Genomic DNA, 57671 nt, shown 5'->3' with positions numbered 1-57671 from the left:
GATGGGAGGGCCCGAATGGAGTTAAAGCCTGGTATGAATCGGCCATGGCTTCCATGTCGAAGGTCGATTTCAAGATTAACGGCCTCAAAATCAAAGTATCGCCGGACGGGACAGCCGCTGTCGTCACCTACTATGTCGATAACGATTTTGTCGACAACAACGGCAAGCCGGGCAAGATGAATCCACGTGTCACCGTCGTCAAGGTTCTTCAGGACGGCGCATGGAAGCAGATTCACGGCGACGCTTCCTACAGCATAGAGGAAGTTAAAGCGATGAAGTGAAATATGTTATCGATAGAATCAGAAAAATCCCCCGACATTAACGAGCGGGGGATTTTTTTGTGCCCGGCAGGGTGCTTATGAAAACAATGATATTGTGAAATAGATATTGTTGATAAAACATGATTTATATCAAGTTGCAGTCAGTGAAGTAATAAAGTTTACAATAGACCCTGAAATAAATTCAGGGTGACATTAACGCCGTCATGCTGAACTTGCTTCAGCATCTATTAGAATCACTACGTTAACTATGTTACCTGTTCGAACGCAACTTGGTATTACGGAAGCCGCACCGGCAGTTTACCCACGAACGGAATCTCGCCGAAGAGGGCTTCGACAGCCGCCTGCTGGACAAGGGGCGAATACATGTAAGCCGCCACGAATGCTGTCGTATCGGGCATCTGTCTGATCACATACGGCGCTCCGAAAGATACCGTGACAACGGGAACAGGGAGCGCGGTGAGACGGCGCATGAAAGCCTCGGCGCGGGGACGGAGATTCGGGGTTCCGCGGCGCATGATGATACGGTATACCAGCGCGCACACGACAACATCATAACCCTGAGCCTTTTGAAGGGCTTCCTCCTCGAAACGGGGGTCGCTGTCACACGGGATGGTTAACGTCTGGATATTCCCCGATTCGTCAGGGATACCTTCGGCGTAAAACTCGCGGTGGGTGATGGCAGCACGACGGCGCATCTCATCCTGAAAAACAGCCCCGATGTCTCCGAGTGGGTGATCGTAGTAAAGAATGCTGAGAATTTTCGGTTTTTCCTGAGCCTGCAGGGGGAGAATATCGCCCTCGTTTTTTATAAGCGTGATCGAAGACCGGATTAACTGGTGAGCACCGTTTTTGATGCCGGCGGCTGTTCCGATACGGTGGTGAAGTTCGTTGACATCGACAAGACGCTCCTCATGGAGATCGCACCAGCTTTTCGCGATGAGTATCCGGCGCACCGAAGCATCGAGCCGATCTACAGGCAGATCGCCCGTACCGACCGCTTTGACCAATGTCTCGAAGGCGGGTTCGAGAAACGGCGCGAGAAGGATGTCCGTCCCCGCAAGGAAACTGCGGAGTTCCGCCTCGCCCGGCGGGAAATACCGGGTAATGGCATCCATCATCAGTGAATCGGAAATTATGAGTCCCCCGAATCCCATCTCTTCACGGAGCAGGCCGGTTGTAACAGCCCGTGAAAGAGTCGCGGGATACCGGGTGTCGGGATCGAATGCGGGCATGTTGATATGAGCGGTCATGATACCCATAGCTCCGGCGTTTATTGCCTCGCGGAACGGCAGGAGATCGATCGCTTCGAGTTGTTCGCGGGGAATATCGATGACCGGAATGTCCATGTGACTGTCGACAGCAGTGTTTCCGTGACCGGGAAAATGCTTCGCGCACGCAATCATGCCATGATCCTGAACGCCCCGTATGAACGCCTGCCCCATCCGGGCAACAAACTTCGGATCATCGCCGAAGCTCCGAACCGCTATAATGGGATTGTCGGGATTCACATTCACATCGACCGTAGGCCCTTCGAGTACATGAACCCCGAGCGCGGTTCCCTCGAGGGCTGTGATTTTGCCCTGAAGATAGGCCATCTGCTCATTTCCGGTTGCGCCGAGGCCCATGTTGTGGGTTAGGTGCGTCGATCCGCTGATACGGTGTCCCATGCCGGTTTCAGCATCGCATGTCACGAGGAGCGGGATTCTTGCGGCGGACTGGAGCCTGTTGAGCAGGAAAGCGGCGCCGTATACATCGCTGAAAAAGATTTCAACACCGCCAACATGAAATTCCTCGATCCACCTGAGATACATGAGGAACTTCTCGTCGTCGTTGCTCAGGAAATATCCGTACACCCTCGGGAAAAGGAGCTGCCCGACTTTTTCCTCGATGCTCATTTTGCGAAGTGTCTGCTCAACCCACCGTTTGTTGATCATTGATGCCTCGCTCTCAATTCAGAAGGGAAAAAATCGATGTTGCCCGTTTCCCGAACAAATATGACACATGGTATTCTGACGAAAAGTGCAATAATAATGATAATTGTGATATAAATATGTGATGCGGGACACATCCGAAGGAATTATATGCCCTCTCCGAACCGCACGATCTTTGAAAATCCCCTCTCTGCTCAGGCTAAAAGGCATTCTGTGGCGGCGACAGGTGACGGAGATTCTCGATTGCGATATCGATGTGGTTCTGGCCGTTTTCCAGTACAAAACAGCCGTGACCGGGGTATAACTCCTCGACACCGAGCCTGGCCAGTTTCGGCATGGAAGCCCGCATGTCGGCCATGACCGAGCCGGCGCAGTTGAGGAACATGAGCTTCCCGCCGTGCACCACGACATCGCCGCTGAACAGGCAGGTACGGTTGCCTTTTTCCAAGAGGTAGCATATCGAGCCGAGCGAGTGCCCGGGAGTATGAATCGCCCGTATGGACAGGTTGCCGAAGGTAAAGGTATCACCATCCCCGACTTCCACATCCGGCTCGCAGTTTGGGAAACGGTAGTCGGACGGATATATACCGTCAATGATAGCAATATCGAGCCCCAGATCCATCTGGTCGCTGCTTCTGAGAAATTCCGCCTCCGCACGGGATACATACACCTTGACACCGTACTGTTTCTTGAACCACGCGGCGCCTCCGGCATGGTCGGAATGGGTATGGGTGAGCAGGAGATATTTTACATCCTTTGGATTGATTCCGTCCTTTTTCATATTTTCCGCGATTCGCTCTTCCTGAATTCCGACACCCGCATCGATCATCACATGGCCTTTCGAGCCCTCGATGACATAAACATGGCTGTCGCTCCTGTTCGAAATCATGAAGCCGGCCTGGCCGCTTCCCACCAGATAAATCACGTCGGCAATTTTCACTGCGGACTCCTTTCATTCTATAAATTCTGCATGTTCAGCCGTTTTCCCTCATTAGCCTGAGTGAATTATCTTTACTGTAACAAGAGAAATCAATCCCTAAATGCAATAATCATCATGAAAGCTTTAAAATGATATAAAAGGTCACACTTATTGGTCATCATTTCCTGTACTGTATTACCCTCACCCCCGGTCCCTCTCCCGTAAACAGGAGAGGGAAAAAAAACAGACATTCGGGCATGTTACACATAATTATTTCAAAGGTTCAATTATATGAGTTTTCATAATGGTCATACGTTACTGAAACAGACAGCACATCGTTCGAATTATTATACAGTGTCATGGCAGCAAAAGCAATAACTGTCACATAATTCGCGCTGAAAAACGTTTTACCGATACAGGGTATTATTGACGCAGGAATTATTTCACAAACACGGGATAAACGGCAAATCATCGGAAGATACAGGAATCAAAAAACATCGGAAAAACCGACCATTCAGAATTGATTTACTTCATTTCATGTTCTATATTGTCATGAAAGTCATGATAACGATAAAAATAAGGATGCACTCATGCCCGAGAGCTCCGCGCCTCCCTTGTCACGGTACCGATGGATCATAGTCTCCCTTCTGTTTTTCGCCACAACGAACAACTATTTCAACCGCATCGTTCTCTCGGTGGTGATTCCCGAGATCAAACGGGATCTTTCCCTGAACGACATCCAGTATTCGTATGTCCTCAGCGCCTTCCAGTTCGCCTATACCTTCGGGTTTCTTTTCATCGGAAGATTCATCGACTGGGCGGGCACGAAACTGGGATACCTGCTGTCGATTCTATTCTGGTCTCTGGCTGCGAGTCTTCATGCCACAGTCGGGTCGGCTTTTTCACTGGCAGTATGGCGCGGTCTGCTCGGTGTCACCGAGACCGGTAATTTCCCGGCTGCGATCAAATCGGTATCCGAATGGTTTCCGCCCCGCGAGCGTGCGTTTGCCACAGCGCTGTTCAACAGCGGCCCCCATATCGCCATGGTTGCCGGCGCCCCGGTCATAGCACTACTGACCCTCTCCCTCGGATGGCGGTGGGCTTTTTTTCTCCTGGGATTTTCCGGCTTCATTCTCGCGGCAGTCTGGCCGTTTCTCTATAAAAAACCACCTGATACCGCGAGCAAAACAAGGGAAAAACCTGCGGCGACTGTCAATGAGTTCACATGGAGAAAACTCCTTGGATACCGCGAAACATACGGTATCATGCTTGGAAAATTCCTTACCGATCCCGTATGGTGGTTTTATATCTTCTGGCTGCCGAACTACCTCAACGCCCGTCGCGGATTCGACCTTAAGGAAATCGCCGCCGCTGTCCCGCTCATCTATTTCATCGCGATTCTGTTCGGTATCGCCGCCGGCTGGTTCCCGGGGTATCTCATGAGGAAGGGATGGACAGTCACCCGAGCCCGAAAAACCACCATGCTTGTCTGTGCCCTGTGCCTGCCGTTCACCACGTTCGCGGTTACGGCGGACAGCGCCTGGGTTGCGATTCTCCTTGTGAGCCTTGCCTGCGGCGCTCACAGCGGCTGGTCGAACAACATCTTCACTGTGGTCAGCGACCAGTTCCCGTCACGGGCGGTCGGCTCGGTGACCGGTCTCGGCGGATTTGCGGGGGGCATCGGGGGACTGCTGTTCTCGACTGTTCTTGTCGGGTACATCGTGACATACATCGGATATGTGCCGATTTTCATCCTGATGGGCGTTCTCCATCCTGCCGCCATGCTTTGCATTCACCTTCTTATAAAAAAAGAACATGCCGGCATGGCATGAACCGTTCCGGTATAAGGTTTTTTTCCGGGGAAATACGCCTTTCGCATCAACCGGTGAAAACCTGTTTCCCAGCCGTCATATCAATTTGCGGTCATTGATAGAATATTTAGATGTTCATGTTGTTACGATATAGACCATGGAACAAGTTCAGGGTGACAGGTGTACATTCAAGTGTCATGCTGAATTTATTTCAGCATCTATCATCATTGTTCTGCCCCGACCGGATACCGGCCGTACCGTTCAGCCGCTTCATAAAACGCGAGGATGTTTTCAAGCGACACATCCGGCTGGATGGCGTGGGACGGCGCCAGAATAAACCCGCCGCCTTTCCCGACCGTCTCGATACGGTGCCTGATTTCACGGCGGACATCATCGGGAGTCCCGAACGGCATGACCTCCTGAATGTCCACTGTTCCCCAGAAGCTGAGACGGTCGCCGAACCTGCGCTTGATATGGGCCGGGTCTATCGCTTTCGGCTGCACAGCCTGGAATATATCCACGCCGATCTCGATAAGGTCCGGCAGAAGCGGCTCTATATTACCGTCGCTGTGGAAGGCAATTTTTATGTCGGGTTTTACTGCCTTGAACGCGCTGAACAGCTTCGCATAGCGCGGTTTGAAAAACTCGCGAAATGTGGGAGCGGACATCATGAGCGATTCCTGTGTTCCGTGATCGTCACCGAGTTTGAGAAGGTCGGCGCCCATCGCCGCCAGCGTTTTACCGGTTTCGAGCTGGTAATCGAGAATCCTGTCGAGCAGTTCATTGACAAAATCCCTGTTGGTCATGAGGTCCATGAGAAAGGTCGAGAATCCCCGCAGGTGCCATGCAGGCTCGAACAGAGTGCTGCCCATGCTTCCGCAGATCGCCTGTGTCGCGCCGTAGGTTTTCATAAGATACCGAATCCTGTCATACCGGGCCGGTTTCTTCGGATCGGGGCAGGAATAGGATGTGAGGCGGCTTTCATCTGCAAGAGGATGGCCGACCATCTCCGTATAACGCCCGCCGTTCGGCAGTGACACCCACCGCCACCGTATCCCCCACTCGCACGTGTACTCCTCTTCCTCACGGGCATAGTAGCTCGAACCGATCCCGTGCGATGCGGTAAGAATGTCATGGTTCATGACGATTGCAAGATCGGATGCTTCGGGGGTGATGTTTCTCGTCTCCCTGAGGTATTGTATGACCTTATCGGCAGCTTCGGGAGTGAACGGCATGTCGATGGGAACCCTGTCCGGTTCCACGTGATTGAGTGCAGTGAGAACTCGTTCCCGTGAATTCATACGTCTCCGCCATGGTGTATAGTGTTTGTTTTCAGCATATTATTTTCAGCAGTATTCCGATTGTAAGATTCAGACAGTAATAGATGTTTCATCCCTATACTCGCAAATCATTCACGGTAAGCACGAACCCTGTCCATACACCTGTTGGCGGCATCGATGTCCGGAGCCCCGGTCACCTGATAGAAAACGCCTCCGGAAAGACGGTGATTTTCGAGCCCTTCCATAAACGCACCGAAAGGAACGGTGACAATGAGGGGCATGTCACCCGTGCGTCTCCTCAGCTCCGGCAGAACATCGAACGCAAGGGGATACCCCGTATCGTCGCCGAGCAAAATCGCCTTCAGGCCCGGCAGTGTGCACACTGCCTCGAACAGGTGTCTTCCGTTGCCGTGGATATGGAGCGTACCGCCGTCGAATTCGGAGAACATCCGCTCGATGTTCGCCCTGCCCCATGTCTCGAAATACTCGACCGATGTCATATGAAACGGATCGACGCTTTCCGAGACAATCCGTCCGGGTATCCACTGCACCATGTTGCTGAATGTCCCGCCGCGGAAGGATGGAACCGTGTCGAAAAAAGTCCGCTGCACCAGAACATTGAGATCGAATGCAAAATCGATCGCCCTGCGAACCATTCCGGGATTTTCAAAAAGACTCATGTAAGCATTTGTTGCGCCGAGCAGCTCGAACACGAAATTGAGTCCGTCTATCAGGATGAAATGGCTTATCCCGAACTTATCACGGGAGCCCTCGATATATACGTTCATCTGATGGTTATACCGTTGAAACCATGGGTGGTTATGATCGAGCTTCAGAGAATCGAATTCCGACCAGTCGCGGAGAAGCGGCGGAACCATCGAGGAAATCCATCCGTTGTCGTGGCACATGTACTGAACGTCGCCTCCCACAAGCCCGCCATACAGGCCCTGGTCGAATTCGCTCAGGTATGCGCTCGGAACGGTATCGTCATCGACAGTTAGATGCTCGTGGAGCAAACTGTCCCAGAAGGCTATACGTTCACGAGGATCGGGATATTCGCAGAATCCCTCGGAATGAGCCGCCCGGAACTCTGCCAGCGTTTTTCCCTGAATCTCGAAGCCGGCAAAGATTCGATCACGGGCATTACGGCCGTAAAGGGCGCAGAGGCGTTCAATCACCTCGGCGGTGTTTCTCTTATACGCGATTGTGTTCACGGGTATCCCCTGTATATTGATTGTATGTGTTAAAAAATTATTGCTCAGGAAATTATAGGGTTAAACCTCTCTGAATCATGCCAGGCATGTTCCGGTATCTGTTATCACTATCGGATTTCACTGTTTTTCGATCGGATCAGTTACTTAATACCATTTCCGCTGAATAGTAAGTATACAAATTCTCCGCTCAGGATGGAACAATAATGTGGGAATATCGTTTAATAACGCTACATCCGGTAAACATTTTACTTGACATTATTCATGTTATTCCGTGATAATAAGTTGAAGAATCAGCACATATTTTATCAGACAAGAGTTACCAATACCGGTGTGAATGACTGGGCAGCCGGAATAAATGATTAAGCTCACCAATATCTCATCTGCAAATGATAATACACATAATGAGTATGTAACAAAGCAGTCATGAACATCGAACATACCGGTCAGAACCATACGGGCATTTACGAATCCATGGTAAGGTTTATTTCCAGAAACTGTTATGGAGCGCATTCATATCATGAGAATTAATCAAAACATTAGTATTATTTTTCCAAAATACATTTCGGTTTTGATGCTGTGGTTTATTCTGTTAATCCGGCCTTTCCCCGTCTCTGCAAAAATTCAATTCGAACATTTCGGGATTCAGGACGGTCTTTCCGACAATACAATTACCGCCATCTGTAAAGATTCACATGGATTCATGTGGTTTGGCACCAGAAACGGACTCAACAGGTTTGACGGTTATAATTATGTCTGTTTCAAACACGACCTGAACGATTCGACAACAATTTCTGATAATTATATTCAGGTTATTTTTGAGGACAGCAGCGGTGTATTATGGATAGGGACAATCAACGGAGGGTTGAACAGTTATAATCGTGAAACCGGAACTTTTGTCCATTATGTTCATGATGAAGCCGGCCCCGAGGGAATATCGAGCAATACGATTAACTCGATTGCGGAAGGAAATGATGGAACATTATGGGTAGGAACGGTTTTCGGACTGAATGCTCTCGATCTCAGCAGAGTCAAGTTCAGGCATTATTTCAATGATCCCACAGATTCGCTTACGATAAATCATAGTAATGTGGGCTGTGTTTTTTCTGACAAAAAAGGTACTATCTGGATTGGAACAAATAGTGGATTAAATGTGATCTCGCATGAAACAAACACCATTAAACGTCTGCCAGACAGGAATAAGGTTACTTCAATACTGAATCAAAACATAATTGATATTGTTGAAGGCGACAATGGAATACTATGGCTGTCAACGTGGGGCGGCGGCCTCAGAAGATTCGATACGAAGACAGAAACATACGAGGTTTTTCTTCATGATCCTGACAACCCTAAGAGTATAAACAGTAATGTCGTCGGACATATGTCTTTTGACAATCATGGTATTTTGTGGTTCGGTACCACGCAGGGACTTCATTCTATCGATCCGAAGAATAACAATATCGAACATTATAATTACGATCTTACGGATCCATTTTCAATGAGCGGTGATTCAATATGGGGAGTCTATAATGACAATTCCGGCATAGTATGGATCGGGACACTCTATGGCGGAGGGAATAAAATAGTACCTTCAAAATTAATTTATAATTACTATAACTATACCGACATATATAAGGGCACGGATAAAATCAACAATATCCATAATTTTTGTGAAATTAACTCATCGATCTGGTTTGAATCCACGAATGGGCTTCACAAGTTCGATCCTGGAAAAAACACATTTCGCTCCTATTTTTTCAACAAAGGTAAAATAACCGGAAGAAATATCGAATTGCTGCTTACTCTTTATAATGACAACAGCAAGCAGATATGGCTCGGTACTTCCATTCCGGGACTGATTCGTTTTGACATCGATCAAGATGTATTTACTCCATTTACGCCCTATAAACTTTTCCCCGATTTACAACACTTCAATGTTTCGGTAATCAAAAAAGATTCGGAAGGCATGCTGTGGCTCAGTACCAGTCTGGGGATTCTCAAGTTCAATCCAAAAACGGAGACTTTCGAAAAAACCGAAATTGACGAAAAAGAGTATCAAATTTTCTTAGGTACCACAGACATAATCTCAGATCCCGATGGAAAAAGAATGTGGATATTCGGCAATTTTGGATTATATCAACTGTACAGGAAAAATAAGGAGTTACGTGCTATATTTTCCAATAATCCGGAAAGCCCGAATTTAAAGAGTAATAATATTTACTGCTCATTAGATGATGGACATGGATCATTCTGGATAGGAACGGATGACGGTCTTTATTCATATGATATTAAAACGGGAAAACACAAGAGGTTTGCCTTATTCAATGATTCCATTCATAGTATAATAAAAGATAAGCAGGGAGCTATCTGGGCAAGTACAAATGCAGGATTATCCTGCATTGAACCATCATCAATGGAAATATATAATTATAATACCGGTGACGGGCTCCCGTTTATCGACAACATCGACAATGCCATGTTCTGTGGGAATGACGGTACAATATATGTGGGGGGAAAGGACGGATTTTACACTTTTCATCCGGACAGTATGCACACAGGCAATCAACCGCCGCCAGTCGTGATCACCTCACTTAAAATCGATAATGTTGAAGCTGAATTTGAGAAAAAAATAACCGAAACATCCGATATTACATTACCGTACAGAAAAGCGCCGTTAATGCTTGAATTTTCGGCGCTTGATTACGTAAATCCGTCGAAAAACACATTTGCGTACACGATGGAGGGTTTAAACAGCGATTGGATTAAATCTGGCAACCACCGAAACGTGACATATACAAATCTCGAACCGGGTTCATATGTATTCTGGGTGAAAGCTGCGAACAGTCAGGGTGTGTGGAATAATGAGGGTGTTTCTTTAAGAATTACAATAATTCCGCCATTCTGGAAAACATTATGGTTTAAAGCTTTATCGATCATTGCTCTCTTTGGATTTATATATTTGGGTCATGTAATAAGAATCAGAAACATTTTACGTTTCAATAAAGAGCTCGAGAACCGGATTGATGAACGAACGGAGGAGTTAAAAAGAAATAATGAAAAGCTTCTTAATGAGATTAATGAGCGAGAAAAAGCAGAGTCAAAAATCAAAGTATTAAGCGGTTTGATTCCTATTTGCGCTTCCTGCAAAAAAATACGGGATGATAAAGGATACTGGACACAAATAGAATCATATATCAGAGATCACTCCGAAGCAGATTTCAGCCATGGTATCTGCCCCGAATGCAGGAAGAAACTTTATCCTGAACTCAATAACAGAAAGAGTAACGGAACTTCAGAAACACTGAAGTAAATTCGACGTCTTTGCCTCCGAATGGAAATATTTTCCAAATTCCACTTTCCGACCTTCCTGAAAAAAGCAAAACCGGTAGATCCCCGATACCGAATGTGGACAAATATGAAAAAATAAATTGCATTAGTCTTATATATATGACATTACTTTTTTACGTATTACATAAAAACCACATTGAAATTTTAATTGAAAACCGGAAAAGACTAAAAAGATGAAAAAGCATTGAAATGCCCTGATTATATATATTATACTGTATAATAATTTCATCGTTCCTTTCCGCAGCCTTTGATAGAAAAAAAAGCTTACCAATAGTATCTCCAGGGGAGGTTGATTACATGATCTGTCCCGAATGCGGTAAAGAAAATCCCGACGATCGAAGTTTCTGTCTTAACTGCGGGGCCATTCTCGATGGCATGACCCGCCTTCCCGGCAAAGACCCGGACTCCACACGGATTACACCACCCAAAGGCGCCGTGAAACCCGACGATGCTGGCGGAACACGTATCGAACCCCCTTCCGGCGGCGACAGGGCTCCGGTTGCCGAAGAAACCGATCCTGCCAAACCCGTGAGCAACGAAGAGCGCATTCTCAGGGAGCTTGTGTCCGAACGGTACGAAATCCTCGGCAAACTCGGGGCCGGAGGTATGGCAACCGTCTACCTCGCCCGTGAAATCGCCCTCGACCGTCAGGTCGCCATCAAGGTGCTTCCCCAGGCGTACCTGCGGGACGAGGATTTTGTAACCCGTTTCAAACGTGAGGCGCAGGTCGCCGCAAATCTCGAACATCCGAACATCGTCCGCATTTACCAGATCAGCGAGGACGAAAATCTCTGCTTTTTTGTCATGAGCCATATTCCGGGCGGAAGCATCGGCGACAAGATAAAGGATCAGGGGGCGCTCACCGTTGATGAAATCGTCCGCTGGGGTGTCGAGGTAAGCTCGGCTCTGGCTTATGCTCACGAACGGGGGATAATCCACCGTGACCTGAAGCCTGACAACATCATGCTCGACGCAAACGGGCGGGCGATTGTCACCGATTTCGGTATCGCGCGGGCGGCGATGGGAACAAAGCTTACACAGACCGGCGCAGTCATCGGCACTCCGCGGTATATGAGCCCCGAACAGGCCCGCGGAACCGAGCTCGATGGCCGGAGCGATATCTATTCCATGGGGGTTCTGCTCTACCAGATGGCCACAGGCAGTCTCCCGTTCCAGGCAACCGATGCCGCTTCGCTCATGTATATGCACGTTCACGAGGCCCCCGAGGCGCCGGATGTCCGCAATGCGGATGTTCCGGACTGGCTGCGGGACATCATCCTCAAATGCCTGGAAAAAAATCCGGACGACCGGTTCGCGAATGCCATGGACCTTGCCAAGGCGCTCGATGAGCACCAGAAACCCACACTGTCGAAAAAAGGGAAAAAGACCGGCCTCTGGATCGGTCTTGCCGCTGCAGTTATAATAATCGCCGGCGGCGGAGTGATCTGGAAACAGATGACCCGCGAAAAACCCGCAGTAACCGTCGGGCAGGCCCCTTCTACCGGTACTCCGCAGGAACAACCGGCTGCGCCTCCCGGTGAAACGGTGAACAAGGATGACATCGCCTTCCAGCAGGCCCAGATGGTGAATACGAAACAATCGTACGAAACGTATCTGAAACTCTATCCTTCAGGGGCCCATATTGAAGAAGCTAAAAACCTGATCGCCGAAATTGAAAAGCAGGAGGAAGAAAAGCAGAAAACCGAAGCCGCACAGCAGGAACAGCGCCTCCGCGACCGTCAGACCCAGACCGACCAGAGCCGTCAGGCCGACGAAGAGCGGCGCAAGGCGGAAACAGCCCGTCAGGACGATCTCGCATTCCAGCAGTCTGTCATGGTTAATACTCAGCAGTCGTACGAAACATATCTTACCCTCTATCCGCAGGGCAGCCATGCCGAGGAAGCGCGGAAGAAGATCGATGAAATCAAATCCCGCCTTTCCGAACAGGAACGCAGCAAGGCCGAAGAGGAAGCGAAAAAGGACGACCAGGCGTTCCAGGTCGCAATGAATACCAACTCTCCCGAATCCTACAACAGTTATATCATAACCTATCCGGCCGGACGGCACAGCGCTGACGCAAAAGCCAGGCTCAAGGCATTCGATGAGCAGAAAGCGCTCAATGAAAAGGTGCGGCTCGGTCTCTCGCAGTTCTCTATCAAGCTCGTAACAGTTCCGGGAGGCAGCTTTCTGATGGGCTCGGAAAGCGGCGGCGATGAAGAAAAACCCGCCCATAAAGTTTCCGTGAACGGCTTCCAGATGGGGGAAACCGAGATCACCCAGAACCAGTACAAGGCTGTTACCGGCAACAACCCCGCTTTTAACAAGGAGTTCGATAACAATCCGGTCGAGCGGGTAACGTGGTTTGACGCAATCAAATTCTGCAACACCCTCAGCGAAAAACTGAATCTGGAGCCCTGCTACAATCCCGGTACCGGCGCTTGCGATTTCACGAAAAACGGGTTCCGCCTTCCGACCGAAGCGGAGTGGGAATACGCCTGCCGGAGCGGGACGGGAACCGATTACTATACCGGCGATGACCAGCGCGCCATGGCGACCGCCGGGTGGTTTGCGGGAAACAGCGGCGAAAAATCACACCGCACCGGAGGGAAAGCTGCAAACTCATTCGCCCTTTTCGACATGCACGGCAATGTCTGGGAGTGGTGCAACGACTGGTACGCAAAGGATTATTATGCGAAATCACCCGCGGTCAATCCCACCGGCCCGGCTTCCGGCACCGACCGTGTCGTTCGCGGCGGGAGCTGGATTGAAAATGCCAAGGGCTGCCGTTCCGCACGCCGCAGGGAGTACGATCCGAAAAAGGATTATTCGGATATCGGATTCAGGATAGTCCGACGGTAAAACAACGGACATATGAACAATGTTATTTATTGATCGATTCTGACTGCTGTTACCGGTCACTGAACTTACAAAAGGAGATGTCATGAAAAACCTGTTTCCGCTTTTGATGGTATGCCTCATCATACTGGCACCGGATTCACTTATGGCCCGTGAGGTCAAGGGAGTCAATTTCCCCGAAACAGCCACAATCGGTGGCGCGACCTGCAAACTTACGGGTGTCGGCATACGTAAGAAACTCATCATCAATGTCTACCTCGGGGCGCTCTACCTTGAAAAACCGACCCAAAACTCCGCCGAAGTCATTGCAAGCGACCAGACAAAGCAGGTTATGATGCACTTTCTCTATAAGGAAGTATCTGCCGATCAGCTGGTCGAGGCATGGACCGAGGGCTTTAAAAACAATTCTCCGGACAAGGTATCTGCGCTGAAAGCCAAAATCGACCGTTTCAACGCCTTTTTCTCCAAGCCCGTGAAATCGGGGGAACGCATCACGGTCACTTATATTCCCGGCACGGGTACCGAGGTTTCGATCAACGGCACATCCGCCGGAGTCATCGAGGGCAAGGATTTCATGGAAGCGGTCTTTGCCATATGGTTCGGTCCCAAACCGCCGAGCTCCGGTCTCAAGGAGGGTATGCTCGGGGAATGATGATAGTATCATTATAAATTGGTTTATCCTTCCCGCTGTCCAATACTTTTAGGGAACCAATATACGTGCATTTTCGATTTTTTTGCGCCGTTTCTCCTACCCCATTTCAGGGATGAGAGAGGCTGGAAGGGTGAGTTCAGGCTGGCTGATAAGCATTTTTTAAATTCATACCTCAATCCAAGTGTCGAGGAATTCTTTCGATAAAATAATCGGAGGATAATAATGGGTTTTTATAACAGAAGAAGCTGTATAATATATTACACATTATTATCAAGTATTGTTTTGTGTGGCTGCTCAATAAGGCAATATGTTTTTACTTCAGACCCTCCTGGTGCAACAATATATTCTAAAGTTACACACAGCGGAGGAGATGATTACCCAAAGTCGACAAATAAAAAAACTCCATGCACAATAGAGCATAAATTCTTTTTAGGCATGCCTTGGGAAGTATGGGCATTCCAAGCAGTAAAAGGAAGTGATTACAAAGATTCTGAATATATTTATGAGCTTGATATTAAACCGAATAATATTGGTGAGCGGAAATACCATTTCGTTCTCGAACCCAACAGCAAAACTCCCAACAGCAAATCTTCACCTGTAGAAATATCAAAAAAAATAAATTCACGCGCAAATCAACGAAAAATTGAAGACAAAAAAGTAACAATTCCTTCAAGGAACAACGACACAACTCTTGGTTCATCTGATAACAGCCTTGCATCAATTTCGTCGGGAATGTGGAAAGATATTTCATGGAATTCAAACATTTCAAACCTTCAGGGTTTTAATCAGACTAATTCTTCTCAAGATGGTAATCTGAAAACATATGTGAGACTCAATGACGAATTGAAATTAGGGGAGATTCCATTAGAAAGTATAACATATGATTTTTGGAAAGGCCGTTTTTTTCGGGTCACTTTGATGCCCAGAGACAGGAAAGGGCGTACTGTTGAAGAATTACTGATAAAATTATTTGGAGACTACTATACACCGCCATATAACAGAGGTATAAGTGGATATAATGCAACATGTTATTGGGGATTTGGCGATTTGATTATCGAACATGAATACGGTTCAGATGTTATTGATATCAATGCATCAAAATTAGACTATATTCCATGGTCAGGATATATATCAATTTATTCAAAAACAATTGCTGACGAGATGGGATTTGAGTATCCGGATAAATTTAAATGAACTGATGTTTTATTAATCAGTAATATTTCATGACCTGCTGATACCTTTTTATTTCAGGCAGGCAAGGAAATATATGCTGATTTGCAGCAGAACTGCGAGGTATCAAATTCCTATTCTTACACCCGCTTCTCTTTTGCATGTGGCAGAAGAGACCTATTGATTTTACATGATAAGGGAACCTGAACTGAAGAAACAGTATGGTTCCCTTTATCGTTTTTTTTTCTATGCAAACTTCAATCGTATCAAAAAAATTTTCCCGGTCGCCATTTCTCTGCCCTATCTGAATATCGCCTCGTCGATCCAGTTCGGTCTTGGTGCAGGCGCTTCCCAGTCCTCGGGAAGGTCGCTGACACGGATCATCGCTCCCCCGTGATCGACATGGGACTTGAACGCCGCGAGGAATATCCGTGTCTTATCGAGGATGTAGTCATAGCTCCACTGCATCTGGCGGGTTTCGAACATACGCTGCATGGCGAACACCGTGGGGAAAAACAGGTGGTAGAGACGGTTCATCGGCTCGCCCTTGGTCCAGTGGTTCATGATGTCCCACCAGCCGCCGCTGTAGTAAATCCGGATTCCGGCGTTTGCCTGCTGGCCGACTACCTGCTGCTGCGCCGCGACGAACGGTTTGGCCTGTTCACCGACACCATCGATTTTGATGCCCTTGTACTGGAGCGCCAGAAGTCCCCAGTTCATGACCGGTGTGCCGTATGTGCTGTCCGACCACCAGCCGTCCGCCAGAAATCCCACCCGTTCCACATCCATCCCGAGAATGGCGAGCAGGAAATAGAGGCCGTGGGTGCCGTGCGCCGGATATTCGCCGGCCGAATTATCAGAGTTCACACCGATGATGGGTATCTTCTGCTTGAGGAGTTCCTCCACCTTCCAGCGGGCGACGAACACCTCCTTGATGTACTCGCGCTCGTCGGTGCAGAGAATGGGAGTGTTGTGCTCCCGTGCCGTATCGACCATCGCCCGGGCATGTTTCATGGAAAACGAGAATGGACGGTTGATGAAACAGGGGATTCCGGCCTCGAGATAGGGTCTGGTCAGGAGGTGCCACCATTTGACCTCGTAAAAACTGCCGAAAATCATGCCATCCACCTTGTCCACCATGTCATAGTAATTTTTAACAACCTCGCAGCCGAACTTTTTAGCGAACTCCTCCGCTTTTTCAGGCCGCGAATCCCAGACATGGGTCATGAGCATCCGCGTCGAACGTATCGGCCACCGTCCGGGTTCCACAGGATTGATCGTCGGCCCCCATATGGTGGGCATGTGGCTATATTCTCCGACACCGACAACTCCGACCTTGAGCAGTTCAACGGTCGGTGTGGTTTTTGTTTTCGCACGAGCCTTACGGGGAAGCATGGTGCCAGAAGCTGCGGCTGTTCCGGCAAGCGCGGCGGCTTTCATAAACCGTCTGCGGGCGAGATTTGAATCCATGAATCAACCTCCTCTTATTTGTGCCCAAAACTATTTCATGTACATACAGGGTCTTATGATACTTTTTCCTATTTTCTTTTAGAAAATGTAACCTGGATTATTCATAAACGCCGAAAAGAGCCGAGGTAACTATGGCGTATACTCAATAATAACAATGTGCGATAACGTTATCTCAGCTTTCACATGATCCCCCTCGGCTTCGCCGTATCCCCCTTATTAAAAAAAAGGGGGAATCGCATCATCTCTCTCCTTAAAAAGGGGGCATGCCGGCAGGCAGGGGGGATATTTTTTAGAATTAAAATACAAATTTATGAATTACTCTTGATGAAAACGTAGTATTACCGATAACATATATAGTTTTGTAGAAAGATACCTGTAATCCGGCGTTATGTACATCCTCTGTCGGCGTTTTGTACAAAACAATCGTTGAACTATAGTTTATTATTATACAGCATTATTACCGATCCGGATAAAATCAGGCATTGCCCATATTATTCCTGAACTTTGTCAATCCTATTCCGGTCATGATCGCTGTCAGCCCGACGATGTGGAGAGCCGTTATGGTTTCTCTGCTGCTGAGCAAATATACTAGCAGGAGTGTAAAAGCCGGCTCAAGGTTGGTATACGCACCCACGCGGGAAGGGCCGATCTTTCCCAGGGAATAATAGTACAGGGTATTTGCGAGGAAAAGAGGTCCCACAGCCGCAATACAGGCATTCCCCCAGTTATTGGGAGTTATCGCTGACCATGACTGGCCGGGCAACTGCATAATAAAAAGCGGAATATGATACACTGTTGTGAAAAAAAATGTCCAGCCCATTGAAACGAGCGGAGAGTAGCAGTCGACGATCCCCTTTCCGAAAACGGTGAAAATCGCCCAGCATAAACACGATATGATCACGAGGAGATCGCCGGGATTGAAGTCTGAAATCCCGCCCCGGAAAGTAAGGGCCGCCACGCCTGAAAAGCCGACTGCTATGCCGATGACGACCCATATGGTGGGTTTTTCGATCCCGGTAAGGGCGGATATTCCCACGATATAAAGAGGTATCGTACCGCTGAGAATCCCGGCGTGGGAAGCGGTTGTCCTGGAAAGTCCCAGATGAAATATTGCCATAAAAAGGAAAAAACCGAAAAAGGAAACGAGCGCCACGAGTCCGATATGCTCTCGTCTGATCCACGGTGACCGGCCGGTTGCAATGATGAAACCGAAAAGCAGCACAGTGGCGATACTAAGCCGTATACCGTTGAAAATATAGACATGAAAACCACCGGGCATTCCCCCGATCGCTTCCCTGGTCAACACCGTACCGAGCGCCCATAAAAAACACGCCGCAAGCATCGCGCCATCCGCATATCCATATCGGGCGTTGTTTGCCTTACCCATATAATCGAACCTTTTCCATATAAAATTCAGGATACATCTGACACTATCTCACCAGTAAGTTAATCCCCGGATTACCGGAAATGCAATAATATCTTTGGTTTTTATTCTCAATAAAAGGACACGGGAATAACTTTCCTACCGGCTAATAGGAAAAAATTCCCCTCCGCAACTCATTGAAAATATCCATACGATACGATTCTGCTCTTTAATGACGGCAGAGGATGTATTTGTATAATTATAATGTATACAATATGTTATAACAATATGCATGTTGGACTGACGAATTTTGGAATTGAGTATGAATGGTACTTTGGCATCAATTGTGCGTACAATTCCAACAGTCATTCCATCCGTTTTTTACTATGTCGCGGTATGAAACCGGTAAGGATTCAATTGTTGTATTATAAAACGGGGTAAAAAGTTTACAAAAAACCCTAAAGTTTTTTCAATAACTACCGATAAAATTGAGAGGAAAGGTAGTCTACGACCTTTTGTATCCATACTTATGTGATTTTTTGAATGCTTACACAGTGTACCTAAACAAAGCAAAGTAAGGAAACTGAGCTTAAAACACCATGGAAGGAGATAAGCCGATGACGGAAAAAACCTAGGAAATGTGTATTATTCGTAAAAGCGGTGTTCTACACTACTTTATTTCTGTGAATGGTTTTATCGAGCTGATCTTAAAACGTAACGAAAAAGGTGAAAAAGGCTTGCATCAGTAAAGGAATTTTATGAGGTTCATAACTATTTTGTTTAAGGAGAATCACAGATGAAATCTCGACTGTTAATTGTTTTATCCCTGGTCTTTATGATTATCGGGGTAAGCAATGCCCTAGCGGCCACACTGACAGTCACTCCGGATCAGGTTCCAAAAGGAGCGTATGTCAATGGCCCCAAAGGCGAAACGGATGATAACTACTACTGGCAGGTGCTTTCGCTGACAAGCGGGGCAGCGCACGTAAGCGGGCAGACAATCACTATTACGTTCCCGTCCGATGTCACCCTGGCCAAAGTAAACAGCGCAGGCACATATGACAGCCATGTTACACTCTACTATACTGATGTCAGCGCCGGCGGCATGACGGTAGCGGTAACTTCAGCTACCGCTTCGACAATCGTACTGACCATTGGCGTCGCTGATATGGCATCAGGAGATATTGTCAAACTCATGTTCCCGGTCGAAACCGGAACTGCGACTACGTCGGATGATTATTATGTCACATTCTCGGATGCCACAACCGACAATATCGCCAGCGGAGCCGGAGCTATGGTTACATTCCGTGAGCCCGGCGCCCTCCAGCTTTTCACGTTCCAGTCGAATCTGACGGGGGACAACGACTCTACTTCGACGTACGGCGACCAGTACCCGGCTGCTGCAGCGCAGCTGTTCAGCGCTCTTACCGATCTTATCCCGGACGGCGGCGACGGACAGGTTAATGGCGCTGATGTTCCCGGACCCGATCTTGACGGTACGGAATCCAGTGACGATGTCGTATATTCGATCTGGGTATATACCGATTCACTCCTCAGCCATGTCGACTCCACAGCAGTGCTTTTCGCGGTCAGGTATGACACCGCGCAGAAATTCACCCTGAATGAACTGGCTAACGGAAACGCTGCGACGATCGCAACGGGAGGACTCCCGGAAGGTAATTACTGGCTCTACATTACCAGCCAGTTTACCGGTGACTTCCCGCTCGCCCGCTCGGATCAGCTGACCATCCGGCATTATCCCGTGGTCAATCTCATGGGCTGGGACAAAACGTTACCGCCGGATGGATTTGATAATGAGGCTCCATACTCCGACGACGGTGATGCAACCCTCGATACCGGTACGTATTATGATATCGACGGGAATGTGACGGGAACAGCAAATACCGCCACGGATATGGATCTGTATATCAGCGTAGACGACTTTGACGATAATGCGCAGGTATACGTTTTCTATTCGACCAATGCGGGTTTCGCAGCCACCGATGTTCGTACATCGGGCTCCCCACTGGTCGTCGACGGTATTGGTACCGCCCCGAATAATGCAACACTTCTCGTAAGCACATTGTATGAAAATCAGGAAGATACCGACGGTCTCATCAAATGGAACTGGGATGTCAATCCTGTCGGGAGCTCTTTTATTCCTGCAGGCGATTACACAATGTACGTGGTCGCATGCGATGGGAAACACACCAGTTTCCTTAAAGCGGTTGGCGCCGATGCTTCCAACTCGGAATTAATCAAGATCAGGCATTCACCATCGCTGACCATCGACGCGCTGACTGAATACGATGCTGCTGCAGTGGATCCCTCCACCGCCGATGTCACCATTGATCCGTCCCTGACCGATATTATCATGCTGAGCTGGGGCAAGAACGGCGTTGACGGCGACAAGGATATTGATGATTCAGCTACAATAGAATTCTACATCCATTATTCATCAACATCAGCGTCTCCCTTTGGCAGCACAGACGCTGTCGCCCTTCGTGCTGCGGCATCCGCAAATGACGATTCAATCCACACCCACAAGATCTGTGAAGGGATACTCGAGGACCTCGAGGGCAAAGCCAATTCCTACTATGCGTGGAATATGACCGCGGATTACAAGAAGACGGGCTGGCATCCAATGGATGGTACGTTCGCTGGCTACTATCTCATTTACGCAATTATTGATGAGAACAAGTCGACCAACAACACAGCCCGTGTCGTAGCGCTTGGAGATGATGGATTATTGACAACCGGCGAAACCATCACCAGGGTCAATTTTGCAACCTTCAAGAAATTTGCCCGCCTGCTCGACCCGCCTGCGGAAGGCAAAACCATCAATGCGGAAGAAACCTACCGCATAAAATTCGAGGCCAATGATTACAACCAGAACGGAAAAGTGGGTATCTATATCGTCAATAATTCCGTTTCAGCAGGCCCGACTACAACAAATCCAACTACGCTGGGTGCTTTAGCGGCAGGCAACGTATATATGCTTACCTCGACTGACGGCGATGATGCCAATTTCTCGGGTCTTGCCACAAAGACTACCACATATTACGACCTGTCCATCAGAACACCGGGTGATGCAACGGTATTATACACAACCGATATTACCAATGCCGGTACCGATCTTTCTGACGGCACCTACTGGGTCTATATCGGTGTTGTCGCTGATGAGAGCTGGGATGGCACCGAGACGCTCTACAGGGCGCCTGGTTCTCTGACGCTTCTCAATGTCGCAACTACACCGTCCCAGAAGAATCTCACGATCAGCCCGATGACGCTGAGCACTGCTCAGGGCGACACGACCACGTTCTCCGTCATGGCTGCCGATGAGACCAATCCCGTCGACCTCATGGATCTGTATATCGCGGTCGAAAAAGCATACTGGACTGTTGTCACCTCCAGCGGACCGTTTACCGATGCAGCAGGGTATGGAGTTCTTCTCTCCAACCAGCTGATCGATGACGACGCTAACGGACGGTGGCTGCTGAGAGCCACAGTATTCAATGATGGTAATCCGATAGACCCGGCCGATACAGGTCTCGGTACCGCCCTCGCTACCTTTAAACTCGTGAGCAAAGGAACTACAAACGCCCTCGAAGCTTCAACGAGCGTGTACTTTGTCAACGAACCGTCCAAGGGCTGGGTAACCAAATTCGTCAATGACGGCGCCGACATTTCGATCAAAACCCTTTCGAGCTCGGTCAAGGTTGTTCCGAGACCGCTCATCGAGGGTATTGTCGAGTTTGAAGGACGTGGGACTTCGGCATATACGGTCACTCTCGAACTGCGTGCCCGTGGATCGTATGTCGCATCGACCGACACGATATTTGCCAATGCAAATGATACCGATTTCAATACACCGGGTATTCAGTATGTTCTCGATACCGACGGATTATTCACCCTCAAGAAAGCCCCGATGGGTGAATGGGATCTCGTGGCGGTGTATAACCGTTATCTCTCGAAGAAGCTGGAAGTCGGACTTTATGCGGGCATGGACACCGTGTTTGTCAATTTCGGCAAGCTTCTCGGCGGTGACTGCTTCGGTTATACCGATTCAAGCGGTGCGGTATGGCCCGACAACCAGATCGATACCGGTGATATCAACGTCATCAAGTCCGCATTCCTCTCCACTCCCGACAGCAGCAAATGGGATGACGGAGAGTACAACTACAAGTGGGCCGATATTAATGAAGACAACGAGGTTGAAACTACCGACCTGTCGATGGCAACAGCCCATGTCGGCGTCAGCGGTGACGCACCGGTGTACAAGCCGGTTTTAAGCCCTGTACAGTCCAATCTCGATGCCATTGTCGAGTTCGCAAATGTTCCGAATGAGCTCAAAGCGGGTCAAAGCTACACCATTCAGGTCGCAGTCCGTAATACAGGCAACGTGAGAGCATATTTTGTCAACATGAATTATGACAAGAATAAGCTCGCATTCAACGGAATTACCGAAGGTGATTTCCTCGCCGGCGACTCATATTCCTTCCCTGTCGTCGGAAACGGAACAGTCGGTCTTGCAAATTCCGTATTCGGTGATGCTGTCCACTTCGGCGACGGTATTCTTGCTGAAGTGACATTCACGGCGTTGAAAGACGGTGCGTTTTCACCTGATATCCTTGGCATAAAGACAGCGTCGTTCGTCAACGCTCAATTTATGAAGGAAACGGTTATCAATGAAAACCCGGCGGGAATCGACGGTCAGAATGTTCCTGCAACATTCAATCTGACCCAGAACTTCCCGAACCCGTTCAACCCGACCACGACAATCAGCTTTGCCATACCCGAACAGAGCAATGTCGAACTCAGGATTTACGACATTCTCGGACGCCATGTGAACACACTGGTTTCAGGCGCATATGCTCCCGGTAACTACGCGGTGAGATGGAATGCGACTGATATGTACGGCAATGCGGTATCCAACGGCGTGTATTTCTACACAATCCATGCCGGAAATTACCATGCCACAAAGAGAATGCTGTTCATCAAGTAAGAACAGTGTGAATAACCAATACAAAGGGCTCGTCACGTACGAGCCCTTTGTATTTCGGGCCGTGCCGTACGGAATTTTTTTCCTTTTCCTGAGTAATAACATTCCCTATATTGTGTTCATCCATGGTGAAAGAACCTGTAACAGCCTGTTAATGCAGGGATTGTACTGTTAATAATCGTTGGCATGTTATTTGCGAAATATCATTCCCGGATAGTATTATGTTCCTCTTCATCATAACGGTGATTCCGGATATTCATCTATGAATATGAGATACTTTACCTCATGCGTTATCCTGCTTGGACTGAGTCTCCTGCTGTTTCCATCGGTAACCATGGCCGAACCTGCCGGGGTTGTTCCCGGACAGTTGTGGTTATACCTGTATGAAAAAGGTTCGGGTACCGATTCGGGCGGTATCAATGAAATCTACGCTTCTCTGGGAGATACGGTCAGTATCGATGTTTTCATGCGTAATCCAAAGACGATCCCGATATCGGCGGTTGAAATATATCTGACTGTTGACGGTCGATATTTCAACATAGTGAGCCAGGGAAAAAACATGGAGAAGAACAAATTCTATCTCCAACCCAAACCGTTCATCCAGGGAGAATATTTCAGAGCCGTGCAGGGAATAGTCCAGCCCTATGGAAACAACACGCACGGAGATTCGCTCAGCGCTTACGACAACGGGATGGACGGCTGGCAGCTTGATTATGTCGAGATGACACCTCAGGATTCCGGCCAGGGAAGACCGTCATCCAACTTGAGATACGGAGTAGTCGCGACATTCAAGCTTATCGCAAAGGCTCCCTGTGATTCATCCACCATCAAGCTCGATGTCGATCAGTACAATGTGCGTGTTTCAAGCTATCATGAGCCCTACGCAAGTAATACGTATTACTTTAAATCATTTCAAACCTGCAAAATCAACGTATCCGGAATTGAAATCAATCCACCTCTTCCCGATAAAATGCTTGCGCCCGGAAGTATCGACACAACCCTTGATCTCGATGAATATGTCGGCGTTTCATCGATCCCCGATTCACTCCTTATCTGGAGTGCGTCCGGAAACAACCGTATCAGCGTTACCATCAATTCGAAAACACATGTCGTAACCTTTACGGTTCCCAATGATTATAAAGGATATGAGGATATCATTTTTACCGTTTCCGATGGTAAAGGGAACCAGTCGTCCGACACCATGAGAATCACCGTGGACGAGCCTCCGCTTCTTCTTAAAATCGCCATCAAAGACACACTGTATATACATGAGGATTCACTCGAGGTCGCTCTCAAACTGAATGAAATAGTCCGCGATAACGATGATGCCATCGAAAATATGACATGGTTTTTCATCACCGGCGGAAATGTTATTCCCTCGCGGGCGGGTACTGTTCTTTCTCTCATGGGAAAGCAGGATTTCTTTGGGGTGGACAACCTGAGAATTTCCGTTTATGATTCTTTCAGTCTGGGCGATTCGCTCACCGTTCCGGTCAGGGTGCTTCCGATAAACGATCCGCCGATTCTTAAAGGACTGCCGGATGTGACATTTCAACGCGGCGAGTCATACGTGTTCTCCATGAGTACGTACGCAAAAGACGTTGACAACGATCCGCTCTCCATCACATGGAATTCATCGCAAAACCTCATTACGAACGCTGAGGGATATGCAATCACCATAAGAGCCAATCCGGACTATGTGGGCACCGAGGAGAAAATATTCACGGTAACCGATCCTTCCGGTCGGGCAGCGAGTGATACCATGCTCGTTACGGTGACTCCTGCAAAGAATCCTCCGGTATTTTCACGCATTCCAAAAATCGGATTCCCACAGGGACAGGCCGATTCGACGCTTGTTCTTAAAAATTATGTTCTCGATTCCGATGATGCGTTCGAGAATTTGAAATTCGTTTTCGCAAATACCGACGATATCGACAGCGTGTATGTCAACAAAATCACGGGCCGCGTCACATTCTATGATCTCAACAACACACCGGGCTGGGACAGGATCACGATCACCGGGTTCGATCCGGACGGAAACAATACATCGACACAGTTCATTGCGTTCATTGGACCTGCCGACGGCACACCGATTGTCGGAGGCATTCCCGATACCACTCTCGTTGCGGGCGATATTCAGCCGAAATGGATAGATCTCGACGATTTCTACTATGACGCCGATAATGCGGATAAAGACATGACATGGACATGGGGCCGTCAGGCCGAAGCCGACAGTGTTGTCACAGCCACCATTAACTCGTTGACACACGTTGTCAGCCTGAAAAGCCTCAGCCCGGATTTGTACGGCGTGAACCGAATTTTCTTTACGGTTACCGATCCCATCGGCAAATTCGCGGATGACCTTACAATTATCACCGTTCTCGAAGACCGGTCAAAACCTACGCTCGATCTGCCATCTAAAGTCGGTTTTATCACCGGCGAACAGGACAGCCTCGACCTCGATGATTTCGCCGAGGATTTCCAGTACTCGAAATCGGAGCTCACCTGGCTGTGGACAGGCAATAAAAACACTGTCATCCAGTTTCAACAGCCTTATGGAATCAGAACAAAACCGGTTTCCTTTACCGGTTCCTTTGGCTGGGTTGGATGGGAACGAGTCGAGTTCATCGTATCGAATCCCATGGGCGGCGCGGCAAAAGACACCCTCACCGTGTTCAGCGTTCCTGCCGACGGCAGCCCTGTAGCAGGAGGCCTTACCGATATTTCCCTGAAAGCCGGTCAGTGTATCACGGTTAATCTTGATGATTACTATTTCGATGCAGACACTCCATTGTATAATATGTCGTGGTCGATATCCGGTAACGACAGCCTGACGGTATATATCGATCCGGCGACACATATTGCCACCGTATGCTCGCCATCAGAATCATGGGAAGGCAATGAAACACTGAAATTCACTGTGAGCGACCCCGAAAATCATTCGAGCTCGATGCAGGTTACCGCAACAGTCACCGGAGCGACCCTGAAAAATGTTTTTACCGTACTGCTCTTCCGCAATCCCATGCAGGAAGACTACATGGACCTCTATATCAAAAGCAGGGAAAGCCTCAGTATACAACCGGCTGTCCACATACGAGTCGATAAGGACTCGACGAATGTTTCCATCGAGCGTGTCGATACACAGTACTATTACGGGAAATACCTCCTGCCCTACAGCAGAAGCATCGGTTACAAGGGAACCGCGCACATTGTTGTGAAGGGAACGACATCGACAGGAAAAGCGGTGCAGGATACAACGAACTTTACATATGGCCGTATCGATAAAACCGGCGCAAAACTTGTGGTGGACCGGGCATCATTAACCATACCACCGGATGCGCTTGCAAAACCGGTGCTTGTTACGGTAATCCCCGAGAATACCGACAATCGCGTGGACAGTCGTGAATCGGCGGAAGAAGTGATGCTCACGGACGTTTCGTACAATATCGGCCCGTCATCGCTGAACCCGGAAAAGCCGCTAACTGTAGGATTTTCGGTTGCTTCACGGGCTGTCGGGGCTGGAATTTACAGGCTTGACGGAACTCGGTGGACATTCGTCGGCGCATCGAGAGGCGATAACATTGTCCGGGCTGAAACAGACCGTCCCGGCATATTCCGGCTCGGTTTCGACGCTACCCCGCCGCATCTCAGGCTTGTCGAGTCACAGAACGACGGTATCGCCATATTCGCGGACGATCCCGGGAGCGGTATCGACAGCCGGTCAATCGTGGTTTCCTGCAACGGCGAAGTCCTTCTCCATGAGTATGATGCCGTCAGATCGACGATTGCCGTTTACCCCGGCGACAGCGGAACAGGCGGAACGGTCACAATCGAGGTTACCGTATCCGACCGGTCAGGCAATTCCAGATCAGAGACATTCCTGGCTGGTGCGAATACGACGCCTTCACGGATCAGTGTCGAACAGAACAGCCCGAATCCGTTCAATCCCGTGACTCATATAACCTTTTTCCTCACCGCTGACACTGCTCTCAGCATCGAGGTGTTCGATCTTTTAGGCAGAAAAGTACGGGTTCTCGCCGATGACCGTTTCCCGCCGGGAAACCACACTGTCATCTGGGATGCGCGTGATGAAAACAACCGGCCTGTTTCGAGCGGAACCTATCTGTACAGGGTACTGTCCGATAACTGGACAATAACCCGTAAAATGCTCCTGTTACGGTAAAGGTGGGATAAACCATGCATCGCGTTTTGTATATCATACTTTTACTTTTCATCATAACCGGGTGCAGCGGCGGTATCATGGATGTCAAGCAGACCAGTTATGACGATATAATCAAATCCGGCTGGACGGAATACAACCAGGGCAAATACGATGACGCCTACCAGCTTTTTCTCGATGCGAAAGACTACGACGACAAACGTCCCGAAGCATATATAGGCAGCGGATGGTCTCTCCTGCGCCGTCAGCATCCCGACAGCTCCATTGTGGCTTTTCGGGCTGGTTTCGATTACGTCACAAGTCTCGCGGATACGGTGGATGTTTTATGCGGGCTTTCCGGATCATATCTCGCAGCCGGCGAAAACACAAACATCATCAATCTCTTCAAAAAGTATACGGTCAGCTCGTATGAAGATGTTTTCCCCCTTGAAAAACACGACTTCTTCATTGATACCGGTGATCTCGAAATCGTCCAGGCGATGGCCTTCTACCGCCTAAAAATCTATTCATCCACCGAACAGCCCGATCCCGACAACGCTACATATCACCTCAATCAGGCCCTTTATACCCCGTATACCTATACTGATTCCCAGGCGCTCATGGAGAAGATAACGGAATACCTCAATCAATCGGGCAGCGGTTTTTACTTATAATCGCGGGTATTCCGTGAAACAGTTTATTCAGCCCGACCTATTTACGAAATTTAATGGAACACGGATTCGCGCGGATTTCTTTTTATATTTAATGAAAACAAGAGATTCCTTTTCCCCCTCGCCTGTTTACGGGAGAGGGGCCAGGGTGAGGTTAAACAGAGGCAAACTATTAATAGCTACTAAATATAGTATAAATAATCTCTTATATCTATTTGTGTCTTTGTGGTGAAATATTTCCACGCATAAGCCGGATTACATTGATTTTCTTTCTCCGTGCCTCCGTGTCTCAGTGGTTAAATTGTTTATGAATATTTTCAGATAAATCCGGGTTATATGAATTTAACGGCGGGTGTTTCCCTGTTCCCTGAGAATGACGTTCATGAGCTGCCGTGCTTCGCTGAACGAGGGTTCAAGCTCAAGAGCGCGTCTGGTGTGATCAGCCGCTTTATCGAGTGTGCCAAGCTTTCTGTAGGCAAAACCGAGTTTGTAGTGAACAGCGGGATTGTTTGAATTGATATTAAGCGTTTTTAAATAAGCAGCGATGGCATCCTGCACATTCCCCATTCCATAGAGTGCGTCTCCCATATTGATGAGAACTTTGATGTTATCCGGTTCCGATGAAAGCGCTTGACGGTATACGGCGACCGCTTCATCAAACCGGCCAAGTTTCATGAGGGCATCGCCGCAATTGATATTCGCCACAGTATACCCGGGATCGATACCGAGCGCTTTTCGGTAAGAGTCGACAGCCTCGGCGTATTTACCCTGACGGTAGAAGATAATCCCCATGTTGTTATAGGTTTTTGTGAACCGGGGATTTATGTTGCGGGCTCGTTCATATTCCCTGAACGCTTCATCGAAACGTTCCAGCCGGAACAGGGCGCTTCCGATTTTATTATAAAGTTCGCAATCACCCTGTTCAAACTCGAGGGCGCGGCGATATTCCTTTAAAGCCTCATCATATTTGTCTTCCTGGTACAATACGTCGCCGATACCGACATGAGCCTTTGCGGATGCAGGATTTATAGTAATAACAGCCTGAAAAGCCTTAAGCGCTTCCTCATACCTTCCTTCCTGGTAAAACGTGGTTCCCATATTCATATACACTTCACTGTCGCCAGGATTGATCGAAAGCGCTTTCGCATAATATTCAAGCGCCTGATCGTAGTCTTTCTCCAGAGACAGTGCATTACCGAGATTGTTGAGGGCAAGGACATAACCGGGATTCGCTTCGAGGCTTTTCTTATATTCCGCAATGGCTTCTCTTGTCTTCTCTTCGCGTAACAAGGCATTACCGAGATTATTATGGGGCCTCGCCTTGTTCGGCGATTTCCGCACCGTATCGGTCCAGAGGCTCAAATCCGTTTTCCATACTTTATTCCGTTCATATGTCAGGAATGAGCAGCCGGTAATAATTGCCAGAAAAATGATGATCGCCGCCCTTGCATGTTTTTCCCACAGGAGATCGTAAAGCGTGCTTACCAGAAAAAGGCTGAATCCGAACATCGGCAGATAGAGCCTGTGCTCGAACATGACGTTTCTCAGGGGTATTATGGTCGATTCGACGGAAAGTGTCAGGAAAAACCACAGGATACCGACTGCTTCCAGTTTCCTTTTTGGAAGAATCACAATCGCGGTAATAAACAGCGCTAACAGGAAAAGAAAACCTGCCGCGGTGTAAAACTCGAAAAAACCGTGTGAAGCCGGAAAATCATGATCGAGGTTCTGCCGGAGAGGGAAAAACAGGAGCCCGATATAAGCCGGGAGAACTCTGAACTGAGTAAAAAGATAGGTGGAGCTTATGAGGAGAGGATCGGAATACCTGTCCGACTCTACCGGCCAGAATAACTTCGGAATACTCCAGCCCGACCATATTATCGCGGGTATTATCAGGAGAAAAAACAATGGCAGAACCAGAAAAATGAGTGTGGATTTCTTCTTCAGCAGCTCCTTCAGGCTTCCCGCGCGAATAAAAATCAGCTCAAACAGGATAACAGCAAACGGCAGGGTAAACACGATTTCCTTCGTAAACATGCCAAGAAGACCGGCCGCAATGGAGCCCCCGAAAAGCATCAGCGATACCGATTTACGTGCCGTCATCCGCGCCCTGAGGTATAAACAGAGCGAGGCAAGATAGAATAACGCCGCAAGCGAGGCAAATCGCTGGACAATATAGGTCACAGCCTGAGTCTGTAACGGATGCGATACAAACAGGAGCGCGCACCCCAGCGCCGCAATGTGTTTGTGTTTACTGATGGCCGTGGATGCCATACCCGGTGATGAAAGAATCAGCATGACAAGCCACCAGACACACCATGATGCACCGAGATGTATTGCCATGTTGACGACATGATACCCGAAAACATGGAGACCATGAAAATGATAATTGAGCGCGAATGTCAAAAACCCGATGATCCGCAGTTTACTGTGAAAACTGAAGTCCCAGAGCCCTTTTATTTCGTTCAGATCACGGATAGCCCTGTTACTCATAATGTTCTGAAGATCATCGAAATGCAGCGAACAATTGAAACTGTTAAGATATATGACTAGTCCGACTGCCGAAATGATGACGAGGGAATAGAGCGGTGAGGTAATACCGTGAGCGATAGAAACCCGAACGGTTCCCGCGCGTTTTTTTTCCTTGATTCGCCGTGCCATCGGGAATTACAGTTTCCTCGAAAATGATCGGTTCAGATTCCGGTAATGTTCAAACACTTCCCGGTCGAACAATATATTGTATCACGTGCAAAAGTCAAGATATACCATCATGTTCCGGCGATCTCGCAATTCTTGGGGCACTACATATGCTCAAGCTTCGCGAGGGAAAACAATGATATACTGTGCGGAACAGATGCCGAAACAGGATATACGAAAAATCCAATTTCACTCAATAATCACTGGCTCGATAATTTTCTTTATTTTCATCATTTTTCCCCTGAAAAAATCGCAAATGATATGTTTCAAAAAAATGTGTGATCGTTGTCAGGTATTACTTTAATCTTGCTTATGGCCGGTATTTCTTGTATGATTCAGTCAGCAGAATACAGCCATGGGCATTAACGATTGCCGGGCGGTTACGGGCGGGAAAACGCGCTGAACACCCTCGGGCGGTGAGACCGGAACTACTTTACATGATGAGAATACATGTATAAAGGGCATAAAATTGCAGTCATTATACCGGCATATAATGAAGAGCTGCTGATAGCCAAAACAGTTGAAACGATTCCCGAGTTTGTCGATCACATCATAGTCATCGATGACGGAAGCACGGACAGAACTGTTGAGATAGTCAGCGAAATTGCATCCCGGAACAGCAGGATACTTTTCATACAACACGGAGAAAACAGGGGTGTGGGCGCTGCTCTGAGCACCGGATATCTGTGGTGTCGTTCAAACGATATGGATATCGCGGTGGTCATGAACGGCGACAACCAGATGGATCCCGTCGATCTGTCCGCGCTCATCAATCCTCTCGTGGAGAACCACGCCGATTATACCAAAGGAAACCGCCTCATTACGGGAGAAGCATGGAACAAGATTCCCCATGTAAGGTATCTGGGTAACTCCATTCTGACGTTCCTTACTAAAATCGTCAGCGGATACTGGCATGTCACCGATTCTCAGTCGGGTTACACCGCCATGAATAAAAGGGCGCTCAAACTCCTCCCGCTCGGTTCTCTCTATACCGGGTATGGTGTTCCGAACGATATTCTTGTCAAAATGAATATATATAACATGCGTGTAATGGACGTTCCGGTCAGCCCGGTATACGGAATCGGCGAACAAAGCAAGATAAGGCTCCGTAAAGTGATATTTTCAATTTCGATGCTGTTGTTTCGTCTTTTTTTCCTGAGGATGTTTCAGAAGTACACCTTACGGGATTTTCATCCGCTGATATTCTTCTATGCTCTCGGTTTCTTTATACTTACTTTGAATATACCGCTGATAGTGCGTCTGTTTTTCGTATGGGGGGACACCGGTTTTATCCCGACGATAAATGCACTCGCAATACTTTTTTGCACCCTCACCGGGTTGCAGCTTATTTTATTTGCCATGCTCTTTGATATGGAAGCTAATGTTGAATTAAAGGGAAAATAAAGCGCCAAAGTGTCTTCGATGTATTCTTACACGGATTTACAAACGAAACGGATCGCGGTTTTTTACCGGACCAGGCAGTTTTTCAGAGATAACACTATCATGCGGGGAGGGACAATCCATGCCTTATCCCGGAAATTATTGAGTTCGGTTCCGCTTCTTCATATATGTCCCGATAATTCGTACTCATGAAAGCTGCCTTATTCCTAATGGATATTGAACACATATTTAACGGCATTTTTTTATATTTCGACAAGACTGAATCCAGTTCGTGACCGGTACAGCACTGCCTGCAACAATCACCTCTGCTCATTCAGGTCGAGCAGAGAGGCGGATGTCCGGTTCCGACAACCCGGTTCGCGACAGTTGACGTTTTTGCCGGCATGAAGAACTCACAGACAAGGAGTGTATCATGGCAAAAAAGAAAAAAGCAAAAGACACGGAAAAGGGGAACAACGCCCCTCTGGAAGTAAAAGGAGAACCGGTACCACAGGAAAAGCAGGAAGAAAAAAAGAAGAAACCAAAAAAATTCACATCGGACTTTTATAAAAAGGAGCTGTTCCGGCTCCAGGTCGAGCTGGTGAAGCTGCAGGAATGGATAAAATTCAAGGGATTGAAGGTCGTTGTCCTGTTTGAGGGGCGGGATGCCGCAGGAAAAGGGGGCGTCATCAAACGTATCACCCAGCGGCTGAATCCTCGTGTCTGCAGGATCGTGGCGTTGGGCACACCCACAGAGCGTGAAAAAACTCAATGGTATTTTCAGCGGTATGTGGCTCATCTTCCCGCGGCAGGCGAGATGGTCCTCTTTGACCGGAGCTGGTACAATCTCGCCGGTGTCGAGCGTGTCATGGGTTATTGCTCTGAGGACGAATATCGCGAGTTTCTCCGCTCATGTCCGGAATTTGAACGTATGCTCGTACGATCGGGAATCATTCTTCTCAAATACTGGTTCTCGGTAAGCGATGACGAGCAGGAGCACCGTTTCCAGCTTCGCATCAAAGACCCGACGAAGCGGTGGAAACTCAGTCCGATGGATCTGGAGTCACGTGCCAGATGGATGGAATACTCCAAGGCCAAGGATGAGATGTTCGCATACACCGATCTAAAACAGGCGCCATGGTACGCTTTCGAATCAGACGACAAAAAAAAGGCGCGCCTTAACTGTATTGCGCACATACTCAGCATGATTCCGTACGAGGACCTGACACCCAAACCGATAGAGCTGCCACCCCGCCAGAAGAAAATCGGATATGAACGCCCGCCGATTACTGATCAGACGTTTGTAACGAGTTTCTATTAAGCGTATCGGTATCGATGGCTGTATAAGGCTTCGTCATAAACAAACGCGGGGAATTATCCGGGAAATACTATGGAGAATGCAGGCATCTGATGTATCCATAGTATATTGTACGGAAAGTAATCATCAGCAAAAAGCCGGACAATCATCGGTATGCAGCCATGGAACAGGGAGGTGCGGTATGAAACCCACCATTGACGGAACAGTGTTCGGTTCTATTACCATCGGAGGGAAAACCTTCAAGCACGATGTAGTCATACGGCTTGACGGCGAAGTAAAAAAACGAAAGAAAAAACTTTCAAAAGCTATATTCGGCACCTCTCACACCGTATCGCTCGACGAAGCCCGGAACGTATATGAAAAAGGCTCGCAACGGGTCATCATCGGATCGGGTCAGAGCGGGATTCTCAAGCTTTCAGAGGAAGCCGAAGACTATTTCGGTAAAAAGAACTGCGTTGTCGACCTTCACCCCACCCCCGAAGCGGTAAAACGGTGGAATGACACACAGGAAGAAGTGGTCGGGCTGTTTCATGTGACCTGCTGACATGATGGGAAATCATATGTCCGGCCCGGAAATGCAATGCTTTTCCTCTTGCAGATACATAGAACCGGATATGCTCAATTGAAAAGGGGGGATACCTTTGAAAAGACTAATCATGGCTGCAACTGTCCTTGCATCCGTGCTTCTTTCAACATCCTGCGGCGACCAGGGTACAAAGACAATCAGGATCGACCTTCTCAGGGACAAGATCGCGGGGGGATGGGCCGGTAAAATGATCGGTGTTGCGTACGGCGCTCCGACCGAATTCAGAGCGCGGGGAGAAATCTACGAACAGCCGCTCGAATGGAAAACCGAGTACGCCGCCGGGTCGTTACGGCAGGATGACCTGTATGTTCAATTGAGCTTCATGATGACCATGGACAAGTACGGTATCGATGGGCCGGCGGAGAAATTCGCCGAATCCTTCGCCACCGCAGGCTACCGTCTCTGGCATGCCAATGTACAGGCGCGCAAGAATTTCTTCGATGGCATCATGCCCCCGGCGTCCGGCAGCCCCGAATTCAACCTCCATGCGGACGACATCGATTTCCAGATCGAGGCCGACTACATCGGGTTCATGTGTCCGGGCATGCCGCAGACTGCGGTGAAAATCGCCGATAAAATCGGACGTATCATGAATTACGGCGATGGTGTCTACGGCGGTATGTTCGTTGCGGCCCTCTATACCGGAGCGTTCTTTGAAACGGACATTCCCGCCATCGTCAATCGTGCCCTCCTCGCAATTCCCGTCGAAAGTGACTATGCGAAGTGTATCCGCGATGTCATTGCTCTCCACACCCACTACCCGGACGACTGGCGCGCCGCATGGAAAGAGCTCGAAGGAAAATGGGGAGACGTCGATATCTGCGGAGCTATGGACCCCTTCAATATCGATGCAAAACTGAACGGCGCGTATATCGTCATGGGACTCCTCTACGGCGGCGGAGATTTTGAGAAAACCATGGAAGTGGCGATCCGGTGCGGGCAGGACTCGGACTGCAACCCATCGAATGCCGCGGCGGTCATCGGGGTCATCAACGGGTACAGCGGTATCCCCGATTCATGGAAAAAGGGCATCGAGCCGGTTGCCGACTCTCTCTTTATCTTTACCGGATACTCCTTCAACTCGGCAGTCGAGAACACACTCAAGTACGCGCAGCAACTCATCAGGGACAACGGCGGCTCGGTCTCGGCGAGCAAGGTAAAAATAAAAATACAGGAACCCGCCGCGCCGCAGCTCGAAGTATCGTTTCCCGATGTCGTTCCCGATTATCAGGTGAGCGCTTTCGATGACAGAGGCTGGACATGGAAGGGAAAATGGGAAACGTTCGGCGACAAGAGCGCCCGCTATGCAGGCGACCCCGGGGCGGAGGTCACATTCACATTTAACGGCAGCGGCGTAGTACTGCGCGGCATCTGGAAAAAGGACGGCGGAAAGGCCGATGTTTTTGTGGACGGGAATCTGCACCGTACCATCGACACCTATTACTGGTGGGCGGGCGAGGAGAAAGGTGGAGCGTTCCTGTGGCATATCCTCGGCCTCGTTCCCGGCGATCATTCGGTCAGGCTCGTGGTTAAAGGCGAGAAGAAACCCGAATCCGAGGGGACGCGCATTTACCTTACAGGCGCTACAGTGTTCAAAACCGCAAAGAAAACGAACGAAAGCTATAAGTTCTCATTTCAATGACATGTTCCTGAAGATAATGCACTCATGATCGGAACCGGATATCGTAAAATATCAAAGGGCGTTTATCATTAGCTATATCAATTAAGAGGGGATCGTGAAAAAATCCTTTTTCACCACCCTCTTAATCTTACAGAATATTCTGGTTATTCAATTAGTGCATAACACTCACGAATGAGATGTTTTTTTACACGGTAAAGCGTCATTCCCGTGAAAACGGGAGTCCATCATCTAGTGCTCATGACAGAACGATGTTAATACTGGATTCCCAATTCGCTTCGTTCCTGGGAATGACAATACTCGTATAATTTATTAGTGATTATAAGCTCAATGAATAACCAGATATAATAAAAACGCCACCGAGCTGAAAGAGGCTGTCATGTTCAATCGCAGAGATTTTTTGAAAGCGGCAGCGACTGCCAGTAGTGTCGGATTTTCGAGTACTGTTCATTCATTGACATCACGCCGTCAGGAATCGAGCGGGTTTTTCGGAGTACACCCGTTTGTGGAAAAACATCCGGAAGCGGTATTCATCATGCATACGAAGGTGGATGACAAGACAAACTCCGAAGCAAAGCTCAATGCCGGCCTCGATTTTTCACGGAGTGTCATCGTACCGAGAAGCGAGGAAGACGGCGGAGTTCCTCTCACCAACCTCATACCGGTAAAACCGAATCTCACCTGCAGGGGCACATGGGACACCAAGTATACAGTAGAGAAGACAATGAGCGTGGTAACCGACTCATACTTTGTCGAAGGGGTTATCGAAGGGATAAAGGAGCTCGGTCTCAAAGGCAGTCAGTTTTATATCCGCGAAGTAAACTGTCCGGAAAATTTTGAAACCGATGGTTATGGTAATCCTTGGAACAACGGTTCAGGAGGTATTGCAGAACGTACCGGCGCCGAAATCCGCGATATGTCAAAAGTAGTAGGAATAATCGATGAAAATGACGTCGTATGGAAGGATATTCCGAACGGTGTATATTTCAGAAAAATCCCCTATATCTGGCCGGTCAATGCTGAAAATTCATGGCTCCTGAACATCGCCAAGCTGAAAGCCCACGGCATGGGAATAACCCTGACTTGCAAGAATTTACAGGGTACCGTTGTCCATAACTACCAGCGTTTCGGAAGCGGATATCACTGGATCGATATGAAAGAAGAACATAAGCAGCCCACCGGATTAACGGATATTAAAAATTCCTATGAGCTTCATAAAGGTATCATCCCCCGGTGGGACAGACCCGGAACCACATGGAACAGCGGTATCGGCATGGAAACCTGGGCGCACATGACGATAGACAGCCACTCGGTTACCAAACCCGCCCTCAATGTGGTCGAGGGAATCTACAGCCGTGACGGCAATGGATTCGTGCGAGGTCCCGGAGAGGGTGAACTCGCCCAGGAATTCCTGACCAATATCATTATTTTCGGTATGAACCCGTTTCATGTTGACAATATCGGTCACTGGATAGCCTCGCAGGAGCCCGGTAATTTCGGGTTATTCCATATTGCGGTGGAACGGGGGCTCGCGCGGACAATCAATCCCCATGAAATACCGGTATACGAATGGTTTGCTGATGGCTCGGCGCAACTGACCCCGCTCGATGACTTCCCGCGCACCCCGCTCATGACATACTATCTCCAGCGTGATTACAACGGCCAGACCGAACCGTATTATCATCTCTGCGACGAACCGTTCACGTATCAGCAGCAAACCGGAATTGATGAAACAGCCGAACCGAAAGCAGCCGTTCTCAACCAGAACTACCCGAATCCGTTCAATCCGTATACCTCGATCGAGTACAGTCTTCCCCGGACAGGAAATGTTCTTCTCGAAATATACAATGCCACCGGACAGCGCATCGATGTTCTCGTCGATGGAAAACGTATCGCAGGAACCCATGTAGCGGTCTGGAATACGAACAATCAGGCATCCGGTGTCTACTTCTACCGGCTGCAGTTCGGTGCTTTTTCGGAGCTGAGGAAAATGACATTGGTCAAGTAACGATACCATTGCCAGACTGAAAGAATCAGCGACAGTGATTTTTTTACCGTAGTCACTTACAGGGGAAATCGACCGTGAACGAACAGCAAAGACAGCTGCTCGAAGAGCATATCGCGCTGTTTGAGAACGATGAAAGCGATGAACAGCGGGCCATACTTCTGGACGTTATTAAAGAAATCGATCCGAGGGGATACCAGAACCTCATGAAGTCCCAGTGCGCCTATGAATTTCACATGATACTCGAAGCAATTCTCAATCCCTGAATTACGGCCGTCATGAGAGGAAAAGAAATCATCAAACACCCATTTTCAAATCGATTCCGGAGCTTTTCGACGTAAGATTCTCAAAGGGACAAAACCATGATTCTCGTCGACATAGTCAACAGAAAAACCCTACCACTATCCTGGGGTGAGGGTGAATATATTCCCCACGACGATCCCTGTTTCAGCAGAAAGATGCTTGAAAAGTATCTCAACGAGAAGCATGAAAGCGCCGGCAGGAGATTTGAGAATATCGACCGGCAGATGGACTGGATTCACCACAGCATTCTCAATGGACAGCGGACAAAAATCCTCGAGATCGGATGCGGCCCCGGTTTCTACACGAGAAGGCTTGCGCAACTCGGCCATGAGTGTGTCGGTATCGACGTTTCTCCAGCGGCAATAACGTATGCACAGGAGCAGGCCCAGCAGGATAACACGCAATGCACCTATATCGAGCATGACATATACAGCGCTCAATACGGTACCGGATATGGGTTGATTATAATTGCCAACGGCGATTTCAACATGTTCAGTCCCATGGATGCCTATGAATTCTTAGGCAAGGCGTGGATGGCGCTCAGGGAAGGTGGCATTCTTCTGCTCGAGCCGTACACATTCGAAGCTATCGAGAGTCTGGGAAAACGTGAATCTGTCTGGGAAGCGGTCAGCGAAGGGCTCTACTCCGATAAACCATACCTCTGCCTGCACGAATGCTGCTGGAACGGAGAAAACGACTCGCTTACGAAACGGTGGTATATCGTCGATACGGAAACTGCGCATGTCCGGTACCTTGCGCAGTGCTACAAGGCATATACAAAAAAAAGCCTTCAAAAGCTGCTCGTAAAGCAGGATTTTTTCAACGTCAGGTTCTATCCAGGACTGCGTGGCGGGCAGGATATGTCTGACAATGGATTTATGGTTGTTTCTGCGGTAAAGACATGTAAATATACCGACAGGCATATCCGTAAGGGGCAATCCCGGGAATAATCGAATGCTGAAAAACTGCGGCTACATGAACCGCTCGAACCGTTCTTTTTTCGCCTTGCATACCGGGCAGACTTCGGGAGGCTCGTTCCGGGCGCAGAGATACCCGCATACCTTGCACCGCCAGACGGGATACGGCAGCTCGCGGGTATCGGGAACGCCGGGTTTCGGCTTGGCTTTTTTACGTTCAGGAGCGGGTGACCGCCGTTCGGGAATTCTGGCAAGCGATTTCTCGCCGCTCGCAATCTCCTGAGAGACATAGAGCCCGCAGTAGCATGTCCCGTATTCGCCCAGGTCGGGATCACGGTAATCGCAGGGGCAGATCATATCGAGATCATCCGTTTTTTCCCCCGACGCCAGCCTGCACGGACACGCCCAGTAGCCGTACCGCCGCTCGTTGACGAGGAGGCCCCGTACGAGGTCACGGGTGAAGTCCGCATCGGGATTGAGGTGGTAACCGGACTGTTCGGCTTCTCTGCCGAGCCGTACCCGAAGCCCCTCGACGTCCTGTTCTGTAATATCCGTCATATTCACTCCGTACCCCCGATTTTTTTCCTGATTTCATCCTCGCTGAAACCGATAATCGTTGTCGAATTGTTTATGACAATGGTGGGAAAAGAGCCGCGCGGATTCCATGAGTACATCTCGTTTTCCACAGTACGCCGTTCCTCGCCTTCGGTGAGGTCGACATCGATGTAAGAGTATTCCACGCCCATCTCATCGAGAAGCCGCTTTGCCTTTTTACACCATCCGCAGGTGCTGAGGGCAAAGAGAAGAATATTGCCTCTGTTCTTTCCATGTATATGTATCGATTCCATATGTTCTCCTTTATTATCATGATGTTTCTTTTAAACGAAGAAGAGGAAAAAAGGTTGCAGAACACCTCTCCGAACCATTGAGTTACACTACCTATTCTGCAGAAGGAAATTCATGTTCCGACATATCTCCCGAAGGGATACATTCAGAGTATTATAACACTTTTTCTCCTGTTGCATATTATTTTCCGCAGGTGTTCCCCGGAAGTTCGATATTAAATACACTCCTCCCGATTTCAGGCCTATTATTTCTTGATATACCTCTTATCTATCATTATCTTGCCGTCGTGAAGAGGACGTAAACCGTTGTATGTTTGCAGTCATGGGCAGACAATCGATGCAGCCGGGCAGGATGTGAAGATAGAACGCTCCTTTTTATCAAGGCTCTTATCCCACGAAAGGATCGAACGACGCGATGAGACGACGATTATTTCTCGGTACTGGTGCAGGAGGATTAGCCGGCGCTGTATTGAGCAGGCCTTTCTCCGCTAGCGCCCGTGTAATCGGTGCAAACGACAGAATCAATATCGGTGTCATTGGCTGTGGAGGCCGTTCGGGTGATTTGATGAGAACCATGGCCGGCTTCATGAAACAGGAGAATTTCACTTTTACAGCCCTCTGCGATGTGTGGAAACCGGGCCTCGAAAAGAGAGCGGCATGGGTCAGGGAGGTAACCGGCAGCTCCCCGAAAACGTTTTCGCGCTATAACGATCTTCTGGCGCTGAAAGATGTCGATGCGGTCATGATCACGACTCCCGATCACGGACATTCCCCTGTCCTCATCGCGGCAAGTAATGCCGGCAAGGATGTTTTCTGCGAAAAACCCATGGCCATGACCATGGAGGAAGCCCGGGGCGCGGTCGATACAGTTCGCCGCAATAAAACCATCTGTCAGATCGGAACACAGCATCGGAGCGAGGGTAAATACATAACCGCCGCGAAATATATTCAGGAAGGGAAAATCGGGAAAGTAATAACGGTCGATCTGAAATACAACGACAACGGCCCCCGATGGGAAAGGAATTTCAGCGATGTCAAAGAGGAAGATGTCGACTGGGAAGGGTATCTCATGCACACGAAGAAATACCCGTTCCACCCGCGACGGTATCGTTGCTGGCATCTTTACCGTGATTACTCGATCGGTCTGATCGGACTTTTAGGGGCGCATTGCACCGATCTTGTCACATGGTTCATGAAAGCCCCGTACCCAGAGAGCGCAGTGGCATTCGGTGACCGGCTCGTCTGGAAGGACCGTGAACACTACGATACAATCATAGCGTTATACAAGTACAAGGATTTCATCGTAACCTGCGAACACCGTCTCGGCAATAAATCTATGCGTTCCCAGGCGTTATTTTATGGCACACAGGGAATGATCACCCCGGAGTTTATCAGCAGCGAGGGGCATGTCGATCCGAAACGGCTCGAACCGGCCGCCGGAGCGATATACACCACTTCTCCCCTGATTCAGAGTGAAACGGACAACAAACCGGTCGAGACGCCTCTCGAACCCGATCCTACGGAAGTGGACCACAATCTCAACTGGATTCGGGCCATGCGTGACCGTAAAGACCCGAATGCGACGGTCGAGGATGGTTTCAGCCATTCGGTTATCGCCATCATGGGTCATATGGCTGCGGATAAACGTAAAGCGGTTGCCTACGATCCTTCAAAGCGCGAGATTGTCGAAATCTGAACACAGGTTCGAGGAGAATACATAATGAACGTATCACGAAAATGCGGACTCCTGTTTCTGTTTCTGGGGCTGATTTTCTGGTCGGTGTCAGGTTGTTCAAAAAAATCCGGTGATTCATTCCTCGTCGAAATCACTTTCCGCGACAACAGCATGCAGCTCCCGATACCGGTCTCAATAGACGCCCCGTTGACCGCCAGCGACAGCCTTTCCGTGTGGGAAGCAGTCCCTGAAAACGGAAGCGGTGCTAAACCTGTCTATGGACAGGTGCTGCATGACGGTGATTCCCGACAGATTATATTTCTGGCTGAATCCCCGGCTTCTCCCGGAGAAAAAACAGCGCAATACCGGCTTCGACATCCCTCTTCACCGGTGAACGGTGCGTTTTCATTCTCCGAACATGACAACAAGTTTCTCACGGTTTCGGAAGGACAGATACCGGTTTTTACCTATGTATATGGCATGAATCTGAAAGACGGAGTTCCGGAAGACCGTACCCGGTCCAATTACGTTCATCCGCTCTATGATCTGGACGGGCATCCCCTATCCGATGATTTCCCCGCGGATCATTATCATCATCGGGGCATATTCATCGCGTGGCCTCGAGTTATTGTGAACGGCGACACGCTCAACCTGTGGGATATACGTGGCATGGACAAACGATTCGAGCGGTGGCTCGGACAGGAGACAGGGCCGGTTTTCGGACGGCTCGGCGTTCAGCTTGGCTGGTATGCCGGTGAAACAAAGGTTGTCGATGAAATTCTGTGGATTACAGCCTTCAGAGCGGGCAATGTCGGTCGGGCCATCGATTTCGATCTGACCCTCCGGGCGGTAACGGACTCCGTAATCCTGATCGGTTCTCCGGATGAGGGGAAAGGATACGGCGGTTTCAATTTCCGGCCCGCACCGTTCGACAATCCGGTTATTACAACCGACAGCGGAATACAGGAAGACAGCAATCTGAAACGTTTTCCCTGGGCCGATTTCTCGGCGATTTTTAAAGGAACACAATCTCCGTCGGGAGTCGCAATTTTCCAGAATCCGGTAAACCACGATATACCGAATGGCTGGTGTCTCCGCCACTATGGCTTTCTTGGTGTTGCTTGGCCCGGCCTCGATCCGTATACGTTGAGACCGTCCGAATCTTTTCATGCCCGGTACCGTGTCTGGATTCATCGCGGAGATGCCGTCGCGGGACAGGTCGCTGCTGCTTATGACTACTATGCAAAACCTCCTTCGGTTACTCTTGTCAGGTAGCATTGTGGTTTTACGGGATGGTAAGAGAAACAGCGGGTGGAATCCCCGATCGGTTCGCGATATCGCCCACGAATTTCCTTACTCCCCATTATAATACAGGGCCTTGACCGAACGATCCCCGCGTAAACGTCGGGAAATCATGGATAGAAAACTCATCACCGCCGATGACTTGTTCTCCTTGTCTTTTAAAGGGCAGGAAGGTAAGTTCAGGAAAACGGGAAAAGAAAGAAGCCGAATCACACAAACATACATTTTCATACATTATCGTTTCGTATCCACTCTTTACAAAACAGCAGGTGCAGAGATGAATCAAAAAGTGCGGTATCTGTTCATGGCGGTATTTCCGGTAATTGTACTCTTTCTCAATACTGCCCGTATATCGGCCGAACCGGGACGATGGGAACATGAACTTTCAGGCGGGGAATGGCGGCTCAATATCGATCCCGAAGCCTCATGGAAAGACGATGATATTTATCTGCCTCCGGTAAAGATCGATACTCTCCCTGTGCATCAACCTTCATTCGGATGGGAAAACCTCGCCGATCCGGCCCGGGGAATCACCGTCTCCGTTCCCGGAACAGTAGAGGAATACTATTGGAGCGCAAACGGAAACCCGAACGGCATTGCAGGCGACTATCTCGGCGTCTCATGGTGGAGCACAACGTTCAAACTCGACCAATCGCTCAGAGGAAAGCGGATCATCCTCGCATTCGAATCGGTCAATCTGAGAGCCGAAGTGTATGTGAACCGTAAGCTCGCGGGGTACGATGTCATCGGGAACACGCCGTTCGAGTTCGATGTTTCCGATGCGGTCGTATTCGGCGGGGAAAACCGTCTCGATGTCCGCATCACCGACCCTGTGGGCGACTTCGAATGGAACGATGAATACCTCATGAAGTGGGGACAGAACATGGTTCCCGCCGTTCATGGCTTCGGGGGCATAACGGGAAAAGTGACACTCCGGGCAACAGATGCCGTACATGTCGATGATATTTATGTTCAGAACAAACCCGAGCCCACGGATGTCGATGTGTTTGTCACGGTCGGTAATTCGTCCGGCGCGGGCAGTGACGGTTCCCTGTCTCTCGTTATCCATGAATGGAAGAATCCTTCCCGTGTGCTGTGGCAAAAAACCGTTCCGCTTTCGGTTTCATCAAAGGGGGGTGAATATACATTCCGTGTCAAGGCCCCGGAAGCGAAGCTCTGGGACATCGACAAGCCCAATCTGTACACGGCAGCGGTTTCTTTTTCGAGCGGTGACGGCGGCGTTCAGGATACCATGACCAGGCGGTTCGGTTTCCGCTTCTTTACCGTCGGCGAGGAGCACGGCGACAAACGGTATTATCTCAACGGGAAGCGCGTATTCATATTTGCCGCGATGACACGCGGATTCTGGCCGAAAAACGGGATATTCCCCACTCCGGAAATGGCGCGGAAAGATATTGAAACCGCACGGAGCCTCGGACTCAACATGATGCTCTTCCACAGGGCAATCGGCCAGCCCCGGGCGATAGATGCGGCGGATGAGCTTGGCATGCTGACTTATGAAGAACCGGGCGGGTATATGTGTAATCCCGGCACATACAGCCAGATAAAGGAAAGAATGGCGCCGGTGCCGCCTGTTGCCAGGGAATGGCGCAGGGAAAAGCTCCGGAGAATGGTCATCCGCGACCGGTCGGTTCCCTCGATGGTCATCTTCAATATGGACGACCTGTCATGGAACGAGCCGAACGACGACGATAAGGAAAACATCGTCATGGTGCACACGCTCGATCCGTCACGACTGGTCACGTTCAACTGTATCACCTTGCCGACAATCCCGAATAACCGGGATTACCCCTTCAAGCTCCACATGAAGCCATTCGACATGAATTTCTACTGTCACGGCTGGACATCGCCCTACCATCTCATGGCAACGGGTGTATATCTCGATAACTATTATCGTAATCCCCGCTATTATCTCCGGTATGTTATCGATCCTATTGCAACGATGGGAGATTCGCTCTATCCCATGCCAGAGGACGAGATAATTTTCCTCGGCGAGGAAGGCGATCTGTCAGCCCCCGTGCGGCTTGAAAAGATAAAGAACGAGCTCGCCATGACAGGTGCCAATGGCTGGCGTGAGAGCGAGCATCTCGACTGGTACAGGGCATATGAACGGTTCCTCGATGAAAGTGGCTTCAGATCGTCGTTCCCCACGGTCGATGACCTGACAGTGTCCCTCGGGGCAAAAATGCACTATTTCCACGGGCGTATACTCGAAAACACCCGTATTTCGAACAAGGCCGATGCATATGTTCTCAACGGCTGGGCTTCGGCGGCAACTCACACCGACATAGTCGATACCTACCGTAACCCTACAGGCGACCCGGCGATACTCCAACACTATACTCAGCCCCTGTATGTTGCGGTGAAAATCCGCGACAAGGTTCTTCCCGCAGGTTCCGAACCGGTGGCGGATATTTATCTCGTCAACGAGAAAAACCTCAGGGGGAAACACACGCTCGAACTCGCACTTGCCGACCCCTCCGGCGCTGTCGTTTTTTCAAGGCAGTATCCGGTGAACATTACCGGCGGGAACGAATTCGGCCAGCTTCTTGTCGAGGAAGTCCGTATGCCGTCCGTCACGATACCGGGATATTATATGCTCAAGGCGGAAATCCGTAACGGGAAGGGCATAGCGGGAGCATCTGGTTTTGATGATATTTTCGTCGTGGATTACATGAACGGCCCCGGCATAAAGGGGACTGCCGCGGTTATCGATACCACCGGGACGATCAATGCATTTCTCAAGGCATCGCGCGGCATAACGCTGCCCGAATTCGATCCTGAAGCTCCCGATGTCGATTGTATCATCGTCGGCCCTCACGATTTCAGGAAGATAAACAGTCTCGGCAGGGAACGTGTGAGAGGCCCGAATCCCATCATGACCATGGTAGCGCGGGGAGCGACGCTCATCATTCTCGACCAGGCAGACCGGTGGGCGGAACAGCGTGACAGCATCCATTCCTACCAGGCTCTCCAGTATTTCGGGAGTGAACATTTCGGTAAACACGGTCATTTTATCGCCGGAAAGAGCCCTCTCCTTGACGGGCTGCCGAAAGGACAGGCCCTGAACTGGGAATGCCAGGTTTTCTATAGAGGCGATGTATGGGGACTCAACCTCGACCGGGCCGGCATGGGAACTGTCATTGCCCTTGCTGCATCGAATCGTAAGGAGATTCTCACCGCGCTTGCACGGATACCGTTCGGCAACGGGCAGATTATTATCAGCACGCTTAATATCGTGCCCGAACTGAAGTCAGTCAAACCCCAGTCGGCGGTCGCAAGGAAACTCTTTCTGAATATGCTTGAATATAGCCGTTGATGTTTGTTTTTGTTCGATATATATTCAAGGAAGGTGTGGTTTTGGTGATAAGCTCCGGTATATTATTTTTTCCGGTTATCCAGTTTGATAAGCATAAAAACTTTTAAATAAGAATCGATAATTTTTTCCGATAATATATGATCCCCCTGCCTGTGGCATCCCCCCTTGTTAAGGTGGGAGCAGCTTGGGGGGGCACTTTCATCCCCCTTTGTTTTATAAGGGGGATACGGCGAAGCCGAGGGGGATTAATGATGTTAGCTGATTTAACCGGATAACCGGATTATTTTTCATAATAATTGGTATAAAACGATCGACTTCAACAACCTGAAAAATCACATAACAAGCTACAAAACCAGAAAGGATGGAATCTGAAACATGAACAAATCGGTTCGCGTTATGGTCTTCTCAATCGGTTTCTTTGTACTTGCGAGTGCCGCGCTCGTTTCCGCGGCGCCGGGACGGTGGGAAAAGGAAATCTCCGGTAAGGGATGGCGTCTCTGGCTGGACAGAAAAGCGGAATGGATGAACGACACCATTTACCTGCCACCGGTGAATGTCGGCTCCCTGCCGGTCAATCCCCCGACATGCGGCTGGGATAAATTGAACTCGATCGGTAAATCCGTGTCTGTACCCGGTACGGTCGAAGAATATTACTGGGACGCCAACGGGAATCCGGTCGGTGAAGCTGGCGACTATCGCGGCGTATCCTGGTGGAGCACATCTTTTACGCTCGAACCCGGGCTCAAGGGGAAACGGATAGTATTGAAGTTCAAATCGGCAGTGCTGCGCGCCGAAGTGTTCGTCAACCGAAAACTCGTAGGCTACGATGTCATCGGCAACTCCCCCTTTGATGTGGACATAACCGGGGCTGTCCGGTTCGACGGCGAGAACAGCCTTGATATCCGTATTACCGATCCGGTCGGTAACTTCGACTGGAACAACAATCGTAAGTACCCCTGGGGAAAAAACTGGGTACCGGCGTATCACGGTTTCGGTGGTATTACCGGCACGGTTACCGTTCTTGCGACCGATGCGGTCCGGATCGATGACCTCTACATTCAGAACAAGCCGAAATACACGGAAGTCGAGACCTTTGTGACCCTCGGAAACTCTTCCGGCTCCACCCAGAACGGCGAGCTTTCGCTCCTGATTCACGAATGGAATAATCCCTCGAATGTCCTCTGGAAAAAGACCGTGCCCGCAGTCGTCCCGCCCGAAGGAACCGTCCTGTCGGTGTATGTCAAGGCCCCCAAGGCGCAGACATGGAATCTGAGGGACCCGCACCTTTATGTGGCGAAGGCTGTTTTCACGAGCAAGGACAAGCGCTTCGAGGATTCCGAAACGAAACGGTTCGGTTTCCGCTACTTCGAAATAAAGAAAACGAACGGCGACGAGCGGTTCTACCTCAACGGGAAACGTGTCTTCATTCTTTCCCCGATGTGCCGCGGATTCTGGCCGAAAAACGGCATGTTCCCGACACCCGAGATGCTCAAGCGCAACATGGAGCTCCTTCAGACCATGGGATTCACCATGTTCCTCATGAACCAGGCAATCGGCCGTGAGGAAGGCATCCTCGCCTGCGATGAGGTCGGCATTGTATCGTACGAGGAAATCGGCGGGTACCGGTGCGACGATACTCCGGACAAGCAGGCCGAGGACTGGCGTCGTGAAAAACTCCGCAGAATGGTCATGAGAGACCGCTCCTATCCTTCGCTCATCATCTATGTCATGAAATGCGAAACCGCGACACCGCCGAGCGAGGACGACAAGAACAACATGATGCTCATGCACAAGCTCGATCCTGTCCGCATCGCCACTTACAACAGCGACTGCAACAGGAACATCCCCGAAACGACACGGCTGCCGGAAGACCCGTTCAAGATGCATATGCGGCCATTCGACGATACCTTCCATTATTACGGCTGGTGGAACCACCACCACTGGAATCCCATTGCCGGCTATCTCGACGAGTATTACAACAATCCGCGGTTCTTTCTCCGCAGCTCGATTCTCTACGGCGACTCGGCATCGGTTCTCGATCCGGATGAAATCATCTATCTCGGCGAGGAAGGCGATTTCGACAACACCGTCCGTCTCCAGAAAATCAAGGAGGAACTCGACCGCACCGGAACGAGCGGCTGGCGCGAGAAGGAGTATCTCGACTGGTTCGACTCGTTCAATACGTTCCTCAACAGGAGCGGATACCGGAAAGTATTCCCCACGGTCGATGATTTCACCATGGCGCTCGGGGTGAATACGTATTACTTCCACGGCCGTATCATCGAAAACTGCCGCGCGGGGAATATCATCGACGGTTACAATATCAACTCATGGGCAGCCGGTGGAGACCGCACCGATATAGTCGACATGTACCGGAATCCAACCGCTGACCCGAAAATCTTTTCCCATTACACACAACCGCTCTATGTCGCGGTTAAAATCCGTGACAAGGTGCTCCCCCTCGGCAGCACGGCGGTCGCCGACCTGTTCATCATCAACGAGCTCGACCTCAAGGGAAATCACACGCTCGAAGTCGATCTTGTCGATCCTGACGGCCAGTCGGTGTTCAAAAATTCGTATGCGGTCAAAATCAAGGGCGGCGACGATTACGGGCAATTGCTCGTTGAAGGCGTACAGCTTCCCGCTCTTAAAAAGCCCGGTCATTACAATCTTAACGCACGGATTCTGGATAAAACGGCTATAAAGGCAACCGGTTACGACGACATCTTTATCATCGATTACCTGTCGGGGCCCGGCATAAAAGGGAGAGGTGCCGTCGTCGACACATCGGGAACCATCAACGCGTTCCTCAAAAAAACGAGAGGTATCACGCTTCCCGAATTTAAACCCTCAGGACCGGGAGACCAGTACGATTTCATTATCATCGGGCCTTCCGCTCCCCCAAGAGGAAGGCGCGGCCAGAGCGACGAAATTCTGGATCAGGTACGGAACGGGGCGACGCTTTTCGTATTCGAAAACGCCGACTCATGGGCGCAGTCGCTCAACAGCAGGGCGATCAATTATTATTCGAGTAGCCGCCTGAGACACGCACGGTTTTTCGTCGGGGACAGCAAATTCCTCGCGGGTCTTCCCAAAGCACAGGCTATGAACTGGGAATACCAGATATTTTACGCGACGGAATCCCAGACCGGGCTTCTTATCGATCCTCTCGGAACAGACCTGATCGTAGGGGTAACGCTCAACTCACGAAAAGATATAATGAGTGCGCTGACCCGGATTCCGTTCGTCAATGGCGAGATATTCCTGAGCACTCTGCCTTTTATGACCAGTCTCGATTCCGAAAAACCGCAGGCTGCGGCAGCGAAAAAACTGTTCCTCAACCTTCTGGAATATTCCGGTCGTCAGTGAGGAATGGCAGGCATTGATCCATAAATCGTCAAGGCGATTGACGGTTTTTTGACAAACAGTCCTCCAAACCCGTACCATGGCGAAAAACAGTATCGGGCTGTCGGAGGACTGTTTGTTTAGTATATGAGGTAAAATTAAATAGCAGATATGGTTTTCGAGAATTTAATGAGGTACTCCAATTACACAAATCGGCATTTTTCACCACAGGGAGGAGTTATGAAAAGGTATGGTATGATTGCATCAATATGTGTAACACTCGGCGTTTCATGCATTCTTTATGGATGCGGAAACGACGAGGTCACTGTGCGTAAAATCGCTCATGAAGAGGCGGTAAAGGCGATTGAAGAATATAAATCGGGCTTTGCGCCAGAAAAATTCGGTTTCGGAGTCGCATGGGAAAAGGAATTTTCCTTCGCCCAAGGCAACAAGGTCGGCAACATGATTTTTCTGGCGGGACAGCTTTCCCACGATACGGAGCTTGACGCCAACGGTATGCCGGTAAAAGACCTCATGACCGGCAAAAACTTCGAGGAACAGCTCCGTCAGACGCTTGAAAACATGAAAAAGGTGCTCGCACACTACGGCGCGACCATGGACGATGTGGTGTTTCTCCAGCATTTTGTCGACACCGATGCGGGTGGAAACAAGGCAGGCAACTACGAGCCAGTTCTCGCGCGGCTCATTCAGGAGTACTTCCCGAAGGGCCTTCAGGGCATGACCTGTGTCGAGGTATCGAATCTCTATGGCTCGCAGCAGCTCATCGAATCCAATGCCATTGCGGTCATACATAAGTGATCCCGACGGCGGGTTCTGGCCGGCTTTTTTTTAACTGTTTTACTATCGTTATACACCCGGAGACGGCATATGAAACGGATCATGATATGGTTACTGGTTGTTTGTGCGGCGACGGTCTCACGAGCCGGAAGCGAAGACACCCAGCGTGCGCCTTCGTTCGACGAGTTTTCCGACTGGAATCACCGTCACCCCGGCGAGGATGTCAATGTCGACCTGTATAAACGCTCCTGGCGGGATTCGGATATTCACGCCGGTCATGGGGGATTTATCGAGCAGGAAGTCCTCTTCCCCGGCGATCCGCTCGATCCCCCGCGCCCGGGAGCAGTGCTCAAATACATCAAAGCTTACAACCACGGCTCCCTCCATGCGGGATGTGCGACGAAGGAAACGGTCCACGAAAACGAGCAGGTCTTATTTTATGTCCTGAAAGGTAACGGCATTGTCGAAGCGGGCGGCAAAAATGCCGAGGTACGGGAGGGATCGGGGATTTTTATTCCAGCACGGCTGAAGTACCGTTTTGTCAACACGGAGGACAAACCGCTCGATGCGCTCATCATCGTGGAGGATATCCCCGCCGGTTTTGTACCCCAGCGGGAAATGGTTGTCGGAAATTACCACGACAGTCAGCCGGTTATCGGCTGGCACTGGTCGCACATCGACCGCGAGGTGATCAGAGGGGCGAAATTCGCCAATCCCATAAGCATGTGCGTCACAACCATCAACGGTCTCGATATGGCGCAGCCCCATGTTGTCCACGAAGGCGCCGAATGCGTGTGGTACATGCTCGAAGGCGACAGCCTCCTCATGTTCGGAAATGTCCTCCGCGTCCTCAGCGAGGGCGAGGCATTCCTCATTCCTCCGAACGGCAAGGTTCCGACCTCCACCATCAATCACACGAAGGAACCGGTAAAGCTCCTCTATTTCGGCAACCGTCACGACGAAAAGCGGTAAGTGAATCGGATGGTCTTTATTTCATCCTCACCCTGCTCTCCAACAAGCAGCAGAGGGGTAAAAATATAAAAAGGGCGGTTGAAAAGATTCTTTCTCGCCGCCCTCATAATGATTACCTATAATCCGTATTTTCAGCGCATACCGGTGATAAACTCCCATCAAAGCATCATCGTGCTTTCTCTTCGACAAGCTTCCGGATGCCCGGACAATCGATAGTATTCACGTCCCCGGGATACTCATAGGGAAGCAGCCACCAGTCCTCGGTGTACGAGGCGCTTTTACCCGGCTTGATAGTCTCCCGCGGCCCCATGGGTTCAAGCTCGCACATCATGTCCTTGTAATACCAGATAACGATTGTCGTCGCCGCCATATCGCTGTATACCCTGTCGGGGTACATGGGAAATTTCTTCACAAAGAGAAGATTATGACGGGTTATGTATGCGAACCATTCGTCATACGAATCGAGCGCCAGCTGCGGCTCCTTTGGGGGACCAGAAACGACCAGAAAACCGTCCTTTACGGTTATGTTCGGCTGATCTCCGGGATAGTAATTCATAAAGGATTCCGGCTCGAACGTAATGTATTTTTTCGGGAAACGGCTGTCGGTATTGAGCGGGACGATGAAAATACCGTTGCCTTCGGCAAATGTCCGTCCCCAGTGATAATACTGTTTTACCGTATTGCTGATATTTTTTATTGTCTGTGTGCATTTCAGATGTGAAGAATTTTTGTCGAGCTTAAAATCACGGATAAGCTGGACACCGGTCGCTTTATCCTCGACACTTGTCAACCGCGCACTCCGCGGCCCGGTAATCTCGGCTTTCCACGAGCCCAGCCAGAGATCGTTATGTCTCGGGATTGTCATTTCGGGGCCGATATCGAACCGTCCACCGCAGGGATCGATTCCGCGCTGTCCCGGTTTGTATGTCCATCCGTCATGTCTTGGATCGTTATATATCGCATTCTGTCCGTTCAGCGTGTATTCAAGAACCCTCCCGCCGCAATTCGGTTCGAGAACAACGGTTGTAGAAGCATTGCTGAGCTGAATACATTTCGAATAGCCATGACTGTCGACCCATGCGGTTCCTTCAGGTGTATTCTGTGAAAAAACCTGGCTGCACAGAAAAACCATAAGTACGGGAGTAAAAAACACCCAGGCGTACTTTTCGAGCATCGGCGAACATCCTTATGTATGTGGTTTTTTTAAATTTTCGTGGGTGAGATATTGTCTGAAACGGAGTGAAAACATTTCAATTCCGGATAAGGGAAAGCAGGTTCAGATGTACATGTCCGATATTAATCAAGGCCCGGCCATAAAGGAAAACCGGGCCCTGAATAATAGTATGCCACACAAAGATGATGCGGAAATTACTTGAGCAGCGTCATCTTCATGGTTTTCGAAAATTCACCGGTCTTCACCGTATAGAAGTAGATACCGGCGGAGAATCCGGAAGCATCCCATGTCAGCGAATGGCTGCCCGTACCCATAAACTCATTGGCAATCGTATCGACCTTCTGTCCGGCGGCGTTGAATACATCAACAGTGACATTGCCGGCCTGGGCAAGTGAGAAGGAGATTGTCGTTGTCGGGTTGAACGGGTTCGGCGAATTCTGCTTAACAGCAAAAGCGGCAGGAGCGGATTCTTCCACCGCGACAGGGGCATTGGAGATGATACCCTTGAAGGAATCACAAGCCTCATAGAAGGTACCATATTCCGCAGTATCTTTGTCTTCGCTGCCGACATTGTTGTCGCAGTAGAATCCGTCATATGCGGAACCAACCGTCAAGAACCGGATATTTCCTCTATCAGTTTTGTTTGCCGCAGCTTCATCGGCAAACGGAAGATAGCCGAGTCCGTCCCCGTCGGGAGCCATCAGACCGAACGATACAGCGCCCATGTCATAGCACGGGAAGCAGACAAAACCGTTTTTGTCGGCGGAAATCTGGTACATGAATGGATTGGAGTTATAATCGTTGCAGACCCACGGTATATTGGCATCGGCGAGGAAATTCAGGTCGCCGGTGTAATCGCCGTTACCGTTCATCCACCGCATATACTCTTCTTCATCTTCATACCCTGCATTAGGATCGATAACTTCTTTCCAGCAGGAGCTATGGGAACCGAGGTACAACAGATTATTCTTCCAGTCCATACGGTTCGGGCCGGCAGACTGCTGTCCGCCCTTCTCGCCGCTTTCGATGCTGATCCACCACTCGGAGAGATCGATCCTGAACTGCTCGGTACCATCTTCCATATCCGCAAAAACGAGCTCAGCCACGGTTGAAACGCCCTGGTGGTCAGTATTGGTGGCGACCATCAGACCCTGTCCGGCATATTCAAACGACTGCATTCTCACCCACCAGCCGGGACCGGTGTTGATACTGAAGATAAACTCACCGTTATTTCCCCACTTGGTGTCCAGAATAGATTCGCCGTTTGGCACATAGGCAAGCTTCCTGATGCGCCCGAACAGGTTGTCGTCGGTTGTGAAAATGAAGAAGTCGTCCTTGTTATAGATCGAAGGGACATCTTTGCAGATGTCATAATATGCCCAGTAAGACGTGGTTTCAAGAAGCGTCTTATCCATGGGATCGCCGCCGATTTCCCATCTGTAACGAGTCACCAGCGTATGCTCGCTGCCGCTGGTACTCCATTCATCCGGAGCGCCGTGGATAACCGGCTTGACCAGCTGCTCACCCGTAACCCAGTTATGGGTGACGATACGGTCATTTTTCCACGCTGCCGCATCGATAGAGTTGGTCACCAGTTTCCGTGCGCTGAATGAATCATATCCCCACAGATAATAGGTATATTCCCCGGCGGGGACTATCTTTCCGTCCTGATCTTTTCCATTCCAGGTTATCGTGTTTGCACCGATATCCATTCCTTTGAGTGGCGATACGTAGACGGAGGTATCAATTTTGTTGACCCGGTGCCAGCCGAGATATCCGTTGCGAACCATATTGATATTGGCGGCCTGATCCTTCGTATGAACGAGAAGCATGACACTCCCTTTTGTTCCGGAAAGAGTAATGGGAATATCAATCGGCTTACCGTCAAAATTATAATTGATCACTGCCGGACCGGTTACGGTCATAACCGTAGGCGAAAAATTTGCAGCAAATACTGTTGCAGTTAAAAGTGCAAGTAGTACAGCAAGTCCAAAACTTCTTTTCATTTCCCCCCCCTTTTCAAGGGATACAAATAAAACGTTTGTCCTTTTCAAACAACTCTGTAACTCATTTATTCACTTCATTTTTTCTTATGTTTTCATCCCCCCTTTAACATTCAGTTAATTGTGTCGATAATCCCTCAAATGGTGAAAAAATACTCATAATAAATTATAAAATTATGAGGGAAAAATAATAAAATAATAACATAAGTGAAATATATGTTATATAAGTATATGTCCACTTATAAGATTAAATATAAAGATTAATAATCAATACGCAATAAAAAAATCTTAAGATGATATTTCTGTCAGGAACTTTTTTCCAATAAACCGTAATACTTCTAATATACTTCCTCCGAAGGCAGCAGTAAAATCCATGGGTTACAGGTATTGCCCCCTTCGGGTGAAAAATGACCGCCATGACAGTCGGGTATGATAGTTTTAAGGATAGATCGCTTATGTAATCCTTATAGAATCTACATAAATCAGCAAAGACAGATGAACGAACACTAAATATAATCCAATTAACTTTCAGTTGATTCGTACTGCTTCCTTCATCACGGGCAGTTAACCTCTCTGGGGTAGAACTGGCTGCCCGAAAAACCGAGTTCCTTCATGCTCTCGATGATACCCTCGATAAAATCCGAGTCAGTAACAATCATAACATTAATATTTATTACTATATATATCTTAAATGCATTACAGGCCCACCTCTATTTATCTTTTTAATGGTCTCTGAAATATAGGATTCCTGTTAATAATCCTTAAAAATGATTTATACAATGAAACCTTTGAAATAATTATAAGTAACATGCCCGAATGTCTGATATAATGCTTTTCTTCCCTCTCCTGTTTACGGGAGAGGGACCGAGGGTGAGGGTAATAATTCTATGAAATACAGTATATTGCCCTCATCCATAACCCTTCTGACATGCAAGAGATATAGGAAACTAATAATCAATATGAGTATGTTCTTTTTCATTATTTCAAAGGTTTATACAATACTATTAATAATTGGGAAAAATTGTGTAATCAATTTGTAAAAAACTATCAAAACATTGATAATTTTTATAAAATTTTTCAAAATCTTTTCAGACTGATACTCCACGATGCTTCTAAAAAAGAACGCATTCGTTTTGGTTATGTTTCTCCCGGTCGATTCCTTAAAACAAGTGTTCTGGCGGTGATATCCCGTACCAGGACAATTCTCCACCATTCACCGGATCAATTCAGGTCATCGTCGTCATCATCATACCGGGAACGGTGGTTAATGGGCCTTGGCATTTCCGAGTTTTCGCCGCGAATCGATTTCCAGATGATTTCGTTCAGCCGTATCTCGGGAGTGGCATCCTCACGGCTGAAGTCCATGGCGAGGCTTTCCTCCGCCCCGTACGCCATGGGTGAATTGACCTCGTCGAGCAGCACCCGTGGACGGAGAGTCGTATAGGGCGTAAGATCGGGTTTATCGGTAAAGCACCCCACCATGGGAAACGCCGCGGCGTCATACTGGCTCATGGGCTGCAGACCGAGTATAAGTTCCATGGTGCGGAGCATGCTTGCGGTATCGTACATGGTGTTGTCGACAGAACCCCGCCTGATGTAAGGACTGATGGCCAGAGCTATCGTACGATGGGCGTCCACATGATCGGGACCGTTCTGCGCATCGTCCTCGATGACAAAGATGGCCGTTTCCTTCCAGAACCTGCTGTGACTGACAGCTTCGACAATCTGTCCGAGGGCAAGATCGTTGTCGGCGACCATTGCCCGTGGAGAGCGCGTCCCAGGACGAGTACCATCGGTGTGATCGTTGGGAAGCCGTAGAATGATAAAATTGGGCAACGCTCCCTTCTGTTCGAATTCGTTCAATTCGCGAATGAATTCTGCGGCGCGCAGAGTATCGGGATATGACAAATCCCATGTTTTAAACAACGGATCGAAATGTCCGACAAGGGCCGAGTGCTGTGCAACAGCCGAATCGCCCCTTGCAGCAATAAATTCACCATAACTCCTGTAGCTCAATCCGTTACGGCCGACCGCTTCCCAGATATATCCGTTTGTCGGGTACGCGATTTCGAACGCTCCTTCCGAAGGGTATGGCAAACCCCTGCCGGAATAGGCTGCGGGCCACGACTTTTCGACAAAATCGGTCGCAATGGCGGCTGTACTCCATTCATGACCGTCAGCGCTGACCTCCGCATCGACATAGAAATTATCGAGCAGCACAAACTGTTCCGCAAGAGCGTGATGGTTGGGTGTTACATCCTCGCCGAACAGGCAGATTGTGGAATCGCCGTTCCCGCGGGCAATATCACCGAATACCTGGTCGTATGTCCGGTTTTCCTTGATGATATAGATGACATGTTTTATGAGGGAAGGTTCGCCGACCCGCCTCGGAATGGGCTGCGGCTTGACATTACGCTCTTTTTCCATGAGTTTGCGGGCGGCTTCGTTGAATCCGTTGTTCTTCTCGACCTGACGGGTATACCGGGCCAGTTGACGGCCTTCGGGGACTGGAATAACCGATACGGTGCCATTGAACAGAGCGCCGATATATTCGGTCTGACTGTCACCTCTCTTGTAGGGATTCGGACCTTTGGGATTGGGTTTTGAAGTCAGTCCTTTGGCATTGGCGACATACAGTTTTTTACCGTCATGGCTCATCATAAGGGCTGTCGGATACCACCCGACTGGAATGAGCCCTTTGACAACACTCTTTCCCCGTTTTGAAACATCGACGACCGCAACATCGTTATTGGTGGCATGTGCCACATAGAGCGTCGTACCGTCCGGTGAAAGCGCAAGGGCATTGGGCGTACTGCCGAAAGGCGCGTTCGGATACGGGTGAAGACCGATGGTCTCGATGACCTCGTCTTTTGCGGTATCGACGACACAGACCTCGTCAGTGTTTGCGCAGGCGACATACAGGAGAGATTCATCAGGCGAGAGAATCATGGCGTTGGGATGATCGCCGACCGCGATCTCGGCCACAAGTTCGCCCGTGAGCGTGCTGCGGGCGCTCAGGCGTTTTCCCCCCCAGAGACTCACATAGACTTTCTGCCGCGAATGGGCAATTTTAACACCATACGGGAAAGGCCCGACCTTGATCCGTTTTTTCACCTGTCTCTGTGCAACCGAGACAACAGAGAATGAGCTGTCACGGTTCTCCGCAACAAACATGAGCGCATTATCCCTCGTAACAGCAAGACCGGCCGGAAACATTTTCGGCGGCGCAAGGGAATCCCTGAGGGAGA

34 protein-coding genes (1 of these 34 running past the window's edge) are annotated in these 57671 nt (G+C 49.3%); 22 read left to right on the top strand and 12 right to left on the bottom strand.

Going from position 1 to position 57671, the window contains the following annotated elements:
• Nucleotides 1-281: the 3' portion of a nuclear transport factor 2 family protein gene (locus LLG96_00490; GenBank protein ID MCE5248674.1), read on the top strand. 250 nt of this gene lie to the left of the window's left edge; the window shows 281 of its 531 coding nt (coding positions 251-531); its start codon lies off the left edge, out of view; it ends in the stop codon at nt 279-281.
• A gap of 275 nt (nt 282-556) precedes the next feature.
• Here the strand turns inward: LLG96_00490 and LLG96_00485 are convergent, their stop codons facing one another.
• Nucleotides 557-2215 (bottom strand): glycoside hydrolase family 3 protein, encoded by a 1659-nt coding sequence (locus tag LLG96_00485; GenBank protein ID MCE5248673.1) that lies wholly within the window; start codon nt 2213-2215, stop codon nt 557-559.
• 196 nt (nt 2216-2411) lie between these two features.
• Nucleotides 2412-3152, bottom strand: coding sequence for an MBL fold metallo-hydrolase (locus LLG96_00480; GenBank protein MCE5248672.1), 741 nt, complete (start codon nt 3150-3152; stop codon nt 2412-2414).
• Nucleotides 3153-3721: 569 nt separating this feature from the next.
• Between LLG96_00480 and LLG96_00475 the strand changes: the two genes are divergently transcribed.
• The gene (locus LLG96_00475; protein MCE5248671.1) at nt 3722-4963 is read left to right on the top strand and encodes an MFS transporter; all 1242 of its coding nucleotides are present in this window, start codon (nt 3722-3724) and stop codon (nt 4961-4963) included.
• Nucleotides 4964-5166: 203 nt separating this feature from the next.
• On the opposite strand, the gene LLG96_00470 is transcribed toward LLG96_00475, so the two are convergent.
• Nucleotides 5167-6243: a hypothetical protein gene (locus LLG96_00470; GenBank protein MCE5248670.1), complete on the bottom strand. Its 1077-nt coding sequence runs from the start codon at nt 6241-6243 to the stop codon at nt 5167-5169.
• 107 nt (nt 6244-6350) lie between these two features.
• Nucleotides 6351-7436, bottom strand: coding sequence for a hypothetical protein (locus LLG96_00465; GenBank protein MCE5248669.1), 1086 nt, complete (start codon nt 7434-7436; stop codon nt 6351-6353).
• A 517-nt stretch (nt 7437-7953) separates the two neighbouring features.
• Between LLG96_00465 and LLG96_00460 the strand changes: the two genes are divergently transcribed.
• The 4 genes from LLG96_00460 to LLG96_00445 all read left to right on the top strand — a co-directional run bounded on the left by LLG96_00460 (nt 7954) and on the right by LLG96_00445 (nt 15483).
• Nucleotides 7954-10743, top strand: coding sequence for a hypothetical protein (locus LLG96_00460; GenBank protein ID MCE5248668.1), 2790 nt, complete (start codon nt 7954-7956; stop codon nt 10741-10743).
• Nucleotides 10744-11078: 335 nt separating this feature from the next.
• Complete coding sequence (locus LLG96_00455; GenBank protein ID MCE5248667.1) at nt 11079-13640, top strand: SUMF1/EgtB/PvdO family nonheme iron enzyme; 2562 nt, start codon at nt 11079-11081, stop codon at nt 13638-13640.
• 82 nt (nt 13641-13722) lie between these two features.
• Nucleotides 13723-14289 carry a chalcone isomerase family protein gene (locus LLG96_00450; protein MCE5248666.1) on the top strand — a complete coding sequence of 189 codons (567 nt, stop codon included), beginning with the start codon at nt 13723-13725 and terminating at the stop codon, nt 14287-14289.
• Nucleotides 14290-14511: 222 nt separating this feature from the next.
• Complete coding sequence (locus tag LLG96_00445) at nt 14512-15483, top strand: hypothetical protein (GenBank protein ID MCE5248665.1); 972 nt, start codon at nt 14512-14514, stop codon at nt 15481-15483.
• 276 nt (nt 15484-15759) lie between these two features.
• Here LLG96_00445 and LLG96_00440 read toward each other — a convergent pair whose 3' ends face one another.
• Both LLG96_00440 and LLG96_00435 read right to left on the bottom strand, forming a co-directional pair.
• Nucleotides 15760-16929 (bottom strand): Gfo/Idh/MocA family oxidoreductase, encoded by a 1170-nt coding sequence (locus tag LLG96_00440; GenBank protein MCE5248664.1) that lies wholly within the window; start codon nt 16927-16929, stop codon nt 15760-15762.
• 475 nt (nt 16930-17404) lie between these two features.
• Nucleotides 17405-18316 carry a DMT family transporter gene (locus LLG96_00435; protein MCE5248663.1) on the bottom strand — a complete coding sequence of 304 codons (912 nt, stop codon included), beginning with the start codon at nt 18314-18316 and terminating at the stop codon, nt 17405-17407.
• A 772-nt stretch (nt 18317-19088) separates the two neighbouring features.
• Between LLG96_00435 and LLG96_00430 the strand changes: the two genes are divergently transcribed.
• The 3 genes from LLG96_00430 (at nt 19089) to LLG96_00420 (ending at nt 28127) form a co-directional block, all read left to right on the top strand.
• The gene (locus tag LLG96_00430; protein ID MCE5248662.1) at nt 19089-23297 is read left to right on the top strand and encodes a T9SS type A sorting domain-containing protein; all 4209 of its coding nucleotides are present in this window, start codon (nt 19089-19091) and stop codon (nt 23295-23297) included.
• A 259-nt stretch (nt 23298-23556) separates the two neighbouring features.
• Nucleotides 23557-27477 (top strand): Ig-like domain-containing protein, encoded by a 3921-nt coding sequence (locus LLG96_00425; GenBank protein ID MCE5248661.1) that lies wholly within the window; start codon nt 23557-23559, stop codon nt 27475-27477.
• Nucleotides 27478-27491: 14 nt separating this feature from the next.
• A complete protein-coding gene (locus tag LLG96_00420) occupies nt 27492-28127 on the top strand; it encodes a hypothetical protein (GenBank protein ID MCE5248660.1) in 636 nt (211 codons plus the stop codon).
• A 339-nt stretch (nt 28128-28466) separates the two neighbouring features.
• On the opposite strand, the gene LLG96_00415 is transcribed toward LLG96_00420, so the two are convergent.
• Complete coding sequence (locus tag LLG96_00415) at nt 28467-30785, bottom strand: tetratricopeptide repeat protein (protein ID MCE5248659.1); 2319 nt, start codon at nt 30783-30785, stop codon at nt 28467-28469.
• Nucleotides 30786-31271: 486 nt separating this feature from the next.
• On the opposite strand from LLG96_00415, the gene LLG96_00410 reads away from it, so the two are divergent.
• From LLG96_00410 to LLG96_00380, 7 genes are all read left to right on the top strand, one after another.
• Nucleotides 31272-32225, top strand: coding sequence for a glycosyltransferase family 2 protein (locus tag LLG96_00410; GenBank protein ID MCE5248658.1), 954 nt, complete (start codon nt 31272-31274; stop codon nt 32223-32225).
• Nucleotides 32226-32634: 409 nt separating this feature from the next.
• A complete protein-coding gene (gene ppk2 / locus LLG96_00405; protein MCE5248657.1) occupies nt 32635-33522 on the top strand; it encodes a polyphosphate kinase 2 in 888 nt (295 codons plus the stop codon).
• Nucleotides 33523-33700: 178 nt separating this feature from the next.
• Entirely contained in the window at nt 33701-34063 is a 363-nt protein-coding gene (locus tag LLG96_00400; GenBank protein ID MCE5248656.1) for an MTH938/NDUFAF3 family protein, read from the top strand.
• Between the two features lie 97 nt (nt 34064-34160).
• Nucleotides 34161-35747, top strand: a complete 1587-nt coding sequence (locus LLG96_00395; protein MCE5248655.1) for an ADP-ribosylglycohydrolase family protein — start codon at nt 34161-34163, stop codon at nt 35745-35747.
• Between the two features lie 376 nt (nt 35748-36123).
• Nucleotides 36124-37752, top strand: coding sequence for a DUF362 domain-containing protein (locus LLG96_00390; protein MCE5248654.1), 1629 nt, complete (start codon nt 36124-36126; stop codon nt 37750-37752).
• Nucleotides 37753-37826: 74 nt separating this feature from the next.
• Entirely contained in the window at nt 37827-38015 is a 189-nt protein-coding gene (locus LLG96_00385; GenBank protein MCE5248653.1) for a hypothetical protein, read from the top strand.
• A gap of 96 nt (nt 38016-38111) precedes the next feature.
• Nucleotides 38112-39002, top strand: a complete 891-nt coding sequence (locus LLG96_00380; protein MCE5248652.1) for a class I SAM-dependent methyltransferase — start codon at nt 38112-38114, stop codon at nt 39000-39002.
• A 21-nt stretch (nt 39003-39023) separates the two neighbouring features.
• Here LLG96_00380 and LLG96_00375 read toward each other — a convergent pair whose 3' ends face one another.
• Together LLG96_00375 and LLG96_00370 are read right to left on the bottom strand one after the other, a co-directional pair.
• Nucleotides 39024-39527, bottom strand: coding sequence for a ferredoxin:glutaredoxin reductase (locus LLG96_00375; GenBank protein MCE5248651.1), 504 nt, complete (start codon nt 39525-39527; stop codon nt 39024-39026).
• Nucleotides 39528-39529: 2 nt separating this feature from the next.
• Nucleotides 39530-39817: a glutaredoxin family protein gene (locus tag LLG96_00370; GenBank protein ID MCE5248650.1), complete on the bottom strand. Its 288-nt coding sequence runs from the start codon at nt 39815-39817 to the stop codon at nt 39530-39532.
• A 412-nt stretch (nt 39818-40229) separates the two neighbouring features.
• On the opposite strand from LLG96_00370, the gene LLG96_00365 reads away from it, so the two are divergent.
• The 6 genes from LLG96_00365 to LLG96_00340 all read left to right on the top strand — a co-directional run bounded on the left by LLG96_00365 (nt 40230) and on the right by LLG96_00340 (nt 51246).
• The gene (locus tag LLG96_00365; GenBank protein MCE5248649.1) at nt 40230-41510 is read left to right on the top strand and encodes a Gfo/Idh/MocA family oxidoreductase; all 1281 of its coding nucleotides are present in this window, start codon (nt 40230-40232) and stop codon (nt 41508-41510) included.
• A gap of 24 nt (nt 41511-41534) precedes the next feature.
• Nucleotides 41535-42764 (top strand): PmoA family protein, encoded by a 1230-nt coding sequence (locus LLG96_00360; GenBank protein MCE5248648.1) that lies wholly within the window; start codon nt 41535-41537, stop codon nt 42762-42764.
• Nucleotides 42765-43068: 304 nt separating this feature from the next.
• Nucleotides 43069-46131 carry a hypothetical protein gene (locus LLG96_00355; GenBank protein MCE5248647.1) on the top strand — a complete coding sequence of 1021 codons (3063 nt, stop codon included), beginning with the start codon at nt 43069-43071 and terminating at the stop codon, nt 46129-46131.
• A 375-nt stretch (nt 46132-46506) separates the two neighbouring features.
• The gene (locus tag LLG96_00350) at nt 46507-49500 is read left to right on the top strand and encodes a hypothetical protein (GenBank protein MCE5248646.1); all 2994 of its coding nucleotides are present in this window, start codon (nt 46507-46509) and stop codon (nt 49498-49500) included.
• A 216-nt stretch (nt 49501-49716) separates the two neighbouring features.
• On the top strand, nt 49717-50295 hold the full coding sequence (locus LLG96_00345; protein ID MCE5248645.1) for a RidA family protein: 579 nt from the start codon (nt 49717-49719) through the stop codon (nt 50293-50295).
• A gap of 69 nt (nt 50296-50364) precedes the next feature.
• Nucleotides 50365-51246 carry a cupin domain-containing protein gene (locus LLG96_00340; protein ID MCE5248644.1) on the top strand — a complete coding sequence of 294 codons (882 nt, stop codon included), beginning with the start codon at nt 50365-50367 and terminating at the stop codon, nt 51244-51246.
• A 166-nt stretch (nt 51247-51412) separates the two neighbouring features.
• Here the strand turns inward: LLG96_00340 and LLG96_00335 are convergent, their stop codons facing one another.
• From LLG96_00335 to LLG96_00325, 3 genes are all read right to left on the bottom strand, one after another.
• On the bottom strand, nt 51413-52420 hold the full coding sequence (locus tag LLG96_00335) for a hypothetical protein (protein MCE5248643.1): 1008 nt from the start codon (nt 52418-52420) through the stop codon (nt 51413-51415).
• 194 nt (nt 52421-52614) lie between these two features.
• Complete coding sequence (locus LLG96_00330; GenBank protein MCE5248642.1) at nt 52615-54426, bottom strand: T9SS type A sorting domain-containing protein; 1812 nt, start codon at nt 54424-54426, stop codon at nt 52615-52617.
• Between the two features lie 1218 nt (nt 54427-55644).
• Nucleotides 55645-57671, bottom strand: a 2027-nt coding sequence (locus LLG96_00325; GenBank protein MCE5248641.1) for a bifunctional YncE family protein/alkaline phosphatase family protein, incomplete at its 5' end; no start/stop codon positions are given.

The organism is bacterium (assembly GCA_021372535.1).
In the GTDB taxonomy this organism is placed as follows: domain Bacteria; phylum Latescibacterota; class Latescibacteria; order Latescibacterales; family Latescibacteraceae; genus JAFGMP01.
The sequence above is the reverse complement of the archived record's forward strand: the minus strand, read 5'-3'. Positions and strand labels throughout refer to the sequence as shown.

Coding starts and splice junctions, on each gene's coding strand:
- LLG96_00485 (MCE5248673.1), bottom strand. CDS start 2,215: ATGATCAACAAACGGTGGGTTGAGCAGACACTTCGCAAAATGAGCATC.
- LLG96_00475 (MCE5248671.1), top strand. CDS start 3,722: ATGCCCGAGAGCTCCGCGCCTCCCTTGTCACGGTACCGATGGATCATA.
- LLG96_00470 (MCE5248670.1), bottom strand. CDS start 6,243: ATGAATTCACGGGAACGAGTTCTCACTGCACTCAATCACGTGGAACCG.
- LLG96_00460 (MCE5248668.1), top strand. CDS start 7,954: ATGAGAATTAATCAAAACATTAGTATTATTTTTCCAAAATACATTTCG.
- LLG96_00455 (MCE5248667.1), top strand. CDS start 11,079: ATGATCTGTCCCGAATGCGGTAAAGAAAATCCCGACGATCGAAGTTTC.
- LLG96_00450 (MCE5248666.1), top strand. CDS start 13,723: ATGAAAAACCTGTTTCCGCTTTTGATGGTATGCCTCATCATACTGGCA.
- LLG96_00445 (MCE5248665.1), top strand. CDS start 14,512: ATGGGTTTTTATAACAGAAGAAGCTGTATAATATATTACACATTATTA.
- LLG96_00440 (MCE5248664.1), bottom strand. CDS start 16,929: ATGGATTCAAATCTCGCCCGCAGACGGTTTATGAAAGCCGCCGCGCTT.
- LLG96_00435 (MCE5248663.1), bottom strand. CDS start 18,316: ATGGGTAAGGCAAACAACGCCCGATATGGATATGCGGATGGCGCGATG.
- LLG96_00430 (MCE5248662.1), top strand. CDS start 19,089: ATGAAATCTCGACTGTTAATTGTTTTATCCCTGGTCTTTATGATTATC.
- LLG96_00425 (MCE5248661.1), top strand. CDS start 23,557: ATGAATATGAGATACTTTACCTCATGCGTTATCCTGCTTGGACTGAGT.
- LLG96_00420 (MCE5248660.1), top strand. CDS start 27,492: ATGCATCGCGTTTTGTATATCATACTTTTACTTTTCATCATAACCGGG.
- LLG96_00415 (MCE5248659.1), bottom strand. CDS start 30,785: ATGGCACGGCGAATCAAGGAAAAAAAACGCGCGGGAACCGTTCGGGTT.
- LLG96_00410 (MCE5248658.1), top strand. CDS start 31,272: ATGTATAAAGGGCATAAAATTGCAGTCATTATACCGGCATATAATGAA.
- ppk2 (MCE5248657.1), top strand. CDS start 32,635: ATGGCAAAAAAGAAAAAAGCAAAAGACACGGAAAAGGGGAACAACGCC.
- LLG96_00400 (MCE5248656.1), top strand. CDS start 33,701: ATGAAACCCACCATTGACGGAACAGTGTTCGGTTCTATTACCATCGGA.
- LLG96_00390 (MCE5248654.1), top strand. CDS start 36,124: ATGTTCAATCGCAGAGATTTTTTGAAAGCGGCAGCGACTGCCAGTAGT.
- LLG96_00380 (MCE5248652.1), top strand. CDS start 38,112: ATGATTCTCGTCGACATAGTCAACAGAAAAACCCTACCACTATCCTGG.
- LLG96_00375 (MCE5248651.1), bottom strand. CDS start 39,527: ATGACGGATATTACAGAACAGGACGTCGAGGGGCTTCGGGTACGGCTC.
- LLG96_00370 (MCE5248650.1), bottom strand. CDS start 39,817: ATGGAATCGATACATATACATGGAAAGAACAGAGGCAATATTCTTCTC.
- LLG96_00365 (MCE5248649.1), top strand. CDS start 40,230: ATGAGACGACGATTATTTCTCGGTACTGGTGCAGGAGGATTAGCCGGC.
- LLG96_00360 (MCE5248648.1), top strand. CDS start 41,535: ATGAACGTATCACGAAAATGCGGACTCCTGTTTCTGTTTCTGGGGCTG.
- LLG96_00355 (MCE5248647.1), top strand. CDS start 43,069: ATGAATCAAAAAGTGCGGTATCTGTTCATGGCGGTATTTCCGGTAATT.
- LLG96_00350 (MCE5248646.1), top strand. CDS start 46,507: ATGAACAAATCGGTTCGCGTTATGGTCTTCTCAATCGGTTTCTTTGTA.
- LLG96_00345 (MCE5248645.1), top strand. CDS start 49,717: ATGAAAAGGTATGGTATGATTGCATCAATATGTGTAACACTCGGCGTT.
- LLG96_00340 (MCE5248644.1), top strand. CDS start 50,365: ATGAAACGGATCATGATATGGTTACTGGTTGTTTGTGCGGCGACGGTC.
- LLG96_00335 (MCE5248643.1), bottom strand. CDS start 52,420: ATGCTCGAAAAGTACGCCTGGGTGTTTTTTACTCCCGTACTTATGGTT.
- LLG96_00330 (MCE5248642.1), bottom strand. CDS start 54,426: ATGAAAAGAAGTTTTGGACTTGCTGTACTACTTGCACTTTTAACTGCA.